Below are 54,789 nucleotides of genomic sequence, written 5' to 3'. Positions count from 1 at the left end.
GGGCATGCTGCTCGAGAGGTATCCGACCGAGAGGTATCCGAGAACGATATGAGGAATCGTGCAAACTGGCTGCTGGTAGCACTCATCTCCAGAGCGCTCAGCAGGACCACTGCCCCTGCGGGCAGGTTATCAGATAAACGGAGGGGATTCAGATGGAGAAGATGAAGGTAGCTGTTGTGTACCACGAGGACTTTCCGGTACATGGATACTCTGTGCTGAAGGACAGGATCAGGCCATCGTTTGACGCTCTGATGAACTCCGGGCTTGTTGATGGTGTGGAAGTGCAGGTGTTCAGGCCACAGCCAGCGCCGGTGGAGCTTGTGGCCGAGGCGCATACAGAGAACCACATGCAAAACATGAGGCACGACCCGCACTGGAACGTCGCTCTGCTCTCAGCAGGAAGCGTGCTGATGGCAGCTGAGCTTGTGGTCTCCGGAAAGGCAGAGTCCGCATTCGCGTACACAGGAACAGCAGGACATCACGCATCCAGGGGAAGCTGCTGGGGGTTCTGCTACTTCAACGATGTCGCAATAACGATACTCAAGCTCCGCAAGATGGGGCTCAAGCGCTTCCTGATAATAGATGTGGACCCGCATTTTGGGGATGGGACAAGAGACTTCTTCGGGAACGATCCGGATGTCTTCCACATCAACTTCCACTCCGGATCGCAGAAGGAGTTCGATCACGAGAGGAACAACTACGACTTTGGCATAGGGTGGAACGCGAACGACGAGACGTTTTTGAGGGAGATGGAGAACGCGCTGAAGCTTGCAGAGGGCTTCGATTATGAGGTATGCTTCGTGATCTTCGGGCATGATTCCCATACCGATGATTACGGCGGCTTCGACCTCACGCTGAATGCGTATCCGAAGATGGCGAGCATGATCAAAAAAGCGGTCGATGGCAAACCGCTTGTATTCGTGCTCAGCGGCGGCTCGAATCCTGATGTGGCGCGCCGCGCGATTCCGGATGTGATCGCTGTTCTGGCTGGGCGGTGGCCATATTGAGGATGGCGTCGAGCTGCTACATATGCATACTGGAGAGGGCCGGATTCGAATGCGAGCTCCTCTCACTGCCGGAGGACCGGAGGCTTGAGCTGGTGGAGGGTCTCCTGCAGTTCATGGCAGAGCACATGAGGGATGTGCCTGCCACTGTTGGAACTGAGCGTGAGATCATGCTCAAGCGGATAAGCGGCGTGGCTGATCCATACAGTAAATTGAAGGAGGAGAGCAATGATGTCGCCCGTGAGCTTCTTCCTGTGGCTGAGAGGTTCTACGATCTCAGCGAGGATAAAATGGAGGCCCTTGTCAGGATAGCCGCTGCAGCGAACTCGATGGAGTTCGGGGTGAGGGGTCACGAGTTCGATAACAGGTCATTCTCATCCGTATTCGAGGATACCCTGAGAGAGGATCTGGTCGGCGATCTTGATGCCCTCAAGAAGCTCCTGGCCGGGTCCTCGAGGATATTTTACCTGACAGACAACGCCGGAGAGGTCGTGTTCGATCTCTTCGTGATGGAAAAGCTCAGAGAGATGGGGAAGAGGGTGATCATCGGGCCGAAGGCAGAGCCGGTACTGAATGATGTCACAGCGGACGAGCTGGAAGGAATGACCGATGCGGAGATCGTGCCCACAGGTGGCGTGGTTGGCATCTCCCTGGACAGGATAAACCCTGAGGCGAGGAGGTTGCTTTTCGATCCTGAGTGGCTGGTGATCGCGAAGGGCATGGGCAACTTCGAGACGATAAGCGAGTTTGAGGAGACTCTCCGAGGGAGGCTTATATACATCTTCAGGGCGAAGTGCGAGCCGGTCGCGCGCGCGAACTGTGTTCGCCAGGGATCGCTGGTCGCAAGGGCCTACCTGTAGAGCATATCCTCATCCGCGTACCCCTCGTCCTCTGGCGCCTCGATCTCCTCCGCCTCCTCTTCCTCCTCGATCTCGAGCTGCGAGACGTCTATCTCCATCTGGAGGAGGTTTTTGATGGAGAGCAGCAGGTTCCTGGCCGCGTTCAGATCCACTAGCCTCTCCCCTGATGTCGTCCCGAGGATGCAGAATCCTCTGAGGCCGTAGAGAGGGGCCATGCCCGCTATGATCCCGTTCATCCCGCCTATTATGCTGCTGGGCATAACAGCTATGCCTGCGCTTTTCAGCAGCTCCACGCCATCAGCGTCTGTGGCGGTACCCACAACATTCTCATGAACAGCTCCCACGTATGCTGCGAGCGTCACGACGTCTCTCACATCCATCTCCCTCATATCGCTCAAAATCTCGCCTGCGAGCCTGTTCATGCCCAGGACCTCAAGCGGCTGGGCATCTGACGTGAGCAGAAGGATATCCTCTCTACCCTCCGGAGAGAAGACGTCAACCGTGAAGAGCCTGGCGACCCCATCCTGGATCAGAACCTGCGGAGGGAAGCCGCTGAAGGGCAGCGTCATGATCATTCTGGAATTCGTACAGCTTATCAGGTAATCGACCGCGACCTTCCCGACGCTGCCTATCCCCGGGAAGCTCACAACAGCCACCTTTCTCTCGAAGAGCATCGCCTCAGGGTTGGAAGTGGTGATATAACATGGTTTCGATAGAAAAAGGGGCATCTGGATGAGAAAGCCTTCCGGGAGCCATCTGCAGCCTGTTCGATGATATAGAAAGGCTCCTTCCGGTGAACCGGCGGACCAGTGATCTCGCAGAAAGATGTAGTGCCGGTTGACATTGGTCCGGGTGCTGGAGGTTGCCACTCAGACGATTCGACCACATGAGCCTGTAGAAAATATTGGAGAGATCACTCTCCAACAGCCCAGATGACCCAGTTAACCGGAATTGTTTTGTTGTCTCCGACCGGAAGCACGCCACGATAGAGATTGCCTGTGGATCTGTCGAATATGAACGATTGATCCTTCACGTTATCCAGCTCTGCAAATGTCATCACAGCTCCACGCTCGTAGAGAACCACGTAGAAATCCCCGTTGACCGCCACAGAGGGCACCTCAATTCTCGCAACTCCAAGACCGGCTGGGAATGTGAAGTACTCAAGCTGGATATCCGACCAGTGATACAGGAGATTGAAGTCGCTGTCTCTTATCTCAACTGCTATGGTCCTCGCCGCTGGCAGCTCTGTCTGCGTCTCGTTCCAGCCATCGGTTCCCGGGATGAGCACTGCCTGTACCTTCCAGTTCTGGCTCGGTGCGGTCAGCTTCACCGCCTTCCCAACACCAAGGTCGAAGAAGTGAAGCGTGGTGTTCATCTCCGTCACATTCTTTCCGCTATCCGCCCGAAGAAGCACCGGCTCAGCAGCGACAGTCCCTGTGAAGAGCAGGACTGTGACGCAAAACAAAGCCGCAAACACAATCTGTTTACTCATATTGGTCACCCATCATAATTTTACAGCATACTTATATAGATACTGCTCTGCTGCAGATATTCGACGAATAAAATATCACCACTATCATCCATCTGATAACTTGAAGATGCACCGGTCATGCTGTGCGCTCGTTTCGACTTATCTTTGACCGCGTCGAAGGCCTGGCGAGGGATGAGTGCATTCAGCAACCTCCCGCCTGACCTCCAAATAAATAAGAGCAAATCGCTCTTATCCATCTGATGACTTGAAGAAGCACCAGTCACGCTGTGCGTTCGTGGCGAGCGAATGAGTGCATTCAGCAACCGGCCTGCATATCCTTCAAGTTGCTGAATACATAAGAGTGGAGCGAATATCACAGCCCTTTTGGCTCCTCCTTGGATGCGATCTTGCGGATGAGCGCGAGTATTCCAGGCTTGCTGCTCTGCAATCCGAAGGAGCTGAGCATCTCTCTGTTGAACCTCTCTGTGATCTCGTCGAAGATTCTTTTGTAAGCGATGCAGTAGGGATCCACGCCTCTTATCTCCCCATCTGTGTGGGATATCGCATTGTAAGGACACCCGCCCCTGCAGTATCTGAGGTGCCTGCATTTCCTGCAGTGCACCTCCACGCACTCCCTGAAGCGGTTCATCCGCCTCCATGCTTCAGATCGCTTCAGATCGTCCATTGATGGATGATCTCTCACATCACCCATGACATAATCGGGCATCCCGACAAACCTGTAGCACGGGTATATGCTCCCATCCGGGCCCACAGCGAACGTGTTATCCATGCAGTCCACGAATGTGCACACAGTTCCCCGACCGCTGAAGACGCATCTGCAGAGATCGTTGATGTTCCTCACCTCGATCCTGTCCATGTTCTCGAGGTATCTGTCGAGGAGATAAACTAGAAGCTCCCCGTACTCAGATGGATCGAGGGCCCACCGCTCCGGCTCGTCGCTGCGAAGCGATGGAAGCGCTGGATGGAGCTTCAGGGTCAATCCGTTGCTCATGAAGAAATCGAAGATCTCCTGTTTGTACTTTATGGAGTGCGAGGTGAATGTGCATATGAACTGCACACTCAGGCCGTGATCACGGGCGATGCCGTAGCCGCGCATGGTTCGATCGTAGTAACCCTCTGACCTCTGAAGATCGTTTATCTCCTTCGGGCCGTCCAGGCTTGAGCCGATCGGCACATCATACTCCTTGAGGACTTCAGCCAGCTCAGGCGTTAGCCTCCAGAGGTTCGTCTGCAGTGCAAATGATGGAGTGAGATGTGAAAGGCCATCTGCAAGCAACGGCAGTGCCTTCCTGTAAAACTCCACACCCGCCAGCAGCGGCTCACCGCCGTGGAAGGTGAACGTCACGGGATCATCACGAAAAACCTTCAGCCACTCGACGATCTCTCTCACAGTATCAATGCTCATCACCGGAGATCCCTCCTCCGAGCTCCAGCAGTAGCTGCACTTGGAAGGACATCCCAGAGTGGGAATGATCATAACATGAAAAGGCCTTTTCCTCTGCATTCAGGGTCTGAGAGCATCTCACTGTATTAATAGATTTCCCGGGGAAAACATCACAATGTTAACATACGGAAATACAATGTCAAGATATAAAAATCTCAATACGAGAAAAGCCATAATTGAGTAAAGAAAATAATAAAATAAAAATTTATTTGATGCCCTTAAAGCATCGATCAAGATGCGCGCTGTCCGGCGGTCTCGTGATGATGCTCACGACGATCGTGACAAGAAACGCCAGCGGCAGCGCGACAACTATCGGATCCACCACAGGCCAGGGCATCTGGGTTATCAGCACGTCCCTGCCGAAGATGAATCTGGATATGCCCAGAGCTTCAGCCTCCTTCTTGTGGACGAAGACCATCCACAGGACGCTTGAGAGTGTGCCGGTCACGAGCCCTGCGATCGCGCCCGCTCTTGTGGCCCGCCTCCAGAAGAGAGCGCATGTGTACATGGGAAGAAATGCAGCAGCACACAGTCCGAAGAATATGGATGTGCCCCTGGCGATGATGTTCTCAGGAAGTATGTATCCGAGGACAACAGCGATAACCACAGCCGCTATGATCCCTGCTCTGGTCACCAGTATGGATCCTGTTCCCCTTCTTCCTGTTAGCGTCTCGTAGATATCCCTGCCGATCGCTGTGCCCTGTGCATGGAACTGTGAGCTCGATGTGGACATCGCTGCTGCGAGAAGAGTGAGCATGAAGAGATACACAAACCACTCCGGCATCGCAGCGTTGATGTAAACAGGTATTATGCTGTCAGCGTTCCCCTTCGCAACCTCTATCGCTATCTTGCCCTGTGTGGTGTAGAAGAAGACGTTCGAGAGGGCCCCGACATCAAATGCAACGCCGGTCATTGCAAGTATGAACACGCCGCCTATCAGGACCCCGCGGTTCAGCTCCCTGCTGGATCTCACCGTCATGAATCTCACCGCGAGCTGCGGCATGGCGAGAACCCCAATCCCGACACCGAGAACCACGGTCGATACCAGTGTCCACCACCATGCGCTTCCGAGCGCTGGCATGTTCGTCCAGCCCCTGTGCCCCTGAGCCGCAAGATTCTGGGGAACCAGGTTTGCCATGTCTGTGAGCGCCTGGTGGGCAGCTGTCACCCCTCCGAGATGGACATAGGTCATTATGAGAAGAAATATCATCCCCAGAAACATTATCGTTCCCTGCATCGCATCCGTGTACATGACTCCCTTCAGGCCGCCCCAGACCACATAGGCAGCAATGATGATGGAATACAGAAGCAGCGCGAGGTTGAAGTCTATGGAGAGCGTCGTCTCCATAAACCTTGCAGCTCCGATCAGGACAACAGATGCGTAGAGTGGCATCCCGAGGAAGATCACGAGCCCGCTGAACCACTGGATGAACTGGCTGTCGAACCTCCTGCCCATCAGCTCTGGAAGCGTCATGGCCCCCAGGTTGTAACCCATCCTCCTCGTGCGTTTTCCGTAAATTATGAACGCTATGAATATGCCCACAAAGATGTTCAGAAATGTCAGCCAGAGGAGACCCATGCCGAAGAGCCCAGCCATCCCACCGAATCCCACGATCGCGGATGTGCTGATGAAGGTTGCGCCGTAGCTCATCGCCATTATGTACGGATGGATCTTTCTGCCCGCCACCATGTACCCTTCAGCATCCCTGGTCGTCACCCAGCCCCTGTAGCCCAGGTAGAGCGTGACAAGCAGATAGACAAGAACTATCACATTTAGCAGTAACAGATTCATAAAAATCACATGCCCAGCTCTTTCTCCTGCATCTCCAGCTCCTGGGCCTCCCAGGCAGCCTCCTCCATGATCTCCTGTTTCTCCAGCTCCTCGCCCTTATTCCAGTTGGCGATGCCGTATGAGACGCACAGAACCGTGCTCAAGATGCACAAAAGGTAAACCCCCCATATCCAAGGATCATCTATTCCAAGCACATCGGCACCCTCCTGCAGCTCTCCCGGAGCGTGTATAATGGCAGCATGTTACATATTATCATGATATAAGGGTGTCGGTCAGGAATATATGTTAAAGATTTGCTGTGAGATACAAAAGCGCGTGTTTGCCTTCTGGGAGCAGCATTTACAAAGGGGTCGGGCAGATCAGCAGATCTGCCGTTCGATCTCCTCCTTCACAAGCCTGTGTGCGACTGATGGATCTGCCCTGCCTTTTGTTCTCTTCATGACCTGCCCGACGATGTAGTTTATCGCTCTGGCGTTTCCGCTGAGGTAATCCCTCACCGCCTCCTGTGAGTCTGCAACCGCCTCCCTGACAGCCCTAGCGACATAATCATCATCCGCTCTCTTCAGGCCCATGCTCTCCACGATCTCCCTGGGAGAGCCTCCCCTGTCGAGTATGGTTCTTATAAGAGTGACCGCGATCTCGTCTGTGATCTCATTCTCGGAGAGCATCCTGACTATCTCGAGCATGCTCTCTCTCTTGAAGCTCTCTATGGTCAGATCCCTGTAGTTCAGCTCTCCTTTAAGAACATCTGCGATCCAGACTGCAGCAAGCTTCGGATCGGATCGAGCAGCAACCCACTCGTAGAAGTCAGCGACCTTTATCTCAGATGTGAGGGACTTCGCGTGATCATCGGTTATGCCGTACTGCTCCCTGAAGCGCTCCCTCTTCGCATCCGGAAGCTCTGGAAGCTCGGCCCTTATCCCTGGAACCCAGTCAGCGATCCTAAGAGGAACGAGATCCATCTCGGGGAAGTACCTGTAATCGTGAGCCTCCTCCTTTGTTCTTATCGATACTGTCACGCCGCGAAGCTCATCGTAGTGCCTGGTCTCCTGGACGACCTCGATCCCCCTTCGCTTCAGGTTCCTCTGTCTCGTTATCTCATACGATAACGCCTTCTCGACACCCTTGTGGCTCGAGATGTTCTTGACCTCCACTCTGTCCCCGCCTGCGAGCGATATGTTCGAGTCCACTCTCAAAGAACCCTCGAGATTGCCATCGAATACATCCAGATACTCCAGAATCGTCCTGAGCTTGTCCAGGAAGAGCCTTGCCTCTCTGGGAGATCTGAGATCCGGCTCTGTGACGACCTCAAGCAGCGGCATGCCGCATCGATTGTAATCGACCAGGGTGTACCTTGCTTTGTCTATTGTGCCCGCATGCACCAGTCTTCCCGGATCCTCCTCCATGTGGACCCTGGTTATCCTTATTCTCCGTTCCTGCCCATCATCACCCTTGATGAGGACGTACCCGCCGGTGGCCAGCGGATAATCGTACTGGCTTATCTGGAATCCCTTTGGCAGATCAGGATAGTAGTAGTTCTTCCTGTAGAACATCGTCTCCTCTGCGATGCTGCAGTTCAGCGCCAGTGCGACCTTTATCCCGAACTCAACCGCCTTTCTGTTGATGACAGGAAGTGAACCTGGAAGGCCGAGACAGACAGGGCAGGTGTGTGTGTTCGGAGGAGCATCGTGGTAGCTTGTAGAACAACCGCAGAACATCTTTGACCTGAGCCGGTTGAGCTGGATGTGTATCTCCAGGCCGATCATCACATCATCCATCAGACCACCTCCGGGGATCTGAGATGATACGGGGTCGATTGCTCGTAGGCACTGGCAACCCTGAGAAGCAGAGCCTCGTCGAACGGCCTTGCCATGAGCTGAAGACCGACAGGAAGTCCATCTGAGAAGCCGCAAGGCACGGATATAGCGGGTATTCCTGCAAGATTTATGGGCACCGTGAACACATCCGACATGTAGAGGGATATCGGATCCGTTATTCTCTCACCGATCCTGAAGGCGGGGAATGGCATTGTGGGAGATGCTATGATATCAACCTCTTTCAGCGCATGCTCAAAATCTCTTCTTATGAGAGTTCTCACCTTCAGAGCCTTCAGGTAGTACCGTCCGTAGTAGCCTGCGGAGAGAGCATATGTGCCAAGCAGGATCCTGCGCTTCGTCTCCCTGCCGAACCCCACAGCCCTGATCTCAGAGAAGGTCGTGTGCCAGTCCCTGTCCTCTCCGACCCTCAACCCGTATCTCAACCCGTCGAACCTGGCCAGATTGGATGACGCCTCAGACATCGCTATTATGTAGTACGCAGGAAGCGCGTACTTCGTGTGAGGCAGGCTTATCTTCCTCCAGCTCGCGCCCAGATCCTCCAGAACCGATACAGCGTCCCACACAGCCCGCTCCACTCCCGGATCGACGCCCTCGCCGAAGTATTCCTCTGGAACGCCGATGCGTGTGCCTCTGATCTCACCGCCGATGCTGCTGAGATAGTTCTTTTCAGATGCAACTGATGTGGAATCCCTTGGATCGTGTCCAGCTATGACATCAAGGAGAAGAGCCGCATCCTCAACGGTCTTTGTGATTGGCCCGATCTGCTCGAGAGAGTTCGCGTATGCTATAAGCCCGTAGCGCGAGACCAGCCCGTATGTTGGCTTCAGGCCGACGGTGCCGCAGAAGGATGCGGGGCATCTGACAGATCCGCCTGTGTCAGAGCCCAGTGCACATGGCGCCTCGCCTGCCGCCACAGCAGCAGCAGATCCACCGCTCGACCCCCCGGGCACCCTCTCCAGATCCCATGGGTTCCTTGTCGGGCCGAAGCAGCTCGTCTCTGTCGATGTACCCATGGCGAACTCATCCATGTTCGTCTTCCCGATGATTATGGCGCCCTCTGCCCTGAGCCGCTCTATCACATGGGCATCATACGGCGGGATGAACCCTTTGAGAATCCTCGAGCTGCATGTCGTCTCTATGCCCTTCGTGCATATGTTGTCCTTTATCGCGATCGGTATACCAGCGAGCGCGCCCTTCCAGGGCCTGGCATCGAACTCTCTTGCGGCTTCCAGGGCGCTCTCCTTCGCAAGCGTGGTGAACGCGTTCAGCCTGCTGCGCTCTATCCTCTCGAAGAGCCTGTGAATATATTCCTCAGCAGAGCCTGACCTGATATCCTCCCTCAGCTGTAACAGCATGCTCACACTATCCTCGGGCTTCTGAAGTATCCTTCCTCTCTTCTCGGCGCGTTTCTCAGGGCCTCCTCCTGGGAGAGCGATTCCCCGGGCACATCCTCCCTGAATACGTTTGCAAGGTCCACGACTCTGTACGTCGGCTCGACGCCCTCTGTATCCACCTCATCCAACTGCTGAAAGTAATCCAGAATCGTGTTGAACTGTGCAACAAGCTCCTCCCGCTCCTCCTCGGAGACCCTGATGCTGGCAAGCCAGCTTATGTGCTCGACATCCTTGATGGTGATCATGGTATCCCCACGTGTGAAGTGCAAGACCACAGGCCATGCCGGCATGTGAATCTACTGGGTAATATACCTATCCCGGAGGGTCTGAACTTGTTCGAGGTGGAGCCTCAGTGGAAAAAATACAGGCGATCTCATGTGCTCAGCACCTGGCGGCATGTCTGGTTGCTGGAAGCACCCGTTCGATCTACGGGCCTTCGACTGCGTCGAAGATAAGTCGAAACGAGCGCATAGAAGGGCCAGTGCTTCTTCTGCAGGTTATCAGGTGGATAAGAGCGATTACAGTAAGCCCAGCCTGAACTGGCAGGAAACACGCCCCGGGCTCTGAGGAGATCGCAGGGATCCAGCAACCTTGCCACTGCATGGGCCTGCAAGGAGACGATGTTCTCTGATATGATCACGAAATCCCATGGGCCTGTGTGATCCTGATCTCGTGATTACCGAAAGCGCTCCTCGAACGGCATGGACCTGAGGTAGAACTGCCTGGCATGGACCAGCAGGTCCAGGAGGTAGGAGTAGTTCTCTGCTACTACGGTATAAATGATAGCTTTATATGCTAGAATGATCGATTTTAAATCATGACTTTGAGCGATTTAGAAGAGCGCCGGGCCAGGCAGTTCATCCTCTATTTTCCTACATCAAGAGACAGAGAGCGCTGGCGGCGGCTGGCACGGAAGGCGAGGATGCCACTAAGCCGGTGGATTTACGAGATCGTGGAAGAGCACCTCGCTGAGGGGAGCGACGAAGGAGCAGCCCAAAAATCAGATCTATTCGTCGAGAATCGGAGACTACAGCGCGAGCTCGAAAAGAGCAATGCTCGGATCAAAGAACTCGAGACTGAGATATTCAAGCTTAAAAATCAGTATTTCTCGCATCGAAGCGGATCTCGGGGCCTCGGATCCTTCGATCCGGCACTGCTCGACCTGCTGAAGTCTGGGGAGATCTGGTCGAGTCGCGCGCTGCTGGACGCGCTCGGGGTGGACAGGAGCGATGTTGACGCGATTGAGATCGTGACCAACCAGCTCTATACCCTCTTAGATCTCGGCCTCGTCCAGGAGACAACACGCGGCTGGAGGTGGGTGGGATGATAGATCTCCAGGATTTTCAGCAGGATCTTGAACTCCGAGGAATGAGTCCTACAACCATCAGAGATACTATGTTCAACGTAAAGGCCTATCTGAGATGGAGTGAGAAAGATAGCAGAGATCCCAAAAGTTCAGAGAGCCTGGTGCGTTATCTCCGGTATCTCCGATCCGTCAAAAAACTCCGCTCGACCACAATTAAGAAGACTTTCGGGCGGATCGGTGTATGGATAGACTATCTCGAAGAGATCGGCGAGATCGAATCGAACCCCATGCACAATCTCAAGAAGCGGTACCTTAAAACATACAAGGATCCGGTGAACCACAGGAAACTGATCTCAATCGAGGACGCAGCTCGGATGGTAAGAGCGACGATCGATACTCGAGATCGTGCTATCCTATTGATCCTGCTCAAAACAGGGATACGTGTGAACGAGCTGGCAGCTCTGGATGTAGATGATGTAAATACAGATAACAATTCGATACTTCTGAAGGAGACTGCTAAGCGTTCTAATCGAATCGTCTACTTCGACGACGAAGCAGCTCGAGCACTGAAACGTTGGCTTGCTGTTCGAGCTTCGAGACCAATGCGTAGAAGGGAGAAAGCGCTCTTTCTGAACCGGTTCGGCACGAGGCTGGGAATCTCGTCAATTCAGACCATTGTCACGAAGGCTGCGGAGCGTGTCGGCTTGCACGATCCAAAGTCCGACCGCCCTGAGGATCACTTCTCGCCTCACTGCTGCCGCCACTGGTTTACAACGCACTTAATCCGCTCAGGGATGCCTCGAGACTACATCAAGTGGCTCCGAGGCGACGCGATGAACGAGGCGATCGACATCTACAACCATATCGATCCTGAGGACGTCAAGCGCAGCTACCTGGCGCACATACCGATGCTTGGGGTGTAGCTCACTCAGCTTCAGAAACGGTAATGGTTCCAGGAACTGCACGCTCGTCGTCTTCGAGCACAATCTTTTCACCGAAGTTGTCTATCGTCTCGTTCTTGCAGGTGATTGTGAACAGCTTTATGTCGTCGATACCTCTGAACGCTCTACTGGATGTATAATCAATATAGATATATTTGACCAGATCTGCGTATTCTATAGGATCTCCGATCTTATATGCATCCAGCGCTGTCTCTAGGCTTGTCTTGATGTTTTCAAGCAGATCTTGCTCAGGAGTTGATGTCATTACAATCTCGAGTTCGATATCAACTCTTTGTAACTCAGGCGCGACCCAGAGACGTGGATACGTTCCGTGCCCCATCAGTATATCGAAGCTATAGCTACCTATGTACGATGAGGACACTATTCTCGTGGCATATGGGTGGTCGGCATCGACTATTGCCTTGACCGCATCGCCTGGCATTGTTCCAGCGTAGAAAACAGCATACCCCCGCTTAGTCTGGCCGAGTGGAGTTATATACTGAAACGGGACTTCCAGATGTACTGGTATGTACTGCAGAGTCCTGACCCACACCGGTGCGCCCGACGTGTCGCCAATCTCGAATGTATGACCTTCTGGGCGCAGCGTTGCTCCAAGAACACCGCACGCGGTGATGCCCGCGGCAAGGTTCTCGTATATGGCCGTATCTACACGGCTGCTGATCGATGCTGGATCACCATCGATTACCAGCAGCACATCTCCCTGACCGAGCGTCTCGACCTTAACCTCTCTCACTCCCTCCAGGGCGTCGATATGCTCTCTGATAAGAGGAATGGTGGCGCGGCCATTGGTCCAGATTGCATACAGTGCCCTGCGTCTCAGGTCCTCATCCGACTCCATGTCCGTGCCGCCAGTAAACGCCATATCATTTGTGCATGATGTGATACCAAGCACTGGAGTCCTTATGATCGATATGGCACCGGCATGCACATTCCCTTTAGTGCCAGCTCTGATCGCTCTTGCTGGTGCATATACTTCAAACGCATTCTGAGCCAGTGTTACTGTTTCAGTGGTCTCGAACTCTACGAGTGTGCGGTCATCTCCGACTGCAGCGCATATCGTCCCTGCGGGTATGACGATGTCTGATGGGGCCGGCGTAGGTCTGCTGAACAGAATGGTCCCAGTCGCTCTCTCGCCGGATCTCCTTCCTTCGGGGAGAATCGATTTCACGATCTCGGATAGAGCCTCACCTTCTGCTGTGAGGATGTTTACATCCTTCACCTTCTGCTTCAGCAGCTGCAGGAATATCCAGAATTCAGAAGCGATAGCTTCTGCTAGCACTGCATTGAAGCTAGCAGGAGACGTGTCTTTAAGCAGCGGGTCGCGTGTCGTGATGAACTTCAGCCAGTCCTCGTAAATTTCCTCCGGGGACATGTCGAGAAATTCCATGAACGAGTTCGGCATGACTGTGACCTCCTCTCCGGCCTGAAAGGCCGGAGCTTCCTGTCTCATTGATCTGTTTCATCCAGTATCTCCACAGGCTCTACCCCTCAGTCCGAGGGTGACTCAAGCTTTACTCTGGCCTTCAGGCCGGAGCTTGCGCCCTGCTATTCTCTGTCACTCACGAACCATTTTCAAATCTTTCATTGCTTCACGAAGCTGTGCGTTCAAGCGTGAGAGTGTCGCCTCATTGCCGGCGAATTGTATCTGTACGTCGCCGACATAAGCTCGTACCTCTATCGTGTTTCTCTCCTGAACAGATACAGTTACATTCCGTACTTCGAACTCCGGGAAGATCTCCTTCAGCTCGGCTTCTATATGTCCCCTCAGTGCCTTCAGTGTCGCTACTGTAAGTGGTTCGTTGATGTAATCTCTGATACAGCACCCGAAGTTCGGATGCAGTGGTCTTTCTCCTTTCTTCGTCGCAAGCCAGATCCCGATGCGCTGATATATGCAGTCCACTATGTCAGTAACGCGCGCGATATCACCATGCGGCGTCCTGGCTGGAGAGAGACGCCCGTGACACCGGCAAAACCCGTCGTCGAAAATCATGTTCAACCTGACATCCCCAAATGTCAATTCACTCACCACGCAGGTTACATGTTCCGCCAATTGTCAAATTACCATTGAGTGTCACATCCCCATCCAACGTGATTGTGTTCGCCTTGATCGTGCAGTTACCTTCCTCGAACTCGATGTACGTATCATTCTTGATATCCCACAACCAGCAGTTTCCAGAAGTCCCAAGAAACACTTCCGACCCGTCGTTTCCAGACCTGATCCTGATGCACCCGTCCTTGTAGATCCGGACGGTCGCTGACGTGGGTAGATGTGTGAGCTCAGCAGCGATCTCGCCGTGCTCGTCTGCAATATCATGGTCGTCATCTGCGACCACCCGCACCCGTGCACCGTCCGGCTCACTGGGCTCACTGTGCACGTCGATTGTGCCCGTCGGATACCACCAGATGTGCCCACGCGGATCCTCCTCGACCCTGTTCTCCTCGTAGATCGTACCGTCCTCGTCGAATATCACGATCGAGCCGCAGTGGTGGTGGAACTTGACGCGCCTGCGCTTGTCCAGAACCGTTGGGCTGATATCAGAGAACACCTTCAGCCACGTGCCTGCCTGCAAGTCATCCAAGCAGGTGCATGGTGCGAGCGCATCACATTGAGGTCTGTTGTGGCCGTTCGGACAATCGTGTATCCGGATCCAGTCACGCGTTTTGGGCCACCACTTGAAGCACTCAGGATGCTTGGGAGGAGGAAACTCTACATAGTTTCCATCTTCATTCTTCTTTGGTTCCTCCCAGGGGCAGAGCTTGTACACAAACTCCTGATGCTTATCATCTGCCTCGCTGCGGCAAATCGGCTCCTGCTCAACAGATGTGCACGTACCGAGAACAAGCGCTTCACGCTCGTTGAGCCAGTAGATATAGATCATATCTCCTATCCTGGGGTTCCATGGATGACCCTGCCATAGACCATGATATTGCTGGATGCAGTTGAGCTTGACGAACTTGACAACCTCTGCTTTGCCATCTATCCTGGGCCGGTCGATCAGCTGTACATCAACGACATTGAAGTTCTTATCCTCTGGATACGGTTTCACGTGCGGCCAGACAAATATGACCTCGCATCGATCTACCTGGCCTTTGCGAGAATCCTCGCGCCGAGAGCTATCGATGTTGCGATCTCGCGTGTTCGAAACCAATCTGACCACCAGCTCCGTTTAAGCTAGCTCTTTAAACTCGGGCCAGCCGTACTTCTGGATAGCTTTTTGATTCTTCTCGAAGGTATCTGACCAGTCGACCTGCGGGTACGCTTCGTAGTACCCCTTGTCAAGATATGATTTCGCTAGAAGTTTCCTGACAAACATGCCATCGCCCGTGGCAGGGTTATAGATCAGTGTAATAGATGGATCGCTTTTATACTGCCTGTACGTGATCGATGGGTTCTTTTGCTGAGCGGATTTGAACGCCTTTACGAACACCCAGTCCTCGAGAAGCACGCGGGTTTTCAAGCTCAAACAAAATGCACCCCAGGATACTTGTTGACCTCAGGATCATTCATGATCCTCTCAAAGTTCAGCGAGTAGAAGTTCACGATATCCTCTGTGCCAGACGGTTTGTTCACGCCAAGGAAGTTTGTCGTTACATCCAGCGTAGCAGTGAACCCACCCTCTGCGGATATATCCACAATCCGGCGCGTTACAAGTCCCATTACGGGCCCCATCTCAGCCTCCTCCTCACCATCGCAGACAATAGGGGGAGGCGAGCCGTTCCATGGCCGGTATGCGACCTTGGCAAGCAGCCCGGGCGCTTTGCCAACGACCTTCACTGACGGCACGTCTTTGTACTGCCTGTACCATTCAAGAAGCTTCTCAGCGACCTCCTTGCACCGTTCGTAGTTTGCATTGGGCAGAACAACCGGTGGTGCCCTCATGATGCCATAAGCTTTGAGTTCCCATTCAGGAGCTTCTGCAACTGCATGTATGAGCTGATGAGTCTTTCCCTCCCAGAGCAGCTCCGGCGATCCGCCGTACACATCAACATGGTTACAGTATCCGACCATGTTAGTGGCATATGACCCTCTCAGGACGTTGCCTGTGAGGTTGCTGAACCCGCGCAGATCTGTAGCAGGAACAAACCAGAACTCGTCATTCTCATCAAAGAAGTATATGCTCTCCCCCCAGCATGAGACTTCATACATCGCTGTATCGAAATCTATCGCTTTGCTGAGGTATGGTGTGATATCGTCTGTCGAATCTTTGGCCGGCATGATATGCGCCTTGCCGGTATATTCAAACTCTTTCAGCAGGTCACTCACAATCGTCGAGACCGGAGTACCTGTCTCCCAGGTCATATCTCTCCGCAGGCGAGATGTCATTCCACCCTGCGAGCAGGATCCCTCAATGTAGAGATAGCTCTCATCTGCTTCAGCTTTCTGTATCTCGCCCTGGAAGATCTGCACCTTGCGGGATCTGTTCCCCTCGCAACCACTGCTGTATACTTCTAAGTCTAATCGTACCTTGTTTTTCGGAGCCGTTAGAAATGCACCCATCTGCTCTTCGGTGATCTGCTCGACACTTTTAGGCGCAAACGCTCCCAGAAACCGCTGACCTGCGTTCGAGAGCACGAGATCGTACTTCCCTGGATCCTTCGTTGAGTTCGCGGTCATCTCACAGTGTGCTGATATGAAGTACCGCGAGAAATCATTGCCTTCTATAGTCAGGATTGGACGGACGTGCATGCTGTGCACCACCTTAGTCGCCGCCATTTGCTTCCAGCAGTGTCAGCTCAACCGTGTGGTAGTAATCATCTGTACCAGATGGTTGAGTGATCTCCTTCCTCACAATGTACGTGCACAACCCCTCCGGGAACAGAGCTGTGTACAGCTTCTTGGGTCCGGCTTTCGCGTTTTTGATCGCTTTCAGCTTCTCAGAGATCTCCCCATTCGCACCCTTGAGAACATTGAACTTCATGTTCACAGTCCACACGCCGTCTGGAATGGTACATTGTGTTATTGGCTTTTGCCCAACCGTCTTGTGCACGACGACTTCGAACTCCTGGGTATACCTGATCTCGATAGGATTAGGCTGACCCGCGTCTGGATCGGTTGTGTCTCTTATGCCCAGTTCTATATCATGCACCTTCACGTGCATTGCTTTATCGTAGATCGCAATCTTGCCCTTAGCCACCGGTTCACCAGATTTGGTAACAATCTCGTCTATCAGCTCTCCGAGTCCCGTGTTTTCACCCCCTCATATATGCAATATTCCGGTTGTAGAGATTGTCAAGCTTGTTCCGGAGTGCAAACAATAGTTTATCTGCTGCTTCTGTGCCAAGCCGATGTGCCAGCCGGTCCAGATCCAGCTCGCTGGAAACGTTGCCCACCTCGACATGCACTGTTACCGGTGCGCTGATGTGTATCGGTTCGGCGGCAGGCGATAATACAGCGCGCTCTGTGAACCGCTCCAGCACGGTCTTGCCGCCTGAAACAACTCTCGCTGGAGCAACCTCTTCACCGCGATGCAGCATGACCAGACCGCCGGATATGATCGATCCGCCTATCGCCATCTTCGGAGTCCGGGCAAGAATGTCCTCCGGTACTTTCGACTGGTCGACCTCGATCGGCATCAAACCTGCATCGCCGGGGATCATCATGTCCCATCGTTTCGTCTTAGGATTCCATGAGTAATCGTTACTGTCAGATCCTGTAATGATTGGAGCGGTAGTGACTGAACTGGTTACAGGTACAGGTCCCTCAGGAGGTAAGTTATATCCACCCATGCTGCCTGCAGTTTCGGCATACACGTGTGGAAGCCCTTTAATTTCGTTCCAGACATTCACAACGGAACTAGCGATCCACTTTCCACCAGATAACGCTTCAAGAAAACCTCCAATGAACCCGATTGCAGTAACAATCGCGTCAAAAAGCGGTTTGAACTTTGTGTATAGCGCATCAACCAGCGAGTTCCATATGTTTTTCAGGTCCTCTGTGAACGTGGGCTGCTCCGACCATTTCTGCTGCATTGCGCGGACTGCTTCCGGAACATACGACTCTGGAACTTCCTCGCCAGCCTTGTTGTAGTACTTCCCAGTCTTCTCCTCATATCTGAGACCGTACCTGTCAAGTATTTGCTGGAAATCAAGCCATGCGAGTGCCCTCTTCCCCCCAGGTATCAGCTGAACGACAGACTCGAACAGACCCCATAGCTTACCAGTCAGCCAGTCCCATATACCGGTTATGGTCCTCCAGAGCCGTCGTATGAAATCCACGATAGTTTGAACCAGTCCGGTGAGCAATGAGATCCACTTGTTTACAATTCCAGTGTTTATCCAGATCTTCCTTATGAAGTCGTAGATCCCGATCAGGACTTTTGCTATCAGCGCCAGAGGCGATGCTCCAATCAGAGCATCCAACCCGAGCTTTATCACGCCTTTCCAGTCGCTCTTCCTGATCAGTGATGTTAATGATTTGTATGCATGATCGAACACATCGAGCGCTTTCGTTATGAACGAGAAAAACGTATCCCCGATGCGGGTTGATTTAAGCGTCAAGAATGCTCTGGACACCCGCGTAATGTATGCTTCCACCTTGGTGAATGCTTCCGGCTTGATCCACTGCTCAATACCAAGCCTGACTGACTCTTTCCAGCTGATGTTTTTGATCCTATCGGATATCGACCTGCGGAACGATGTGAATGTATTCAGTATTGATGCAACCGGAGATGTCTTAACAGCTGTATCAATGCTGAGCTTGACCAGGCTCTTCCGATCCAGCCCTTTAATTCGGTCGGACAGGAATTTAGACAACGATTTGACGGCATTCAAACCAGCTGCCACTGGTGACAGTTTGACAGCTGTATCAATGCCGAACTTTACAAGTCCCTTCCAATCACCTTTGCTGATCAACGACGTGAGCGTTTTGCGCATCTGATCAAACTTTTCCATTATATTTTCCACTGATGCAACTATCGTGCCGCCAAATCCAGTCTGCTTGAATGCATTCCATGCCTTCGACACCAGCTGGAACCGCTTCTCAAGTGCGATCAGCAGCAATACCAGTCCAGCGACTGCTATGATCACTATACCCAATGGATTGGCAGTCATTGCTGCATTGAACAACCACTGTGCAGCGGTTACTGCTTTGATCGCGGCAGATTGTGCGTATATCGCGGCGGTGTGTATCGCGCGGCGAACTGTGTCTAAATGAACCAGCTTCGTAACTACCTGGAGGTTCTGAATCATCGAACCGAGCACTGATACCAGGACCAGCCCGATAGCAGCAGCGCCGGACAGCACGGTTGCCCACCCGATAACTGCACCGAGACCGGGGATTTTGCCAATCGCGTCTGAAATCGCCAGAAAAGCCCCGAGAACCTGATTCAGTACTGGAATTACTGTATCGCCGATGGCTGCAGACGTCGCAGCAAGTCTCTTCTGCAGAACTTCGTCCGGACGCATCGCTACGGCTTTTTCGATATCGATCTCCTTTGCCTCGGAGGCGAGCCGTGCTAACCTGGCCTGAGCATGCATTCGAGAAAACCCGAGCCCGAATATGTCCTCGAATATTGTAGCTGCCTCGCCGGTCAGAACCGGGGCAGATATCTCAGACGCCAGCTGCTCTGCACTCGTGATACCTTTCTTTGCCAGCATCTCGCGGTTGGCAAAGAAGTACTTCTCAATAGCTTCAGTGAACTCCTGTGCCTGAGACTGGCCGAGATATGGGGCCTTGCTCAGGACTGTCTGGAACACCGCCATCCTGGACTCACGTCCAGCCGACCAGTCGACCTTCTGAGCCTGCTGGATCCATGCTTCTGCAGCTTTTCTGTCGGTAAGCTTTCTGGCCATCAGGCCAGTGCTCAATGTCGACTGAATGTAGTTTTGAGCGTGCTTTGAGCTCAGACCGACAGCGGTCGCAAATCCGAGCATAGCAGCGCCGCTAGCAGCGAGCGTCGTCCTGAGCGAGGCAAGGCTGTATGATACATCCTTGAGCCATTTCGTGAGACTCGCGCCACCTGTCGCCAGGAACCCCTGAAGCGCATTCTTGAATGAGTACAGTCCGAGATGGAGATACCCAGTTGTTCCCCAGAACTGAGCGAGATCGCGCTGCCGCTTGAACTCATTTGACACGCCGACAAGTGCTGTAGCTATGCTTGGACCAATACTGCGAGCGACCTGCAGCACACTACCCAGCAGGCGCTGGTACTGTTCCACCTGAGGAACTGCTCTGCTGGATACAGCGTTACAGAGGTCCGTAAGATCTCTGGTAGCCAATGCAGCTTCTCTGCGGACCTGTCTGGACGTTTCTTTGACTCGTTCAATATCGTCTGCTCGCGCTTTGAGCGTGACCGATGATGCCCGTGCCAGAGCATCACGCTGCTTTTTCAGTTCCAGCAGCCGGTCGCCAATCTCGTCTATGAGATTGATCCGGATTGTAACTTCTCGCTCGACCATGTTTTAGTGAGATGATTTCATATTCTGTCCAAAGTCCGGAGCTTTGTGTCCGGCCTTTTGTGTCCACAGACTGAGCTTGGGCGTGCCTAATTTCCATCCGGACGCGAAAAATGCCTTTAAATCGTTTTTAAAAGAACCGCAAATAAAAATGACTTCCTCTCCGGACATCTGGCCAGAGTTTGTGCCTTGTTACTCTCTATCTCTTGGCTCTGGCTTTAGCACGGGCACGTCGCGCAATGTCCATTGCAATCGCGATCGCCTGATCGCGCGGTTTTCCAGCTCGAATCTCCTCAGCGATGTTGTGTGCTATCGCACGTCTTGAGTAACCCTCTATAAGTGGCATATTATCTCCTACCGGTACTTCATCTCCTCAAGTACCATCTGTCGCACTCGAGACTCCAGCAGCTCTCTCAAAGGCGCCTGTTTTTCACGTATCTGCTGTGCAAGAACCTCGTGCTCGCGCTTGAGCTTGAAATAATCCTGAACGCTCATTGCGTCATCTGTGCTCGAAATTTCGCTGCGCTCGACCAGACCACCACCCCCTTTAATCTGTGCATCCTCCATGCTTGCGAGCGCGAGAAACATGAGCTGTACTGGGGTCAGCAATTCGACTGGGCCCAGACCGCTTCCGGTACAGGCTATCCTGCTCCAGATTGCGCCTTCTTCGCTGAGAAAAAATCCTCCACGTCCGACCATCTCGCAGTGGACGCACCGATTATAGCCATACCTATCTGTAGCAGTGAGTATCCTCTGAGCTCTTCAACCATCGCAGACACATCACAGTCCTCACAGCCCTTCCCACCACACCTGCAGTCTGGATCAGGTATTATTCCGGCTTTGCAAACCTCCGCAAGGAAGAGCTTGAATCGTGGATCGAAAGCTCTGCTCGCTTTTGCAGCAATTTCAGAGGACACCTTTCCGGCCTGGATATTCGAGATATCGCTTTCGGAAAGGTTCATTGATGCGATTTCAGATAGCGCCTCCTCAAGTGTGTATCCGACACGGTTTTCAATTCGTGCCAGAGTCACATCTGAGATTGCATGAACCCTCACGATAGCTCCACCGTACTGATCGAGCTTTACCTCTTCCTCATACCTGACACCCATCAGAGTCTTCTTTCGAGTAAGATAGTTAGAAGACAGTGCATATCCCTCCTAAAAAGAGCAAGAGCGAAGGTGACCTCCTCTCCGGCCTGAAAGGCCGAAGCTTCCTGTCTCATTGATCTGTTTCATCCAGTATCTCCACAGGCTCTACCCCTCAGTCCGAGGGTGATTCGGGCTTACTCCGGCCTGAAGATCTCTATCACCCCACTCCATGTTGTGTTATCTTGGTAGCATGCGGCAGAACTTGAAATCTACCGATGATACCACGGATGCCTTCTCCGGTACCTCTCTGCCAAACTTGGTAACCTTACAGTCAATCAGCGCCTCGATGTGGCCAACATCTACTGCTTTGGAAACTATGCTTTCTGCAAGCTCCTGAGCACTCCTCGTAGTGAATCCCGCCTGAGTCACCTCTGGTGTTCGGCTGCCCTGGACCTCAAGAATGTAGATGTCAAAGTAGTACGGTGTTCCTTCGTCCATCTGGTTTAGCAGCGTTCTTTTGAGAAGCAGCACTTCAGACTTGGTCATTACGTTTGTGCCGTTCACGAGGAACGATGCATATGTAAATGAACCAGAGTATGTCTGCTCGTGTGCAGGCAGAGCATATGGATCATGAGAGCCAGTTCCGTGCTCATCTGAGACGTTTATGTTCTTGTCATATCGGATTGTACGAAGTGGGAAGTACATTCCTGCGATATCAATCAGTATGTCCATCCCGGAAATATTGTGAAGGACCGTGCCTTCCTTCGTCATGAAATCCGAGTACGGGTGCCGGCCCTTCGAAGCGTATGCACTTCTGACAGTTGCCATTATTTATCACCTCACTCAGCAATTGCCTCGGTGTTGTAGTATCCCACACCGATCCAGGTGTACACGCGCTCGATATGTCCGACCGGCTGGATCTTGAGCGTGATATCAACAGCGTTGTGATCGGACGCATTCGGCGTGACCATCAGATCGTACGTATCGAGGACTGATGCTCTGCAGAGCCGGTCGAGCAGCACGTCTATGGACGTTTTCATTCGTGCAAGATTTGTCCGAGTGCGTTTCTCGTTCAGGAAGTACTTCACGATCTGATCAACCCACACGATCACCTGACATATCGTCCGGACGTCCACCGTGCGCCGGAATGAATCATCTGGATCGGTCGAGACACCCACGTACGGATGTACGCCTGTACCTTTAACGAGCACCTCTACGCCATTGTACGTGAGGAGCTCCCTCTCGGGCTCGTTCCACTGGAATAGCAGCCCGTTGACTCCCTTCAGGCTGTTGCTTGCTGTGGCGGGCGAGACTCCGAGGCCGAGTGATGCTTCCTGGCCGGCCCTAGCGCCTGCCAGATCCTTCTCAGTGTTATCATAACCGTTCGATATCAGCGTCAGGAAAAGGTTCGTGTATCCTTCCTTGAAGTCGACGATCTGCTGTGCGGTCGCATCGGCAGGCAGCGTAACAAATCCCTGGCATGGTTTCTTGAGGTTGCCCATCTGCCAAAGGAACTGATCCAGGAGGGCTACGATATCCCACTGCCCCTCGGTTGCTTCGTAAGCAGTCGTGAACACCGCACTTGGTATGACCGTATCAGGCAGCTTCTCGAGAACGCTGTTAAACGCGGCCTCCCAGTCATCAATCGTTATTGGAGCTCCATCCGATCCGCCTTCCATGTTCGTTGCGCCAATCGGTTTCGGAAGCCTCGTGGCACCGACATCGATCTCGAAGGTGCATACAGGATCGTTCTTCATCTTTGCTGCCATCATCGTCAGCGACATGAGGTTGTTGTACGATACCGGCAGCTTGCCTTCCTCTCTGATCGTGACCTTCCGGCTCTTGTACTTGTACCGTACCTCGACCTGCTCGTTGGTGTCTGGCCACTCCCCAGTCGCAAAGGTCAGCGTGCCGCTGGTTTTATCGAGCAGAACTTCACCAGGATCGGGTGTGCCGGAGTAGATGATTGTCTTGGAGGCCCCGTCCACCTTCACATGATTCAGCGGCGATTCAACCAAGTTATCGTACATCAGCGCATAGGGTGTCGTCACGTTGCTACCGTTGCCGTTGAAGATCTCCTTCTTTGTGCCATCCAGGTCGCCGTATGTGATGGTAATTGTCGGGATGTTGCCCCATGTACCTGGCCCTCTCGCGACGAATTTCCCGCAAGGATTATCTTGCCCATCGACCACTTCCAGTTCAGCTGTCTTGTATCCTTCGCCCAGCACGCGGACACCATACACGATCGCGCAACCCTGAGCAGCTGCAAGTTCAAGCCCCTCTCGGAGTGGCCCGTCACCAAACGTGCGCCTGATCAGGCTGGGCGTGTTACCCGCGATACCGTACGGTTCCATTGCAGGACCGCGGCTGGAGGTGCCTATCCCGACAACAACTCCACGCCCGACTATCACGGGAACAGTCCCGATTGACTCCAGCGTTACGACATGCCGCAGGAAGTCGTACTGGTTGCCTAACGTTATTACAGACATGCCCTAAACCTCTGGAACTTCAACATCAATTCTCATAGATCTCGCAGTATCCAGCCCGAACTCCTTTACGAGCTTCTGATACTTCTCTCTCGATATCAGACCCGCCTGTAGCGCGTCTGCTACCCTCATTTTCACAGTTTTCAAACCGTTCACCTCTCCCTAAAAACGTAACTTAACTTAAGGCGCAGCAATGTGCGCCTTCAGTATGACTGTCAGCTCTCCGTCGAGCACCTCTCTGACGAGTTCCAGTGGACGTGAGTCATGCAGCTCGCCATCATCGAGAGGCGTCTGGGATTGTAAGTGGGTGTACACCCGCTTGATGTAATCCTCATCGGGTATACCGCTGACCTCATACTCAAACAGGAGGTCGACCTGCGCCCAGTAAAGTGTACGACCATCATCTAACCTCTCAGGAGGTAACAGTATCGAGTTCAGGATCTCAAGGAACCTGACGCCATCCAGAGCGATGACCATATTGCGGCGCGTCTGAAGGCATTGCTTCACAAACTCGTACCACATCGTCTCCAGCTCGGCTTTACTGTACGCTCGCAGAACGACATTCATTGTTGCACGATGGTATTCGCCCCAGACATCATCAACTGTGCCATCTTGATTCGGGACTCTCCTTAATGGTGCCCAGGAATAGAGTGATGGCGTGCCTGCTGATGAGAAGTAGAAAGTGATGGCAGGGGCTTCGAGGTTCGGCACAATATCGTCTGTCTCTATGACAGGATAGCTCTGCCCGCCCAGACACGACGGCAACCATTGCAGAATTTTTCTCTTACGAGCTGGAGATATTGGTATCATAGGATCTCCTGGAGTTTAGATTTTCGCCAGTCTTTGAACTCCGATGCCCAATTGGGGACGCTTCTCATATCGAACTCCTGTGGATACAGGTTCTCCATCTCGAGCATGATCTTCTCAGCGCGGCTGAGAACCACGAATGCTGTTATTTGGGATGTCGTCTGCGCTTCGCCCTTCAGCGCCCCTCTGTATCGGACTGCTTTTATTGGATTGCCTTGGACGGTTGCAGTTACTTTTGACTCCAGATCGAAATCCTTTCCAATTGCGGAAACTAACGTGCACTCAACTTCTCTTACAACGCGCACTGCGGAGCGTATATTTGTGGACCTGTCTCGGTTTGTTTGAATCGCTGTAATTGTTTTAGACGATACAACACGACTTGTACGAACTGCCGTGATCACATTCGTGTTCATTATAAACGTTTTAGCTATCGCAGAACGTATACGTGATCGGGATCCCTGATCTGTGCGTATGGCAGTCTTTATGCCAGCAGTCTGATTTCTGATGGCAGTTGGTGGTATGACCACATATGCAAGCAAACGAGCTTTTTTCTCCCTCACACCCTTTATAAACGAGGTGATCTGTGAGAACTGACTTCTGAGTACCCACGGTGCTTCATGTACAACCGCAGTGATTTTGGATGTTGCCACACGAGTCTGTCTTACAGCTGCTGTAATGTGTGACGATTGCTCAATATTCTTTTCCAGCGGAATCACTTTATACATGTTGGAACGCCAGTTGCCGCATGGCGGCCCAATATTTACCAGTGTGCTGTTACCCCAGTTGGGTGTGTCACCTGGATACGTGATGATGTAGATTACATTCGCTTTTATGTTGCAATTGAAGCTCTTCCAAGCATAGCATCGTCGATCCTCTGGGGATTTGAATGCGAGCTGTTGTTTGTGACCTGCCTCAGGAGGAATCTTGTAAAACCAGTAGTATCCCGGAGGCCACTCTTGGAACTTCAGTCCTGCATCATCTTCGCCAGGCCTTCTCGCCCAGAACCAGGTTCTCCACGGTTTATCTGGGAACGCATTCGGCCACCAGAGCGTCATACGCCGCCCTCAATGATTTTGTACTGTGGAACATCAGATTCGGTGCGCTGCCCCAACACCACATAAGATGTCTCCAGATCGCTTGTGCAGGTTGGTATTACCGATTGTACCGAGACAACTGGCTCGATTCTGGTAGCTTCGGTGGTGAACGAATCGCCCAGATCAACCGACCGCAAAATAGTCGATAAGCCGTTTGAAGTTTCGACGACCATCATCAGCTCTGCGTGACTCGACTGATCCGAGACGATCAGCTCCTTGATAGCGCCATTCACCACTGCAATCCTGTGCCACGAATCACCACAGTCTGTAGAACGCCAGAGTTCGCTTCCACAACCCACGAAAATAGCCAGCGGATTGCATGCTATTGCAGGGTACCATTTGTCACGATATGATGATGCGTTAAAGATGGACTCCCAATCGACGGGGATGGACAGAAGTTTGACTGGGTAATCATCAAATCCGCTCGCTCCAAAGGATTCCTCCCATCCCAATGGCGACCCACTTGGTTGAGATTTAGCAGCCATTGTGCTGTACGGATAATCGCAGATCCCAGATGCTCCAAACGTCTCCTCCCAGCCGAGTGATCTGCTGAAGGGCTGAAGTTCAATATCGCATCGATAAACACGTTTGTCCGCGGCATATGTGAAGAGTCTCCACCAGACTTCACTCATCCGAACAGTGGAAATTTTCTTCACACCATTAAGATGGTTTACACCGACACGCGACCAGTGCCATCCAGCATCTATAGTTGCATATATTCCATCTTCAGCTGCAAAAATTGCCTGACCATCGTCCAGGAAGTGTATCTGATATATCTCGGCATCGTGCGTGTGGACAAGCTCGTAGTTCTGCAAATCAACGGTCCGGAAGAGCTGATACTGCCCGGATTCGGTGCGGGTTAATACAACCCATACTCTGTGATATATCTCTATGCTAGACAGTATCACTGCTCCTGGTATCGGAGATGACATGCTCCACCATCCGCCGGTTGAGGTCTCTTCCGCATCAGATACGCCTCTTGAGAACACTCGATCGCCAGACCCGACGACGAGCGTGACCTCTTCGATTTCAGGCATCTACTCTATCCTCCTGGCAATCCTGGCACGTATTCCAGCATTAGCTTCTCTGCGGCTTCTCACTGCCGCCTTAATGCTGCTGTTCAGCTCAGAAGAGATGGTGACTCTTGCAGAGATTCTACCAGTCATCTCGAACGTTCTAGATATTGCAGCACTCACGCTTGCATTCAGCTCGCAATCAGCGCGTATTGCTGAAATGAGATCGCATAGAGCAAGCCGCTCAGATCGAATTGTAGCACATAATGATAATTCTGCAATCGGCTGGCTCTGGATTGCAGCATACAGTCTCGCGGAAAGGTCACGTTCAGCACGAATTGTTGATTGAATATATGATGTTGCATCTCTTTGAGTGCAGAATGCAACTAAGATCCCTGACGCTTCTGTTCTTTGCCACGCCACAGTAGCTGATATGGCTGTTGAGCATTCAGCGTCTGACCTAATAGCTGCTCTGATAGCATACTCTGCTGTGGCATCTCCTCGCACATATGCGGTGATGTAGCTATCCACAAGTGTTAGCTTCAGATCATACTCAACTCCAGCCGCAAAAAGACCCGGCAGAGTATTGTTCAGCAGTTTGATTCTATCACGCGCTACACGTATTGCGTTTGCATCTCGGAACGTAATTACAGCTCTTGCCGGATAGACCGATTTGATGATTGTCACGCCCGGCATGTCGAGGAGTATATCAATGACTTCCTGACATGCCGGTATCGTACCGCTACCTATCAGCGCTTTGATGTACGTCTGGAGACGTTTACGGTATTCAAAATCAGATTCGCCCGCGAGTCGGGGTAGATTATATAATACACCCCACACATCGTCCAGCGATGGCAGAATGCTGTCACGTTTCCCTGTAGCATACTCGATCTTGTTGAACAGCGAAAACGCTTGAATTCCCTGCTGCAGGAAGTCGAAGTACGTGGCCAAACCGCGGACGATCGTATCGAATACTGGCAGCGGCTCGCTGGGTAGTTCGTGTATTATCTTCGCTCGGATGCGGACGCTTCGCTCCTTAACAATGTGACTGTATGAAACACCAGCATAGTGGTCTTTGCCATAAAGCGTGCGGCCGTAAAACGACATGCGACTTCCTCTCCGGCCTTCAGGCCGGAGCTTGTACCCTGTCACTCTCTGTCAGAGAACTTCTTTACGAGCTCGAATGGTACGCTATTAGCTCGCGGCTATTGAACTTGATCATGAACTTGTCTTTAATGCCTATGTTATACACCACGTCCTCCCAGGCCTGGTCGCCCTGCATGATGACCGTCACGTCCTTGAACATCACCAGCTCCTCTCCATGCTGGAGATGCACCAGAATCGCGGGCGAGCGTGTAGGTACCGCAAACTCACCGCGAGCATTCAGCAGCTTCGCCAGATTCTCATCGACCGGCACCCATCCTGCGCAGACAATGTCGAGAGGAGTCGTCTCACCCCAAAGGGTGCTTTCACCGGTGCGTGGATCTATCTCGAACTCTTCGTGCCCGTCTTTGTACTTCCGCCACCAGATATATGCGGTGGGAGCTCGCCATAAATTCGGGCCGATCTGTGGTATGTAATCCCCCCAGCTAAATTTCTGTCCATCTTATTCCAATCGTCAGCTCTGGTTTCTCCCCGAATGCCGTGTCTGGTGCTATCACCAGCTGCGTGACAACGAGCTTTGTCACCTTGGATGATGACGACGGCGTGATCACTGTGCTGTCGAACAGGAGTGGATTTGTGCTGGTGAACTGGTCTGCGTCTGCACAGGGTGTCGTCTGGTCTTTGTAATACGGGTGGCCGTACTGCGAGTCCTTGATATCGTATCCAGTCAGTCCAGATATACCGGTGGGCGCTGCATAGTTCGCTACAGGACAGCCATGGTCGCCGGAATCACGCAGTGCGACCTGCACGCACCCGCTTCCCAGCTGCCAGTCCTGTTTTATAGTGCCCGATGTGAAATACCTCCAGTTCGATAGCTGACTGTACGATCCCCCGACAACTTCTGCGCCCGTATACATCCAGCAGCTGCGGTACAGCTGTCCGCTGGGCGGAATGTTGCATGGGTACTCCAGACCAGGATCGCGCTGGCTGGGTATTGCAGTGTTGTACCGCTGCACAGTTAACGGCACCTTCGTGCCGGGCTCTACTCCATAATATCCCACAATTTGCACAATTGCTGCCATATTCTCACCTTAATGGAAAAGAATTGGAACGCGACAATCTCAACCGGCCGAAGAAGATACTTTAAAGGCTGGCTAGAATCTCATCTGCCAGATTATCTTCAAGCTCGTCCAGGATACGCTGCCCAAGCCCGTCGAATACCGGACCGAACACGGGCCGAGCAGGAATCTTCGACGTGCCGTGTTCGTTGTAGAACACGTATTCAGCTACCTCCGGATTGAACACTCCTATTTCTGCGACGTTGTCGGAGACGCGGATCTCGATACTGTTCCGGTATGTCCATGTATCCCGCAGCGTCAGACCATGACCTTTTCTCCGAATGGTCGATGGTGCGTTCGGCGGCGGTACGCCTGAGTCAATGCACTCCTCGATCGCCTGCTTGAGTGCTCCGGCGGCGTTTAGGAGTTGTTGCGAAAAATCCATGCAGATGCCCTCACAGAATTATCGCCTGGTTGCCGACATTGGGGAAGTACGAAACGAGAGCATACATCTGCGTCAATCGCAGACCGCCATCTAGAGTGTATACCCCAGCCAGAAGATTAGTGATATCATACCACGCACGCTTTGCTCTGCGGATACCGTTTGCGATAGTATACGATCACATACATGACATCGCTGTTAAAACCACCATATGCACTTTTATAAAAATATGCCCCAATTTTTGTTTGCAGTAAATCTGGAGGCTTCCATTTCGCACCTGTATAGGGATTTGTATCAAATATCCGATACGAGAACCTCCTATTATAATATCCAGACGTGAAAAATGTCGCACCGATGTACGCAGTTCCGGATTGCAGGATCTTCAGACCAGTGGAAGACGGACTACCTATCGACCCTGAATAGAAAAGGTTCCAAATCGCCGATACTCTCTCGATGTAGCACTTCCTGTTAAATGGTGTTATCGTGAAAAAGACATCTTTTGACGACGACGGGCCCCAAAATGTATCCCCATCTCGTGCCCACATCGCATCATCCACTTTCTGGTAATCAGTTCCACTCCCACCCTGATAATCTGCAATTGGCACAAGAACATCATAATCACAAAGCGAAGTACTATCGTAATCGACCTCCACCCATACCCGATACACATATGTGTGGTAATCGCCTGGATTTGTCAATGTTAATGATATACGTTCACAGCAGTTCAGTATGTCTTCCGGACGCCAGCTAGTACCGGTCAGCGGGCATGTTGTCATTGTATATGTGAGCGTGTTTATGTTACCGTTGGGCGTGGAAATCGTCTGAGAAAGCACCGCCGAGTACGAACCGTTGACTTCACGAGCCTGCAAAGCGATCGTGCCAACATCCGCGCCTATACTTCGTGTATTCTTTATTCTAATCTTTACAGACACGCTGTTAATCGTTAGAGCCGGACAGAATGCATTCATCCTGTATATATCTGTTCCAGATTGATCCGTCCTAACGTGTACATATGTCGAATCCGAGGAATCAATGATCTGTGTGTGGTTAGGTGTGCCGGTTGATGGTAGCTGCCCCTGTACTGTATAGTTCGGCAGAATTTCCATTGTTGCCACTGTTACCACCTACACTACGCTGAGCGATATATTGAGCCTGGTTATGGTCGAGCACGACTCGATGATAAACACGACCCAATCACCGGCGGAAAACGTCTTTCTGGTCCAGCTACTACAATCAGTGGAGTACTTCTGCGCGCTGGACAGGGTCGGTTTTGCGGATCCACACTGGTCATATGTCGTGGGATAGCTGCTGTACGTGGCATATTTCACGTTCACCACGACACTCCCTGTCGTATCTGCAACCATCTGCAATCCTGTTATGGTGGTAGCTGCGTTCGGTAGCTGCACCCATATAACCTGGTTTGCTTCCAGAACATATCCACCATTCTCGAACTGGACATTTATAGCCCGTGATACGTTGATCGCATTTATCGCAGCCCTGACCGCCTTTTCAGACGGGATGTTGCTGTCACTACCAGGACTACCAACGCTTGTCACTACCGGCACAACGGTACCTGGTGTGTGTCTCGATGTTGTATCGTGACGCGTGGTGTTGAGATACTGAGTATGATCATCGTCACCGAGACCGCCTATCGAGCCATGATCGACCACCGACGAGCCATGTCGAGCGGTTGTGTCGTGACGCGTGGTGTTGAGGTACTGAGTATGATCATCTGCCGTGAGGTTCGATAGCGTACTATGGCTTATCTGAGCACCGTCTCCACCAGCATGGTCATGAAGGTCCCCATTTGTTACACCTTTTGAGCTCGGCGCGTAGAGCGAATCAAAATAGCTCTTAAGAGTCGCTTTGATATTGGACCATGTGAGCCGTTTCGGACCATAGGATGCCGCTGAATCAATGAGGAACGTCTCGTCAGCGTCGACAGGTGTTGCTTTAGATGTCAGAGCGTGCATCTGTGTGGCGAGGTTTGTCATATCGTTGACAGCAGTTCTCACGGCCTTCTCTGAAGGAATGTTGCTGTCACTACCAGGACTACCAACGCTTGTCACTACCGGCACAACGGTACCTGGTGTGTGTCTCGATGTTGTATCGTGACGCGTGGTGTTGAGATACTGAGTATGATCATCGTCACCGAGACCGCCTATCGAGCCATGATCGACCACCGACGAGCCATGTCGAGCGGTTGTGTCGTGACGCGTGGTGTTGAGGTACTGAGTATGATCATCTGCCGTGAGGTTCGATAGCGTACTATGGCTTATCTGAGCACCGTCTCCACCATAGTGATCATGATTATTCCCGTTTGTAACACCGAGCAAATTGAATACATCACGCACTGCTTTTTCCGAGGGGACCTTGGAATTGCTCCCGGGATTGCCGAGCGTAGTGACTATATCAGATAAATTGAGCTTCGTGTCTGCAAGTGTACGTACTGCAGCTTCAGAGGGTACATGCGAGTTGTCTCCAGGGGAGCCCACAGACGTTACGATGTCGCCCACAAGCACCGGGTCCTCAACGCCCGCTGCAAACTCCCATATATACGATGCCTGAATTGTTTCTGTCTCTGCCGGTACAAATACAACCCCGAGTATTACACCGTCGGGAATTTCTTCAGGAGGCGATGGCGAAATGTAGCCTGTCCAGCTGGGCAGCTGATTAGGATTTATAATTTCGGCCGGCACACCAGTGAGAACCTGTGCATTTCCAGAGGTGTCCCTGTATATCACATCGATGCGGTACAGCGTCTCGTCTGAGGGCGATATATTGACTGTCTGCTCAGATACATCGAGAACGTCCGGACCAATCCGGATGGTTCCTGCCGAAACAACTACTGCCATGCTGGGCGGATCAGTGGAGAAGATAGCATTGCCGCTGATCACCCCTACGCCACGAAGAGCTCTCGAGAGCACTTCAATGTGCGTCGGAAGAATGCATTGATTGGTCCGTGGCGACAGATACTTGATATCAGTCATCCGCACTCGCCTCTATTCAGTTCTAGCGTTTCTTACCAGCTTCTTTCTGTCTCTTCTTAGAACCGCCAGCATTCGATTTCTTTTCTATATTTGGTGTCTCAGATTTGGGTCGTATCCATCCCTTTTCAGAGTCGTATCTCCAGCTGTCCATCTTTGCGCCTCCTGATTTCTTATCCCGGGCATCCCGGCTCTGGCTCAGGCATTATACCACTTGAGAAGATCTCCCGCCAGTTGCTCTCGAGCCAGTCCTGGACCGCAGGACCAATGCTCAGGACCTCTTCGCCAGCCACCAGCCCTGCGTCTGCTTGTAGTGATCCCAATTGCAAAACTTCACCCCGAAAGCTGTATCCCACATCTGTTTTTCAAGCTCTGACTCACACATCCGAAGATCCGCCAGCCACCATGCGATCTGTGGAGACACGATGATCATGTAATAGAGATCTCCTGATGCAAAATCCAGCATTTGCGTCTTCCTCACGTGAATGTTTTGAGCAATGTCACTAAGAGAACCACAAGAAATGTCAGTACACCGATAGATCCCAAGAGCTGGTTCTGCCATTGCTCCAGCTTGTTGATACGACAATCATGATCGCTGAGCTGGAGCGAGATCTTCTCAAGCAGCGACTGTATGTTCATCGTCCGCTCGTCGATTCGAGAAATCCGGGCTTCAAGCGAATTGTTCTCCACTGCGATCACCAGCTACAATTCAGAACTTGATCTCTTCGTGAGTGTAGAACCTGAGAAAGATGTTGACCACTGCCAGGATCGCTGCCTGTTCCTCTGGAGAAATTGTGAACCCGTTAACAGATTGTATGATCATGGCAAGCAAAGCGATCAGGTTCACCCAAAATGTTTTTGACATGTAGTAAGGCTTGCGCATTTTTCCACCTTCGTCTCATGCACAGTTATATATCCGGAACGGCTGTGTGTTCTCAAATTCGAGATCAACCGCGGAGGTTCGTGCTCTTATGTACACCTCCACGAGCTTGCCGTTCTGATGCGGATCGATGAATCTTATTCGACTGCCTATCGGTATGACCTCTTCTGTGTAGATGTCATAATCCGTCTGCATATACCCGCTGCCGGCCTGGTCTCGGAGAATACGTGTTCTGGGAAAACAGATCATCTCGAACGGCCGGAGTGTTTCTCGATAGAGCGGAGCTCCTTCTGGAGATATACACTCGATCGTGATCCTGCAGTCTAACCCATCAACCGTCACTGCTGGAAGGGATTTGAAGACCGATCTGGTGGCAAGTCGTCCTGGCTGAGCAAACGCTAACACTTCCTGGTCAAAGGAAATAGTTCCTGATGTGATCTCATGACCCGGAACAGGCTCAGTTACAGCAGCGAGCCTGAACTCGGATGGTGCGTTTGGAGAAAGCGCCACAGGAGGAACACCAGAGAACAGTATCCAGCGGTCAGTGTCTACCCAGTGTGCATTGATAACTCCAGTCTTGAACTCGTTGAAGAAAATTCGGTCTATGTATCTCACTGCTGCATCCCGCCACTCATGTGACTTCCTCTCCGGCCTGAAGGCCGGAGCTTCCTGTCTCATTGATCTGTTTCATCCAGTATCTCCACAGGCTCTACCCCTCAGTCCGAGGGTGATTCGGGCTTACTCCGGCCTGAAGACCGGAGTTTGCGCCCTGCTATTCTCTGTCATGCTGGAGAGTATATCCAGAACGGTTATCATGCTGGCCGATCCAGAACCGAAGCTTTCTGGGCATCGATGATGATGCTTTTGGTGTAAGAGTTGTGTTCAGAGCCAGGTACCGCAGCTCGTGTGCCTTCTTGCGCCAGGCCTCTGCCTTCTGGCTCAGGCTCGCTGACGACCCGCCCATCGACTTATCGACGAGCCCTGCATACATTCCCGCAATGGATTCTGCACAGTACGATGCTGCAAGCAGTACATTCTGGTTTGCTCTGGCCAGATAGTACTCAATCTCTGCATCTGTGAGGAGCTCCAGGCTCTCATCTTTTCCGAGCTCAAGCCTCACAGCGTCGATTTTTCGTTCCGCCGGTCTGCCAGTATAGGTTGCCTGCTCTGAACTCAATTCAATCCCACGCTAATCTGCTATTCAGCTCCATGATGTCTGCCCGACAACCATCACCGCAACATAGTCAGACGATGCAGATTCAGGGATGATATTGAACCCGGAAGAGGTCGGGTTGTCCCATGCCAGACCCAACGAAGCAGACGCTCCCTTGTGTGATATGAACACAAGATATTCGTCGTCATACCACTCTTCATCGCCAAGACCGATTGCTCCGTAGCCGACTTCTCCATTGGGTAAACCGCAGAGCGTGTTCAGCGTACCGTTACCTGCAAGCACTCTGCTGAGTCTGCCCGCAGTATCGCTCGTGATCGTGAGAACTCCGTTAACCACGCTCGCTGTGCATCCATCTATATCTTTGTTGATCAGCGCGGCAATTTCCGCTGGTGTAACCGCTTTAATGTCGGCACAGTCACCCGTGCCGTCGGTATCAGTTCCGTAATCAGGCCCGATCTTGAGTTCGTCACAGCAATCGTGATCTGCGGCATGTGTTATGCGGATCTTCGAAGAGGTGCCGAGTGTGGGGCTGGCTATCACGTAGTGGTCTGTGTCAAACGCAACCGTGACGCCTGATTTCTTGCCGCCCAGCGCTCTTATCTTGGCCTGCATCTCGGTTGCAATTTTAGCGCCTGTGTCGCATCCAGTCCAGTCACATGTTACTGTCTCAGCTGTGTCGCCATCCACGGATATCTTGAACTTATTATCTACCTCCCCAGTCATGTCTGTAGATGCGCCCGAGCCGCCTGTGTGGTATCCGGCGGTACAGTGCAGCGTTGCCGTCTGTACAGAACCATCATCTATAGTGAGTTTGATTGTCCCGCCGTTGCCGACTGCACTCATGTCAACAGCCGAACTCATACCGGTGATCTGAGCTGCAGTATCATCTGTGAAGGAAATTGGTGTTTTACCCCAGCCGTTAAGCTGAATGAGTGCACTGAGGACACGTGGTGGCCATCGGACTGGCAGCAGTGCTGAAATTGCGTTCAAATCGTCTGCAGTCGATGTAACTTTTGTGAGCTTTCCGGTCTCGTCTGGCAGGTGCAGTTCCCTGATCTCTGCTCTACGTGTATATAGCGAATCAAGCTTTGTCTTGCCCCAGAGAGTCTCAAATATCCTCATCGCCTGACCTCCTCATGTTCGTCTTTCTCACTCCCTCGGATGGATACACAAATCCGCCTGCGATTAATCTGTCAAGAACATCTGCAGGTATGCTTGCTGCTTCCTTAGAAGGGATGACCTGACCCCGAGCATAAACTCTCAGGGTCTTGCCATCATGCCGCTGGAAGCGTCTCACTACAACATATTCCATCCGGATCGCCCTCATGCGATTGCGTTCTTCATGAAGAGCCCAGCATCCGGCGCGACCACCACGGGGCACCAGCACTGGAATCCCTGGTAGTAGGTGGTGTGCGAGTGCAGATCAGGCACCTGCGTAATCGCGGTATCAAACCCTCCCAGGGGCTCGTTGAACGAGAGGTTCATCGCAGCGATTGTCTTCATGGGTCCCGGGGTGGTGACATATCCCAACCACATGTGTTTCCCGAAGATCCAGTCGAGCTCGACCTCGGATCCAGGCGGCGATTTGTTGTACATTGCAGATGCTACTATGATCTGATCAACATCGAGCGCCTGAGCGATCATCTGCTCGTTCAGCTTCGTCGGCACCTTCTCTGCAGCCTGCGGGTTCCTGAACAGGCTGATGAGCTGCGGATTGATCCTGAGCTCCTCGTATACCTGCTCGCCCATGATGAGCGTGTTCGGCTTCACGCCAGACCTCTTCTTGATTGCCAGCTTGGCATCCTTGAACACCTGCAGCGGGTCTGAATCAGCATCGTTGAACTGCCGGAATGTCAGACCGGTCACCTGTTCCTCGGTACCGGTCTCACCACTCGATACACCAGTCCAATCGATACCCCACACACCCTCCTTGAAGTAGGCGTTTGCGATGGTTATTTCCTTGTTGAGCTGCAGGACGTCTGTGACCATCTGCGTGGTGGCCATCTCAATCGGGTATCCCTGATCAGCCACAAACGGCAGGTCCGCAGGAAGCGGCATCTCGAACGCATACCTCTGGCAGACATAGCTGCCCGGCTGGTCAACCTTCAGCTCGCCCTGCGGTGGTATGCTGCCAGGCCGCCAGGTTCCAGCCTTGTTTGTGTATGCATTCTCCTTAGCCCATTTGGGGTACAGTCCTGCGATCTGGTTGACTCCGATCAGCGGGAACCACCGATCTGCTATGAAGTTGCTTGGCTCCTGCCTGTATGCAAGAGACCACTCGGACTCGAGCCTAGCCACGTGGATCTGCGAGTAATCAACGCCCTTGCAGACAACCTCACGCTGCAGAGCTGCTATCGTTGCCTTGTAATCAAGAGATGCATCTGGATGCATTTACGCCACCACCCTCACATACGTCGAGAAGAGCCGGATCGTTGCGATTTCGCCTTCACCGGCACCCACCTCGCACTGCCCCACCAGGATATCTCCATCGGCGGGGGTTGCAGCCACGACCACCCCTCCTGTAGTTACTTTTGCGAGATCGCCCGGTGCGAGCCCGCCGGCACCAACCTTTACAAGCGCTTTGCCCTTGTACTGGACGAGTGCGATCGTGGAGAACTCGGTTCTGGTCGGATCCTCGACCGGTCTGTTCGTCAGAACTCCAACCGGGAACCCGCCAGCATATGCCTTGACGGTCCTGGCTCTGGCCTTATCGAGCTCAACAAAGCAGTACTCGTACGCCGAGAGGTCGCCCTCGACATCATACGAGCTGATATCTCCGGGTACGGCCTCTCTGAATGGTGCTGCAACCTGTGTCGTGGCCATTTAGAGCACCCCCAGCTGGATCTTCATGGTGTTTGCTCTCTCCTCGGCGAGAACCGCTCTGGCCAGCTCCGGTCTCTCCCTGGTGATCTCCTGAACGGCCATTGCTCTGAGCACCTTCGGATCGCTGCCAGTCGAGCCGCTCTTTCGGATCTCGCTCATCCGCTTCTCGACGAGCGCATTGAACTCCTCCATTGCGCTGCCAGGAGCTGGCTGGCTCGATCCCAGCGGATGATAGAGAAGCTTCGATGCCTCCTTCTTCACAGCGTTCGCCTGCTTGAGCGTCTTGAGGATCGTCTTGCGGGCATCCGGAGGCACGTTCTCAAGCGACTTGAGAATGTCAGCGCCCTCCTCCGGTGATACCAGCTCGCTGAGATGTGCCTTTGCAATCTCAACGTAGCTCTTCCGCTTCAGAATCTCGTTCTGCCTTTCGAGCTCCTTTCTGAGCTCGCGGTTCTCCTTTGCGATCGGTTCCACAGCCTTCTGGATGATGTCCATGATGGCCGACTTGCTCACCAGAGCCTCGCTGTCATCAGCTCTGGCGTTCTTCGCCCTAGCGGGCTCTGTCGTCATTTTCTGTTCACCTTTGTCTTTACTTTTGAATACCAAAAATCTCCTTCCGTTTGCAGACTTTCCTACGAGCGAGACTTCGTCCAGCTCGAGATCTGATAGCATGTTCGGCATATCCACCTCACAAACTTTAGAGATAAGTTCAGTAACTGCTATCGCGCAAAAAAAAGCTACAAAGTCACATCGGTGTCCTGGTGCCGGTGCCGGCGATTGAGAATCCCGTGATCTCGCCGCGCTTCACGGCTGCCCAAAGCTCCGGATCGTGGATCTTCACAGCCATGACCCAGGATCCCTTCCGGACACGCTGGCCATTACACGTGAAATCAACTGGTGCAATATACGACTCTATGATGCTTGCTTTTGCGGGCCGCGTGTGCTCCACGCCGATTCTCTGTGATTTCATCATGAAACTGTGTGCGGCCTTGCGAATCTCCTCTGCACTCAGAATATCGCCCTGCAGATCCACCACACCGGGTTCAGATACGATACCATAGACGATCTGCTGATCACCCTTGATGATGGGGACCCTGATCGACTTGTAGCTCTTCTCTGCCACCGCGGCTGCCTTGTCCTTATCCTCGTCCTCAGTATCCTCATCGTCCTTCTGCAGATCAGTTTCACTTTCTGCTTCAGGCTCGTCTTTGTCAACCTCGTGCTCCTCTAAGACCTGTCGAATCTCGTCTAATATCTCTGATGCACTGGTTGATTCAGTTTCGTCTTCTTTACTGTCCTCATCCTTATCAACAGACATCTCTGCTGCAGGTTCTGGCTCCGAGGATGGAGGCGATTCCTGAGACTGAGAGTGCGACTCGCCCACAGGGCCGGCCTCCGCAATCCACTGTCTGAGCGCTTCGGTGTGTGTTTTCTCGTCCTCGTAGATCCTCTCCAGAATTTCCTTCAGCTTGGGATCGTCGACCTCCATTGCGATCTCCCGGAGCTCGTCGAGTCCTGCACTCTCCTCCTCCAGGATTGCATATGCCATGTCCAGATCCTCGTAATCTTTCTCTGTAACGTCCTCATGTTCAATCTCGTTCTCATCCATCTTACCACTTCCAAATTGAGGAACGTGAATGTCTGAATAATCGATACCCATGAGACACCTCAGCAGTATCGTTCAGCTCTTTTGCCAAGCTGTTTCAGCTCGATCCAGTCATCAACAAGAGACTTACCGCGCTCGATTGCCGCCTGCTGCTCGGCTTCAGGATCGGGCTCGCCCAGCTCATCACTCGAATAGGCTGGATACTCGTAATTACTGCTGAACCTGCGAGCCAAACCTGACACCTTTGTTTTTCCGCATATAACTGAGCGCTACCTCGGGATCGATCTTGAACGCCGCCAGATACTCCTCGCGGGTCATCTGTGTTCCCTGTGCAGTTACGTACTTGTAGCCGAGAACTGGATTGCCGATCCTGCCAGCCGGCATCTGCCATTCAAACCCGGTCGGTGAGATGCATCCCAGCTCTTCATCACTGGCGCCTGTATAAACTGGCACCACGTTGACAGCTCCACAAACAGCACAGACAAACTCCTTAGGAGGAACTTCATATTCAACTGCTGTACCGCAGTTATGACACTTCAATCTCATCTCAGAACCTCTTACACAAACTGTTCAAGATTACAGAAAAGCAAACAGGAAACCTTCTCTTTGTGGAAGCAGGAGAAAGTTATAGTATTCGTTCTCTCTTGTACACGTTCGTCATCGTTGGTCTGCCGATATGATCAAAGAGATTGAATCTGGCAAGCTCGGTTTGACCATCTGGAGTGTACATGATGAGCTGATTGTTCTCGATAACTCTGTTTCCTGCCGTGAAATCAGTCAGCTCGCCAATGTCCGCATCTACTGCAGCAACCTCGGCTTCGAGATCTGAGACTTTCTGTTCCAACTCAGAAACTATGGTTTCCAGTCCTGAGACAACCGTCTCCAGACCTGAGATCGCTGAGGCTATCTCGCTCAGCTGATCTGGATATCCACCGAACACCAGAACACCGTGCTTTGTTGATGTCCCGTTGCTGGCAATGTAGAGGTATTGCTTTAGTTCACCGGGCGTTTCAAGCTCGGGATCAAACTCATACTTGTACAGCCCAGTGGATCCGATCTCTGTCATTGAGTCGTCTTCCACCACCAGAGAATCGTCCGATAGATCATATACGGAGATCGAGACAGATTCACTGGTTTCGAATTCTACAACAATATATGCAGTTTCATCGTATGCGTATCGCATGATCACACCCACACCACACTGCGTGTTGTGACGTCCTCTCTGGCCAGAGGGCCGGAGTTTGCGCCCTGCTATTCTCTATCGCCTAACCCAGCTCCAGAATTCCCACTTCAGCGCTTATATCACACATGATGTTTACAGTATGCACTCCTGCAACTGGAAGCAGCACGATAGCATCTTTGAGTATCACAGGTGCTTCAGAGGCACTCGGGGTTTCTGCATCAAAATCGATGTAAATCCTAGCGGATTCTTCTGAATCGAGATTTGTTGTGAGAAGAATCTGTTTGGTGCCACTCGTTAGCGTATGTGCAACTGCACCAGAATCTATAGTGTATCTCGCTTTTCCTAGGATTGTCCAGCCGACATCCTGCACGAGCAACGCATTCCCTGAAAGTCGTAACCCGTGCCGCTTTCCAGTCTCCACATCAAACCCGTACATTGTGGATTGCATGATCGATTCCTCTTTTACTTTACGTTGAGCCCGGATAGTCCACAGGAATCAGGTAATGGATGCAGTGCGGATGCATGATGCCGTCATCGAGCGCCTCCTGCAACGACGGATAATCTTTAGACCGGCCCGAGATCGAGACAATCTTTCCAGCCCATCGACGGCACGCATCACATGTGTTCACCCTGACCTCCCGGGAAATGAGTGCGAGATCCTCCTTGCGGTGCAGCATCCCGTTCTGTGTTCCGAGATTGTAGAAGTCCCTGGATGCCGTCAGAGCAAGCATCTTGACATAATCAGACAGTCCGAGCCTGCGTCCCTCGACAGTCTTGTAACCCACAATCTTGCCTTTGAGACCTGAATAGTCGGGTTCACGGTTTGCCAGCTCGGCCTGGATGCGTCTCTTCTCGGCCTCGGCGATTACCTCTTCGATGTGCCGGCCGATCTGTGCGTCGAGCTCCCTGAAGCGGTTGAGCTCCTGAGTTGTTAACGCTCTGACTGCATCTGCATGCGGTCCCTGCAGCGTGCCGACTCGTGCGCCGGTAACGTAAAGTCCAGGCACGGCAACGCCGAGCCATGATGCTGCCTGTGCAAGAAGCATTCTCCGTATGCGATCTGTTTCCGCGCGGAGCCTGTCAGGGTTATCTATGTAGCGATCTATCGATTCCTGGATTGCCTTCTCGCCGCGCCGGTACATCTCCGATATTGATGCTGCAATCTCTTTGATCCTGCGTCGGATGTCCTGCTCGTCGCTTGATCGACGCTCGTTTGACTGACGAACTGCTTTCTGGATCGGAGACTCAGGTAGTGCTCGGATCAGATCCTCCTCAGGCCGGCCTGCGAGCATCCAAAGGATACGCTTTAGATGGACAGAATCGTACCCAAGCGCCTCGACTGTTCTCCAGAACCGAGGTGTGAGAAGCTCGTATCGTTCATTCGCGTCAAGATCAGCGTCCGTCAGGTAACCAGTCTCCCGGATCAAATGCAGGAGTTCAGAGTTCATAGTGATTCTGTTTTTGATCTTCTCGCACTTTATCTCCCAGTATCACATCGACCGCGCTGCGGCCGTTGAGAAGCTCATCGATCGGTCCCTCGTGGCCCTCAACCTCATCACGTACCGCGCTCTCGACATAATCCGGAAGCCCCAGATTTTTGATGATAGCATCACGGATTTCTGCCTGATTTCTCAGATCCCAGCCCACGCGTTCGAACAGGCTGAGAACCGCCACAACGTCCTGCGTGTTCAGCGGGACGAGCGGATCGTAGACGATACGTGGTCTGGGCTGGCCCTTCTCGAACTCGAACTGCGGGTTCAGATGGAACAGCTGCTTGACTGCCTGGCTGTTGATGGACTCCTGGAATGATGTGCATGTCGCAGCCACAGCTAACGTGAAGTTGTCAGTCTTGTCTCTGGAGAGCGCAAGGCTGCCGGTACCACCCATGCCGAGCGCCTGGAACTCAGTCATCGTCGCGATCAGTATTGCCTTTGCCTCTGCATCTATTGATGCAGTGATATGCCCGATGATGTCCGTACCCATCGACGGCTGCAGAAACCCGATCTTGATCTGGGGTTGACCATCAGGACCCCAGACCTGTGGAGTGATCAGCCATTTCTGAGTATCCTGCGTTATGTTCTCGAGCGTCTCCACAATGCTGTTATACGATGCCAGTGCGTCTGCGACCGCCGGATTGTCCGGATCAGATGCTGCTAGGACCGGAGCGTTGGCGATATTTGCAGGCACCTCAGCCCATGGTAATCCAGCGCCGCCGCGCTCAATGATGATATTTCTCAAATCTTCAAGGATAGTCTTTGTTCGCCATGCCCTCCAGACCGGCCTGAGAATCGATCTGCCCTCCGGATTGTCCTTTCCCGGTTCGGCTCGCAGGTTGAGTATTTTCTGGATCGGGATGAACGTCACACGCCAGTCGGGCGCGGCGAGCTGTGTAAGTCCAATAAGCCTGGTTACGTCATTCGGATCGTAATCCCAGTGAAGAATTGTATCCGGACTCCGAAATGAGAAGTTAGCCCATCCTATCGCACCATCGTCGTATAGCGATGAGTATCTCTCGTCGTCCTGTTCGCCCCGCCTTTCCTTGAAGATCTTCTCGAACGGCGCAAACCCGAACTGCAGCACAGGTTTGGCAGCAGTTGCAATGAATGTCTGCCAGCTGTGCCACATGTCATGCATGCATTGCTCTAAGAATTCTGCCGAACCGTTCGACTTGTTCTCGCTCACCACTGTATCCACATGCCATGTTGCTCTGCGAATGAACAGCGAGTATGCATTTAGAGCTGCGCCTACGTAGGCATCGTTCGAGCCCATCTGCTCGTATACAAGCCACAGCTGCCGGCCCTGCAGCTCTGGCAGGAAGTCTCTGCGGATCCAGCCTGGTAGATAGTACTGAAGACCGGACCGGCCGTACTCCTGGCCTACAATTTTGCGGCTCAAAGTGAACTTGGGATACCGTGATGGTGGTGATATGGTATTCGTATTATTGTCTGGCATGTGGTTAACCTGTTGTGATTATCCTGTTAGATGGTGACGCGATGCTTCTCCAAACCAGTCCTCGCAGCCGATAAGTATGCTCCGTTTAGTTGTCCCGCGAACTGTCAGGCGCTGGTCATCCTTCACGTCCAGCAGACATGCGAGACCCAGCGCCGTAACCATATCGTCATGCGTGCCGGGACGTATTGCGCCGTACGTTGCCTTTCCGCTCGACTCATCAACATCGATATCGAAATCGAGCATCTCCTGCGAAAGCTGCAGTGCCTCGGACGATTGTGGCAGATGTATGCGTTTGCCCTCGGAGAGCACCTGCAGCCTGCTCACAAAGTACGATTTGCCCACGCGGAGCTCTCCGCCGTCACGGACAAGTCGATCACCCGCCATGAACCGGCACGGCAGAACCTCGGCTGCGTTCTGGACTCTTGGTCTCAGCGTATCCAGGACAGCATCACCGACACCAGTCACATCGATCAGTATTCTCGGCTGGCGTGCAGATCTGTTTATCAGCCAGAACCTTCTGACAGCACGGCTGCATATGTCCTGGAGCTCCTCGACCTGATCGGGATATGATAGATCCAGATCCAGCCGCTTCAGAAACGGAACGACAAAATGTGTTTCCGATTGTCTTCGCTCGGCAATCGCCACGACAATCGCGGTCGGATCGTGACGCTTACCAATATCTATACCGATCCGGAGCTCGCCGTTGGTCAAAGGTCCCAGACCTCCACCTGCTCACGGAACATAGAATCTATATCCTCCCGCCGGAACACCTGCGTTTTCGCATCAAGAAACTTGCAGTTGTACTCCTGCTCGAACCAGTACGATCCCAGAACCCTTCGCTCTTCCTCAAGGAACTCCGGAGAGATGCGAGGACACTTCGATGCAGGAATCTCCCAGCGCTCCCATTCTGGGCCTCCGTTCGTCCAGGCTTCGTACCACCAGCCGCGTGTACCAAATGGTGTTGAAAGCGCAACCATCCGACCCTGCGAGACCGCCAGCATGGGCCTCACCGAGTAATAGAGATCGTCAGGCACCCTGGCAGCCTCGTCGATCACAAGCAAAGATACAGACGCGAACCCGCGAACAGTCTGCTCCTTGCCGGGCAGTGAAATTATACGCGAACCATTCTCTAAGACCAACCGAAGCGCTGTCTCAGATTCGGCTGGGATTGCCTCAGATGCACTCATATTCATGCGGTAGAACCGTATCACATTCCTGAACAGCTCCGCAGATTGCCGCAGCGTCGGCGAGAGGCACAGAATCAGGCTCCCGGGCCAGTACATCGCAGTGTGCAACGCCAGCAGAGCAACAACTGTTGACTTCCCGCTCTGGCGCGAGCAATTCAGCAGCAACCTTTTTGCGCTCGACCTCAGAACCTCCGCCTGCCATGGGTCCGGCTCGAAGCCAAGCATCTCCCGCGCCCATGAAGCAGGATCGAGCCGGTAGAAAAAAGTTACACTCGACCGCTGAACGCACGGATTACTGCCTCCTTAGCCTGTGGATACTGTTCCAATGCCTCGATAATCCGCCTCTGAACTTCGATCCATTCAGGATTATTAAACAGGACATTGATGTTCGTCTGAGGTTGAGCCGCGATCCGGCCTTCGAGCTCAGCCAAGAGCTTGATCTGCTCTCGAATTTCTTTCAGGTACTGAGCTGGCGAACCATATGCTCTGGTGGTGCCAGCCTGCTCTGCCATATCGAGCAGACGAATCGTTCGCTCACGAAACGATTTGAGCTCAGCCAGAAGGTTATCGGCTCTGGCAACCTCGTTTGCCCTAGATGCCTTGGCCAGGAGCTCCGGAACGTGTGACTTTGCGTGTCTATAGAGCGCTCGGTCAGAGACGCCGAATTTCGACGATATTTCCGATACTAAATCGCCGTGCAAGAGCTGTTTATCGATCTCGTCTCGCTGAGGGTGCTCACAGATGCTGCATTTCCTGCCCAACTCAATCCCTTTGCACCGGTTATTGACGAAAATTGCCGAAATTTAATCGAGATTACCAGTTCGTGGTTCGCAGCCTCGCCTTTCTGATACGATCCAGCTTCTCCTGGCAGATGCACAGGAGATATTCAATATCCTCCTCGTCCCAGTAATTCAGCACCTCACGCCAGTCGACATCACAAAATCTAATCATGCCATCCCCCACGTGCAGATTACGAGCCCGCACCTCTCGCACACCACCTCGCATCGAGCGTCCACCCTGCATGTGCCAGAGCACTCAGGGCATCTGATCCGCAGCACCATCTACGGAAAATCAGCCGACCTGGCTTTTTCCTTCCATTTGAGCCCGCTGTATCTCGCGAACCGGAACCAGTCTGCCTTTCTCCTCGGCTGCTGGTGCACGTGTAAGCCGCACCACGGACAGAACGGCCAGCCCCGCACGTCCCAGAGTATGATTCTGTTGCAGCTGGGGCAGACGAAGTCGATGATATCAAATCGGCTTGCACCTAGCACCGTCTTCCACCGGTACTGGTTCGCGGAGATTTGAGGCGTCTCCACTGGCGCTGGATCTGTCATTTCCAGCAGCATGATGTGAGACGTTACACTTAAAAAATGCATCGGTATCTGTCGATATACTTTTCCGGCGGATCCGGTCGCGCCTCGGATGTCATTGGCTGGCGTGGTATTATGGGGCAGTGATATAGTAAAGGTGACGGATCGATCGGATCACACGTAGCAAATTATCTCTTTGAGCCTGACCCCCTTGATCATGCACATATCAGCAATCTTGTCGAAGCTTGCACGTTGTTTCTCTAAAGTATCATATCCGGTTTCTATTGTTATAGAGTAAATTTTATCCCCAAGTTTTTTAACTTTTGGGCGTTTTTTCTCATACATATTTTTCAAACTATTCCACCTATGTATTGCTTTTTCGTTAGTAATATATGTAAATTGTAATTCAAACTGTGAGTAAAACAATGCTTGTTTTAGTATAATTAGATCATCTGAGGTACGTTTTTTCTCTGATTTTATGCCCTTAATAGTGTCCGGTATCTTTACTTTAATATAGAATTCAGCAGGATCGAAGCCGTATCTGTTTTGTAGGTATGAATCAACTAGTGGATCGTCGAACATACTTCCAAACCGGTAAGCTAAGTCTACAATATCTCTTTTATCAATGTTTATTTCTTTTATGATTTCATTGCACATCTTAAATTCAAGTTGCATTCCCTTTTTATAATGTATCGCGTGAAGCATCTCGTGTGCGACAAGAAATCCTATGAGTTCAGCATTATTTGGCCCGACTTGCAAAGGCCTAAGCTCAATGAAGAGTTTGCCATTATCTATATAGAAAAGGGCATACTGTGGGCACGAATGATTAATATATACTTCTAAAGGAATGCCTATGGGCACCCACTCATTATGGTAGAACTCGTTAAACTCAGGGATTCTGCATAATTCCCTCAATATCTCAGACGTATTCATTCCTCCGAGCATGAAAGGAGTCATACAGTTCTAATAATATTATACTTTCGCTCTTAAATATAGAGGACACACAAACAATCAGCTGGAAGCATAAACTCAGTCATCTTCTCCCACCCTCCTCGACGCCATCGATCACCTCGAACGTCACCACCCACACCGCCCGGTCCTCCTCCCAGGAGCCACGAATCGATCTCCAGAGCCGGATGAACTCCTCTCTGGAGCTGCACCCCTCGGCCCGGGCGTCCTCCTCCGAGATGTCTCCCAGCCTCTCCCTCCTCAGACCCGTGATGCGCACCCTGCAATGAGCTTCACCGAACAGGCGGGTCTTGACCTGATGGACAGACCCGACCCGGACACAGGGGCGTGACCACGTCCTGCGCGTCTGCGTCTTTTTGCCGCTCAGGATCAGCGGTATGAGCTCCGGCTTGAACAGCAGCATGCATCACCACCTGACTCCAGCAGCCCAATCGTCCATGTTGAAACCGAACGTCTCCTCGAGTCTCCAGTAAGCCCTGCTCATCAGCATCCAGTACCAGAACTGAGTAGCCTGGAACCCAGCGGCGTCACGCTCCTTTTCACGGAATACTGCCAAACAGATCCTCCCTGAGCTGGTACAGCGCCTCGATTATCTCCAGATCATGGATGTTGTACTCGCATATTGCCTCTAGATCGCCACGCTTGTACAGCTCTGCGACGTCTGCTCCCGAGAGCTCCTTCGGTCGGCCCAGCACCAGCATCGAGAGCTCGGAGAGCGTGAGCGGCATGTCCCATCTGAAGAAATGGTACAGATCGAAGTTCCGGGGGCTGCGCGCTGTAGGAAGTAGTCGACCGAGACCTTGCACACCGAGAGCCGCCGCTCGAAGTCGGAGCATAGGAAAGTCGAACGCAGTACCGTTGAACGTGATATACTTGCTCGGTCGAACGTCCTCGAGGTAATCTCTCGTTCGCTCCAGGAGATCCTGCTCGGACATGGTTCTCCCGATCAGGACCAGAGGAGTATCTCCCAGCGGCTTGAGCCCCACCGCCACGATCCGTGCGGTGCACGGATGCAGCGCTGGAGCTTCTTTCGGCTTCTTCTTGTGCGGAAAAAGAGAGCAGTATTGCTCGAGAACCTCCTGCTCTGCTGGAATCGTCTCGATATCCAGGATGAGCTCCATCAAAGCGCCTCCAATTACCGAAGTCCATCAGGAACCCATAAGAGTTCGCTGTAGTCCTTCGATTCCTTTTCATGAATCACGCGAACCTCGCCGCTCCGGAGCTTGATGCAGACCACAGCTTTGCACGTCTGCACGTAGATCTCCTCGATATCCTCATACGATACGCCCGACTCTTCGATCAGCCTCGAAGCGTCGATCGGCCCGCAGCAGCATCCTGCCGAGATTTTCATACGACTTCAACCTCCTCAAAACATCCTCAAAATCTCCTAAGAAGTAAACCATCTCATGCAATAGTTATGGTTTTAGGGGAACTATGGCACACCTCTCGTTTCCACCACAGTTTTTATATATCTCTTTTCGATTCCTTCTCCTTCTCCACACTAACTTATATTGTAACACGCGCATATTTTTCAGCGATCGTGTTACCAGCCGGAGGATTTGGGCCCAAATCCTCCAAAACCATAACTATTGCATGAGACGGTTTTACGTTCTAAACTTCACGCTGAAGTGTTCAGCCTTATCAACCACCTCTGCTTGTGCTGCTGATCCTTAACCAGCTTGAACCTCGGATCATCTTCAATCATAGCGCTGAGTCGACAGGCGTGGCTGTACGATATCCCGATCAGCATTGAAGCACGCTTGAACGTTACCTGCTTCAGCCCGCTGGAGATCATCGCCTGGTACAGAGAATCGAGATGCCTCGCAGCAGTCTTTGCCGACACGGACTCGTCGTGCTCGAGCTTCGTGATCCTCTTTCGATCCATGGCGATCTCAATCAGAAGAGATTCGTTTACACCATCAAGTTTCGACTCGAACTCACCGATCTTTGACTCGAGCTCATCGATCCTGGTCAGGATAGTCTCTACAAGCTCCTCGAGCCGGAGAAGACGCTCGTAGTCGGTGAGAGCGCTGACGGCAGATCCTGGAGGTGGAGCGGCGGTCATCGCAGCTCACCTCCTCTGCTGCTGATCCGTCGCATAGCTCTGCTCAAGCTCCTCTCTTCAGCAGTCCTCTCCCAGAACCAGTCCGGTACCTCTATGAACGACTTGAGCCTCAGCGATATCGACTTCGGGATCCAGTGCTTGTACACCACCGGTCCTCGGGCGATCTCGAGCAGGTACGCTCGCTCTGTCTCGCGCGTGATCTCTGCTTTCTCGACGTACCTTTTGCCGTCCAGAGCTCTGTACGTGGAGGTAGTGCCGAGCATGATCCGCATCACAGATCCCTCCAGTACACGAACTGGTTCAGCACCCTGCCAGGACCATGCACAACACGTCGTTTCTCCCTGGACACCAGACCCCACTGGACGAGCCGCGCGAGTGCTCGCTCGATGTTGGATCTGCCCCCTACTCCAGACGACATGACCCGCCCGAGGATATCAGAGAACGGTATCGCATGAGCTCTTCCTATGGGCACGGCTTCCTGGACCACATCGATAACACGGGGGCCGTATGTGACTGAGCTCACTCCGGATCCCTCCAGTACAGGTAGTGCGATAGGACTCCGGAAACTCTCTCTCGCCTGACTCTCCCGCACTTCCACAGATCTCTGAGAGCGACTGTGACGTGTCTTCTATCGATACACCGGCCTGATGTTCGCAGCGTCTCGTAGATCTGGCGAGATGTCCTGGCATTCTCCCGCCCCACCGGCACGCTCTGCAGGACGTATCCTGTGAGTGTCATGCCGGATCCCTCCAGTAGCAGTACTGGCCGCGATCTGGCAGCAGCCTCCACCGCTGAACCCTGCCGGACTTCCACAGCTCCTCCAGGGCCTGAGCGACATTACCACGAAGCGCAAAACCTGCAGACGTTATCCTTCTGCGGATCTCTGGAGCTCTCGCGCGGTTCTCCTTTCCCACAGGCACGAACAGAAAAACAAGCTCGGAGAACGGCTTGGTCAGCACATCCACAGGGATGTCAGGATACCTCGCCCGTCCGAGCTGGATCTCTCGCAGGATCTCCAAAGTCTTCCACGGCAGGATGAGCTGACTTCGTGACAGCCCCCTCGTGATCACACGCGCCTGAAGGAGCCTCTGGACTGCCTCTCTGGCTGTTTCTTTTGAGATCTCTCCAGCGTCCGAGCCGAGGACGTTCGCTATACCAGCGATGGAAGCTGACTTCTGTGAGTACAGGTACCATAGGATCTGCATCTCAGTCTCGTCTGGTATCCAGTCCAGCCCCAGCCGCTGTGTGATAATAACCCCGGCGTGGTCCGTCACGCCTGCTCACCTCCCGACACCCTGCGGAGCTCCCTGACACACTCCAGACGCACTGAATGCTCACCGTTGCGCTTCCTGAATCCCTGGAGATCTGCGATGAATCGTATGCGATCGCCTGGCCGGAGCTGCTCGAAGTCCGGTATCGATACGTAAGCGCGCCAGTTGAGCCAGACGTGATCCTCCTCGCCGTTTGGTATGCGGATGTCCCGCAGGAGCGCATGTCCTCTCCAGCCGCGATGCACGAAAGTACCCTCGACAGATATCGAGCGGATACCTCTGGAGAGGAGCGCATACAGATCCGGCTTCATGCCTGCTCCCTCCGGAGGATCGCCCCAGCAATTCTCCGGAACTCCTTGGTCGCTTCCCAGACGCTGACTCTGTTTCCAGATCGCGGAACAGGAGCGTAGCCCACCCTTCTGAGGTAACCGCGCTGCTTGAATCTGTGCAGAGCTCTCCAGCTCAGCCCGATCTCCCGGACGGTGAACGGCTCATGCGGAATCTTCCGGATGTCATCCAGATAAGCCCGCAGAAAATTGACCTCGCCTCTGGGCATCACCGCTCCCTCCTGCGCAGCAGCCATTCGATGAGAACCGCTCCGGCGAGCGCGAGGCCGTACAGCACCAGGAACACCAGCAGGGCGAGGACGAGCGTCGACATCATCCCCACCACCCTGGGACCCTCATGGGGCGGTACGGCGCCAAGCGGTAGCCCTCGAGCCTCGCCAGAACGATCTTCTTTCCGAGCAGCTTTCTGAGCCTAGGGGCCATATCCCCTGGCAGCGGTATCAGCAGGTCATCAACGCACGCGATGCACTCTCCGGACACAGAATCCGCGAGAACGTCCCAGAGCAGCCCGATCGCTAGCCCGCCCTCGCGGAGGCTCACGCGGTGCTGGAGCTCGACCCGCGAGTTCCCGGTATCCTGGCCGAGGAGGGTCAGACTTCCGCAGGCCACTTCCTCTCCCTGCATCCGGCAACCCTCCCAGGCGACTCCAGAACACGGAGAGCCCTGTCCGAGAGCTCGCAGTACACCTTACCATGCGCAATGCTCCGGTTGAGCCTGATAAACCCAGTAAAGTGCAGCCTGTAGATCCTGGCCCGGATTGCGCTTTCCGAGCGCAGGTCCCTGAGATCTCTCGCGACGTCGGATATCTTCAGACAGCGTCGCTTTTCCAGGATCCTCAGGATCCTCCAGTCGATCTCATCTAGCTCGTACATGCCACCGTCCCGGTGTCCCGGGGCCGGTTTCGAGAACAGGCAGGCTCAGGTCTGTTCTGCGACCGCTGCGATCGCAAAGACTTATATATACATCTACCACAGACCTTATACCTGCCTGGGCTCTGTTTCCCCTCTTGGTCTTGGCGGACGGTGAGGGTCTCGGCCCGGGCACTGACCTAGCTTTTGCTATCTCTGTGAAGTGTTCCATATTCATATGTATTTCTATGCCATGCGGGGCGAAAGTAATCATTTTCATACGGCTACCTCTGCTTCGTCATACAATCCGCCGAGGTCTGAGGGGAACGCTTCGCGAAGCGCCTGGACCAGCGCGACCTTCCGGATCATCGTAGCCGGCATCTGCTGCCAGCTCGGCGTGTTCTTCTGATACTCTTCAATCGAGACCTCAGCGACGAACGGATGGCTCCGGTCCTTGCGGTAGACCTTCGCCCAGCCGCCGAGAAGCTGCTCGTCCCGCAGCTTGAAGGTCCCGTCCCGCCGCTCGATCTGACCATCGCGGTTCAGAACGATGATCCCGGCCTGACAGCCGTCGAACGCAGGATGCCTCTCAGCCTTTTTTGTGAAAGCTTCCTTGCCGACAACCATCGTGGCCGGCTTTCCGGAGTATTTTATCAGGTACGCCTCTCTCCGGAACGGGTTCAGACCGGCGGACCGGCAGAGCTGCAGGAAGATGTACGCTTCCTGGTCCGTTGCTTCCGGGCAGAGGTACTTCTTGATCGTCTCCAGCGTCAGCTCCTGCGGTTCCGGCATCGGAGGCTGCACCGCTATGCTCTTCGTTCCACCGTTGCCGTTTCCGTTCCTCTTAGCGAGTCGCGCATCCTCCGAAGACGTGCGATCGACCGCTCTGGCGACCACCTTCATCAGCGCATCTCTCGCAGCAGCGTTCTCCCCGGAGAGCTCCCACGCTGAGCCGTTCCATGTAGCGATCACACCGCCGCGCTCGTGCGCGATCTCTATTCGATCCTCGCTCTCGGACACGAGCTTAAAGCCGGCGTCCTCGAATTCGGCAACCCATTCCAGGATCGCGTCCTTGCATGCTGCCTTTACATCCATCTCACATCACCTCGTAAGATGCGTGGCCGCTGGCGTGGCGTGCTGTGACAATATGACCTACAGAGGAAAAGAAGCCAAGAACCTCACCAGCGGCCATTCCGCTCTCAGAGTATATGCGAAGCACGCGCCTTATGGCACGCTTCGCCTGCACTCTCATCTTTGCGCATCTGGAGTTCCGGAGCGCCGCCGGAACGTCCACCATGCCGTCTGTGAGAGCTCGGAGCGCTAGAAGAAGCGCCTCGTGGATCTCAGGATGGAGCTCTGGCATCAGACATCACCTCAGTCCGGGCATGGAGCGAACTTCACATGAGGCCGCGCTGGCTCCGCAGGGTACATCGCATCCATGCGCCGCCAGAGCTCTTCCTGCTGCTTCTTTCGCTCGCGGAGCCATGCGCGAGCCTGCCGGACATGGTCGCAGTCAGAAGCTCCGCACGCGCGGCACTCCCAGAGCCAGCGGCCATCGCGCTTGAAATTGACAACCTCTGCGATTCTAGAACGATCATCGCCCCAGATCGTGATCACCTTTTCACGCGGGGACTTGTCGTAATATGTGAGCATTCTCATGCACCTCATGATATCATGTATGCTCATATGTATATATAGCTTACTACCATAGATATATTAGTTCGCATATAGCTCAAAAATAGGTTTATATATCATTCCATGTGCATATCTATTATCATGCAAGACAACACGAGCATGGATGATATCGTTATAATGCGTGTAAAAAGGCGCACTCGCTATAACCTGTCACTTATTGGGTCTAAGGCAGAGACATATGATGATATCATCCGACGGCTCATGCGCGAAGCCGGTTACCTGGACGAGCAGGACAATCTCGTCAAGCGGACGTAGGAGAGTATGGTAATTGCGATCAAAACTGATTGCAGGCACACTCATGGTGTTGATGGTTTGGTCATATGTTGTGTCAGTGAATGCTGCGCAGGAGATCATTGAACTTAAGAACTCGACATATAAAATTTCGATTGATTTGTATCCAATGCTTGTGAAGGATGTGCGACCGCCAGTCCATCAGGTTTACCTTCAGAATGAAACCGGCTTTCCTGATCATGAAGAAACAACATGGCTGATTATATTATTTGACGTGTCCGGTGCGCATTTATCACCACTGCAGCCCCCTCAAGTCGCTGCAACTATACTTGTGGAGCAGAAAAATATCTCTCTTCCAGATCAGGATCGCCTAATATTGGCAGGTGTAAGGCAGCAGACTATGTCACTTACACACTGCCATGATATATCAGTGGATAAATGCGAAATAGATGGATATCCTGCATGGTTTGCATATCCAGACTGCCCTGACAGCGACCCTGTATACATGGCAGGATTTGCGGTTTCTGATACTACAGACGTCTTTTTAACATCACACAAAGGATACTGGTTGTTCAAGCAATTATGCGATTCTATCCATATTCAAAGTTGAAGAGGAGGTTAAAAAGTAATGAAGTTACCACCTATGGCTATGCTTTTATTAATAGCGAGTATGGTGATGTCATTATGTGTAGCTACCACACCGAGCATTGTCCTTTGCATAAATGAAGACAAAAGAGTAAGCAGCTTGCCTTATTCATCTCCTCGAGAAGATAATGAGTTCGTGATCGTGACTGTTGCAATGAAAAACAATGGATATCCAGAATATTATTTATCTCCATACGATTTTAAGATAGTTACTGAACAAATGGTAATCAGTCCACGTGAAGCAACAAGATCTTTATTGGAGTTAGGATATAAACCCTTAAACAATAGCGTGCTATCACCTGGTCAGTCTGTTCTGGGGCATCTTGTCTTTGAAGTTCCAAAAGAGGCTGTAAATATTCGATTCAGATACTACCCGTATCGAGATGCAAATGTGGTATGGTGTGAACTCGATGCATTTCGTGGATCAGATACAGACACTACTATCACGATCAACACTACGACCCGTCACATGCTTGCAGAAATTGCGTTGCCATCAGAGAGCTGTGATGATATCATCCGACGGCTCATGCGTGAAGCCGGTTATCTGGACGAGCAGGGGAATCTCGTCAAGCGATCATGAGGGTGGTCAATGTCCAGGACGATTCTTCTGATTATAGGATTGTGGCTGACATTTTCCTGCATAAGCGCTGTCAGCGCGACCGATATCCAGGATCAGATAGAGGGCTGGAACATAACATTCTCGATACGTGATAGCATTGACGTCTCCAACGCAGTCGTCGGTCAGAACAGATCCCTCGACGACAGGGTCATATGGTATTGGTTATGCACATCTCAGGATGGTTGGTGTCTTGTCCAGATGGGAATATCCCTTTCGGGAGCTATCCCACATGTGGACAAAGAAACTATCCTATCCTGGGCCGATCAACTAAATATTCGAGCTAACCCGATTCTCAGCGAGATCATGCTCTTGCGCCGGCAGCCTGCGATAGAATGTACTGGAACGACTTTTTATCGCGGAGATGTGAGACGTGCAAAGATCGTGGTCTTCAGCCCAGATCCTAATGTCACAGTCTGGGT

General features: G+C 52.6%; 75 protein-coding genes (1 of these 75 only partly in view). 8 read left to right on the top strand and 67 right to left on the bottom strand.

Translation table 11 applies throughout. The features are described 5' to 3' along the window. From QHG98_04130 to QHG98_04120, 3 genes are all read left to right on the top strand, one after another. Positions 1 to 52, top strand: partial view of an AMP phosphorylase gene (locus QHG98_04130; protein MDH7596920.1) — the 3' portion only. The gene continues 1,487 nt to the left of window position 1, outside the view; 52 of the gene's 1,539 nt are visible here — the last part of the coding sequence; the start codon falls outside the window, past its left edge; it ends in the stop codon at positions 50 to 52. A gap of 100 nt (positions 53 to 152) precedes the next feature. Beyond that, entirely contained in the window at positions 153 to 1,007 is an 855-nt protein-coding gene (locus QHG98_04125; GenBank protein ID MDH7596919.1) for a histone deacetylase, read from the top strand. Beyond that, positions 995 to 1,864: an ARMT1-like domain-containing protein gene (locus tag QHG98_04120; GenBank protein ID MDH7596918.1), complete on the top strand. Its 870-nt coding sequence runs from the start codon at positions 995 to 997 to the stop codon at positions 1,862 to 1,864. Before QHG98_04125 ends, QHG98_04120 begins: the two co-directional genes overlap by 13 nt. On the opposite strand, the gene QHG98_04115 is transcribed toward QHG98_04120, so the two are convergent. From QHG98_04115 to gatC, 8 genes are all read right to left on the bottom strand, one after another. Further along, positions 1,855 to 2,538: a PAC2 family protein gene (locus QHG98_04115; protein ID MDH7596917.1), complete on the bottom strand. Its 684-nt coding sequence runs from the start codon at positions 2,536 to 2,538 to the stop codon at positions 1,855 to 1,857. The genes QHG98_04120 and QHG98_04115 overlap by 10 nt on opposite strands. Before the next feature lie 239 nt (positions 2,539 to 2,777). Then, complete coding sequence (locus tag QHG98_04110) at positions 2,778 to 3,365, bottom strand: hypothetical protein (GenBank protein MDH7596916.1); 588 nt, start codon at positions 3,363 to 3,365, stop codon at positions 2,778 to 2,780. Between the two features lie 343 nt (positions 3,366 to 3,708). Then, positions 3,709 to 4,833 carry a TIGR04083 family peptide-modifying radical SAM enzyme gene (locus QHG98_04105; protein MDH7596915.1) on the bottom strand — a complete coding sequence of 375 codons (1,125 nt, stop codon included), beginning with the start codon at positions 4,831 to 4,833 and terminating at the stop codon, positions 3,709 to 3,711. 172 nt (positions 4,834 to 5,005) lie between these two features. Beyond that, positions 5,006 to 6,592: a sodium:solute symporter family protein gene (locus tag QHG98_04100; protein ID MDH7596914.1), complete on the bottom strand. Its 1,587-nt coding sequence runs from the start codon at positions 6,590 to 6,592 to the stop codon at positions 5,006 to 5,008. 5 nt (positions 6,593 to 6,597) lie between these two features. Continuing rightward, positions 6,598 to 6,744, bottom strand: coding sequence for a hypothetical protein (locus tag QHG98_04095; GenBank protein MDH7596913.1), 147 nt, complete (start codon positions 6,742 to 6,744; stop codon positions 6,598 to 6,600). A gap of 207 nt (positions 6,745 to 6,951) precedes the next feature. Beyond that, a complete protein-coding gene (gene gatB, locus QHG98_04090) occupies positions 6,952 to 8,370 on the bottom strand; it encodes an Asp-tRNA(Asn)/Glu-tRNA(Gln) amidotransferase subunit GatB (GenBank protein MDH7596912.1) in 1,419 nt (472 codons plus the stop codon). Next, positions 8,370 to 9,785, bottom strand: coding sequence for an Asp-tRNA(Asn)/Glu-tRNA(Gln) amidotransferase subunit GatA (gatA, locus tag QHG98_04085; protein ID MDH7596911.1), 1,416 nt, complete (start codon positions 9,783 to 9,785; stop codon positions 8,370 to 8,372). The genes gatB and gatA overlap by 1 nt, the downstream gene beginning before the upstream one ends. A 2-nt stretch (positions 9,786 to 9,787) precedes the next feature. Further along, on the bottom strand, positions 9,788 to 10,069 hold the full coding sequence (gene gatC / locus QHG98_04080) for an Asp-tRNA(Asn)/Glu-tRNA(Gln) amidotransferase subunit GatC (protein MDH7596910.1): 282 nt from the start codon (positions 10,067 to 10,069) through the stop codon (positions 9,788 to 9,790). A gap of 572 nt (positions 10,070 to 10,641) precedes the next feature. Here gatC and QHG98_04075 point away from each other — a divergent pair. Continuing rightward, complete coding sequence (locus QHG98_04075) at positions 10,642 to 11,151, top strand: hypothetical protein (GenBank protein ID MDH7596909.1); 510 nt, start codon at positions 10,642 to 10,644, stop codon at positions 11,149 to 11,151. Beyond that, entirely contained in the window at positions 11,148 to 12,053 is a 906-nt protein-coding gene (locus QHG98_04070; GenBank protein MDH7596908.1) for a tyrosine-type recombinase/integrase, read from the top strand. The genes QHG98_04075 and QHG98_04070 overlap by 4 nt, the downstream gene beginning before the upstream one ends. A gap of 1 nt (position 12,054) precedes the next feature. On the opposite strand, the gene QHG98_04065 is transcribed toward QHG98_04070, so the two are convergent. The 59 genes from QHG98_04065 to QHG98_03775 all read right to left on the bottom strand — a co-directional run bounded on the left by QHG98_04065 (position 12,055) and on the right by QHG98_03775 (position 52,848). Next, the gene (locus tag QHG98_04065) at positions 12,055 to 13,542 is read right to left on the bottom strand and encodes a baseplate J/gp47 family protein (protein MDH7596907.1); all 1,488 of its coding nucleotides are present in this window, start codon (positions 13,540 to 13,542) and stop codon (positions 12,055 to 12,057) included. Positions 13,543 to 13,647: 105 nt separating this feature from the next. Then, on the bottom strand, positions 13,648 to 14,082 hold the full coding sequence (locus tag QHG98_04060; GenBank protein MDH7596906.1) for a GPW/gp25 family protein: 435 nt from the start codon (positions 14,080 to 14,082) through the stop codon (positions 13,648 to 13,650). A gap of 28 nt (positions 14,083 to 14,110) precedes the next feature. After that, the gene (locus tag QHG98_04055) at positions 14,111 to 15,139 is read right to left on the bottom strand and encodes a hypothetical protein (GenBank protein MDH7596905.1); all 1,029 of its coding nucleotides are present in this window, start codon (positions 15,137 to 15,139) and stop codon (positions 14,111 to 14,113) included. A 120-nt stretch (positions 15,140 to 15,259) separates the two neighbouring features. Then, positions 15,260 to 15,556, bottom strand: a complete 297-nt coding sequence (locus tag QHG98_04050) for a hypothetical protein (protein ID MDH7596904.1) — start codon at positions 15,554 to 15,556, stop codon at positions 15,260 to 15,262. Further along, a complete protein-coding gene (locus QHG98_04045) occupies positions 15,553 to 16,779 on the bottom strand; it encodes a hypothetical protein (GenBank protein MDH7596903.1) in 1,227 nt (408 codons plus the stop codon). The genes QHG98_04050 and QHG98_04045 overlap by 4 nt, the downstream gene beginning before the upstream one ends. Positions 16,780 to 16,792: 13 nt before the next feature. Next, positions 16,793 to 17,227 (bottom strand): hypothetical protein, encoded by a 435-nt coding sequence (locus QHG98_04040; GenBank protein MDH7596902.1) that lies wholly within the window; start codon positions 17,225 to 17,227, stop codon positions 16,793 to 16,795. A 55-nt stretch (positions 17,228 to 17,282) separates the two neighbouring features. Beyond that, positions 17,283 to 20,489: a hypothetical protein gene (locus QHG98_04035; protein ID MDH7596901.1), complete on the bottom strand. Its 3,207-nt coding sequence runs from the start codon at positions 20,487 to 20,489 to the stop codon at positions 17,283 to 17,285. A gap of 196 nt (positions 20,490 to 20,685) precedes the next feature. Then, positions 20,686 to 20,832 carry a hypothetical protein gene (locus QHG98_04030; protein MDH7596900.1) on the bottom strand — a complete coding sequence of 49 codons (147 nt, stop codon included), beginning with the start codon at positions 20,830 to 20,832 and terminating at the stop codon, positions 20,686 to 20,688. Between the two features lie 8 nt (positions 20,833 to 20,840). Beyond that, a complete protein-coding gene (locus QHG98_04025; protein MDH7596899.1) occupies positions 20,841 to 21,074 on the bottom strand; it encodes a hypothetical protein in 234 nt (77 codons plus the stop codon). A 53-nt stretch (positions 21,075 to 21,127) separates the two neighbouring features. Beyond that, positions 21,128 to 21,595, bottom strand: a complete 468-nt coding sequence (locus QHG98_04020; GenBank protein MDH7596898.1) for a hypothetical protein — start codon at positions 21,593 to 21,595, stop codon at positions 21,128 to 21,130. A 216-nt stretch (positions 21,596 to 21,811) separates the two neighbouring features. Continuing rightward, complete coding sequence (locus QHG98_04015) at positions 21,812 to 22,402, bottom strand: hypothetical protein (protein ID MDH7596897.1); 591 nt, start codon at positions 22,400 to 22,402, stop codon at positions 21,812 to 21,814. A gap of 11 nt (positions 22,403 to 22,413) precedes the next feature. Further along, positions 22,414 to 24,063 (bottom strand): hypothetical protein, encoded by a 1,650-nt coding sequence (locus QHG98_04010; protein ID MDH7596896.1) that lies wholly within the window; start codon positions 24,061 to 24,063, stop codon positions 22,414 to 22,416. Between the two features lie 3 nt (positions 24,064 to 24,066). Then, positions 24,067 to 24,192, bottom strand: a complete 126-nt coding sequence (locus tag QHG98_04005; GenBank protein ID MDH7596895.1) for a hypothetical protein — start codon at positions 24,190 to 24,192, stop codon at positions 24,067 to 24,069. A gap of 48 nt (positions 24,193 to 24,240) precedes the next feature. Continuing rightward, complete coding sequence (locus QHG98_04000) at positions 24,241 to 24,825, bottom strand: hypothetical protein (GenBank protein ID MDH7596894.1); 585 nt, start codon at positions 24,823 to 24,825, stop codon at positions 24,241 to 24,243. A 41-nt stretch (positions 24,826 to 24,866) separates the two neighbouring features. Next, on the bottom strand, positions 24,867 to 25,922 hold the full coding sequence (locus QHG98_03995) for a hypothetical protein (GenBank protein MDH7596893.1): 1,056 nt from the start codon (positions 25,920 to 25,922) through the stop codon (positions 24,867 to 24,869). Continuing rightward, entirely contained in the window at positions 25,919 to 26,998 is a 1,080-nt protein-coding gene (locus QHG98_03990; GenBank protein ID MDH7596892.1) for a hypothetical protein, read from the bottom strand. Before QHG98_03990 ends, QHG98_03995 begins: the two co-directional genes overlap by 4 nt. Next, complete coding sequence (locus QHG98_03985; protein MDH7596891.1) at positions 26,999 to 28,081, bottom strand: hypothetical protein; 1,083 nt, start codon at positions 28,079 to 28,081, stop codon at positions 26,999 to 27,001. Positions 28,082 to 28,145: 64 nt separating this feature from the next. After that, positions 28,146 to 28,391, bottom strand: a complete 246-nt coding sequence (locus tag QHG98_03980) for a hypothetical protein (GenBank protein MDH7596890.1) — start codon at positions 28,389 to 28,391, stop codon at positions 28,146 to 28,148. 172 nt (positions 28,392 to 28,563) lie between these two features. Then, positions 28,564 to 29,160, bottom strand: coding sequence for a hypothetical protein (locus QHG98_03975; protein ID MDH7596889.1), 597 nt, complete (start codon positions 29,158 to 29,160; stop codon positions 28,564 to 28,566). A gap of 61 nt (positions 29,161 to 29,221) precedes the next feature. Next, on the bottom strand, positions 29,222 to 29,581 hold the full coding sequence (locus QHG98_03970) for a hypothetical protein (protein MDH7596888.1): 360 nt from the start codon (positions 29,579 to 29,581) through the stop codon (positions 29,222 to 29,224). Between the two features lie 125 nt (positions 29,582 to 29,706). Further along, the gene (locus QHG98_03965) at positions 29,707 to 30,693 is read right to left on the bottom strand and encodes a hypothetical protein (GenBank protein MDH7596887.1); all 987 of its coding nucleotides are present in this window, start codon (positions 30,691 to 30,693) and stop codon (positions 29,707 to 29,709) included. Between the two features lie 9 nt (positions 30,694 to 30,702). After that, positions 30,703 to 32,433: a hypothetical protein gene (locus QHG98_03960; protein ID MDH7596886.1), complete on the bottom strand. Its 1,731-nt coding sequence runs from the start codon at positions 32,431 to 32,433 to the stop codon at positions 30,703 to 30,705. 305 nt (positions 32,434 to 32,738) lie between these two features. Beyond that, positions 32,739 to 32,888, bottom strand: a complete 150-nt coding sequence (locus QHG98_03955; GenBank protein ID MDH7596885.1) for a hypothetical protein — start codon at positions 32,886 to 32,888, stop codon at positions 32,739 to 32,741. 386 nt (positions 32,889 to 33,274) lie between these two features. Beyond that, entirely contained in the window at positions 33,275 to 33,448 is a 174-nt protein-coding gene (locus tag QHG98_03950) for a hypothetical protein (protein MDH7596884.1), read from the bottom strand. A gap of 15 nt (positions 33,449 to 33,463) precedes the next feature. Next, on the bottom strand, positions 33,464 to 34,123 hold the full coding sequence (locus tag QHG98_03945) for a hypothetical protein (GenBank protein MDH7596883.1): 660 nt from the start codon (positions 34,121 to 34,123) through the stop codon (positions 33,464 to 33,466). 94 nt (positions 34,124 to 34,217) lie between these two features. After that, the gene (locus tag QHG98_03940; protein MDH7596882.1) at positions 34,218 to 34,622 is read right to left on the bottom strand and encodes a hypothetical protein; all 405 of its coding nucleotides are present in this window, start codon (positions 34,620 to 34,622) and stop codon (positions 34,218 to 34,220) included. 24 nt (positions 34,623 to 34,646) lie between these two features. Further along, a complete protein-coding gene (locus tag QHG98_03935) occupies positions 34,647 to 35,741 on the bottom strand; it encodes a hypothetical protein (GenBank protein MDH7596881.1) in 1,095 nt (364 codons plus the stop codon). After that, positions 35,728 to 35,931, bottom strand: coding sequence for a hypothetical protein (locus QHG98_03930; GenBank protein MDH7596880.1), 204 nt, complete (start codon positions 35,929 to 35,931; stop codon positions 35,728 to 35,730). The genes QHG98_03935 and QHG98_03930 overlap by 14 nt, the downstream gene beginning before the upstream one ends. Positions 35,932 to 35,942: 11 nt before the next feature. Then, on the bottom strand, positions 35,943 to 37,010 hold the full coding sequence (locus tag QHG98_03925) for a hypothetical protein (GenBank protein ID MDH7596879.1): 1,068 nt from the start codon (positions 37,008 to 37,010) through the stop codon (positions 35,943 to 35,945). Beyond that, entirely contained in the window at positions 37,011 to 37,442 is a 432-nt protein-coding gene (locus QHG98_03920) for a hypothetical protein (protein ID MDH7596878.1), read from the bottom strand. It abuts the gene before it with no gap. Beyond that, positions 37,443 to 38,012 carry a hypothetical protein gene (locus tag QHG98_03915; protein ID MDH7596877.1) on the bottom strand — a complete coding sequence of 190 codons (570 nt, stop codon included), beginning with the start codon at positions 38,010 to 38,012 and terminating at the stop codon, positions 37,443 to 37,445. It lies immediately after the preceding gene. Positions 38,013 to 38,187: 175 nt separating this feature from the next. Continuing rightward, positions 38,188 to 39,051, bottom strand: a complete 864-nt coding sequence (locus QHG98_03910) for an XkdF-like putative serine protease domain-containing protein (GenBank protein ID MDH7596876.1) — start codon at positions 39,049 to 39,051, stop codon at positions 38,188 to 38,190. Positions 39,052 to 39,258: 207 nt separating this feature from the next. Further along, on the bottom strand, positions 39,259 to 39,594 hold the full coding sequence (locus QHG98_03905; protein MDH7596875.1) for a zinc ribbon domain-containing protein: 336 nt from the start codon (positions 39,592 to 39,594) through the stop codon (positions 39,259 to 39,261). A gap of 79 nt (positions 39,595 to 39,673) precedes the next feature. Next, entirely contained in the window at positions 39,674 to 40,231 is a 558-nt protein-coding gene (locus QHG98_03900; protein ID MDH7596874.1) for a hypothetical protein, read from the bottom strand. A gap of 82 nt (positions 40,232 to 40,313) precedes the next feature. Next, positions 40,314 to 40,667 (bottom strand): hypothetical protein, encoded by a 354-nt coding sequence (locus QHG98_03895; GenBank protein ID MDH7596873.1) that lies wholly within the window; start codon positions 40,665 to 40,667, stop codon positions 40,314 to 40,316. A 31-nt stretch (positions 40,668 to 40,698) separates the two neighbouring features. Further along, positions 40,699 to 41,658 carry a hypothetical protein gene (locus QHG98_03890; GenBank protein ID MDH7596872.1) on the bottom strand — a complete coding sequence of 320 codons (960 nt, stop codon included), beginning with the start codon at positions 41,656 to 41,658 and terminating at the stop codon, positions 40,699 to 40,701. A 10-nt stretch (positions 41,659 to 41,668) separates the two neighbouring features. Continuing rightward, a complete protein-coding gene (locus QHG98_03885; GenBank protein MDH7596871.1) occupies positions 41,669 to 43,126 on the bottom strand; it encodes a hypothetical protein in 1,458 nt (485 codons plus the stop codon). A 75-nt stretch (positions 43,127 to 43,201) separates the two neighbouring features. Continuing rightward, entirely contained in the window at positions 43,202 to 43,894 is a 693-nt protein-coding gene (locus QHG98_03880; protein ID MDH7596870.1) for a hypothetical protein, read from the bottom strand. After that, positions 43,891 to 44,595 carry a terminase family protein gene (locus QHG98_03875; GenBank protein ID MDH7596869.1) on the bottom strand — a complete coding sequence of 235 codons (705 nt, stop codon included), beginning with the start codon at positions 44,593 to 44,595 and terminating at the stop codon, positions 43,891 to 43,893. Before QHG98_03875 ends, QHG98_03880 begins: the two co-directional genes overlap by 4 nt. A 41-nt stretch (positions 44,596 to 44,636) precedes the next feature. Continuing rightward, positions 44,637 to 45,131: a hypothetical protein gene (locus QHG98_03870; protein MDH7596868.1), complete on the bottom strand. Its 495-nt coding sequence runs from the start codon at positions 45,129 to 45,131 to the stop codon at positions 44,637 to 44,639. Positions 45,132 to 45,183: 52 nt separating this feature from the next. After that, positions 45,184 to 45,321: a hypothetical protein gene (locus QHG98_03865; protein ID MDH7596867.1), complete on the bottom strand. Its 138-nt coding sequence runs from the start codon at positions 45,319 to 45,321 to the stop codon at positions 45,184 to 45,186. A 110-nt stretch (positions 45,322 to 45,431) separates the two neighbouring features. Beyond that, on the bottom strand, positions 45,432 to 45,716 hold the full coding sequence (locus QHG98_03860; protein MDH7596866.1) for a hypothetical protein: 285 nt from the start codon (positions 45,714 to 45,716) through the stop codon (positions 45,432 to 45,434). A gap of 138 nt (positions 45,717 to 45,854) precedes the next feature. Continuing rightward, complete coding sequence (locus QHG98_03855; protein MDH7596865.1) at positions 45,855 to 46,625, bottom strand: hypothetical protein; 771 nt, start codon at positions 46,623 to 46,625, stop codon at positions 45,855 to 45,857. An 88-nt stretch (positions 46,626 to 46,713) separates the two neighbouring features. Next, a complete protein-coding gene (locus tag QHG98_03850) occupies positions 46,714 to 47,052 on the bottom strand; it encodes an ASCH domain-containing protein (protein ID MDH7596864.1) in 339 nt (112 codons plus the stop codon). Between the two features lie 3 nt (positions 47,053 to 47,055). Further along, positions 47,056 to 47,205: a hypothetical protein gene (locus tag QHG98_03845; protein ID MDH7596863.1), complete on the bottom strand. Its 150-nt coding sequence runs from the start codon at positions 47,203 to 47,205 to the stop codon at positions 47,056 to 47,058. Beyond that, positions 47,189 to 47,770: a 3'-5' exonuclease gene (locus QHG98_03840; protein ID MDH7596862.1), complete on the bottom strand. Its 582-nt coding sequence runs from the start codon at positions 47,768 to 47,770 to the stop codon at positions 47,189 to 47,191. The genes QHG98_03845 and QHG98_03840 overlap by 17 nt, the downstream gene beginning before the upstream one ends. A gap of 14 nt (positions 47,771 to 47,784) precedes the next feature. Beyond that, positions 47,785 to 48,000 (bottom strand): hypothetical protein, encoded by a 216-nt coding sequence (locus QHG98_03835; protein ID MDH7596861.1) that lies wholly within the window; start codon positions 47,998 to 48,000, stop codon positions 47,785 to 47,787. 267 nt (positions 48,001 to 48,267) lie between these two features. Further along, complete coding sequence (locus QHG98_03830; protein ID MDH7596860.1) at positions 48,268 to 48,714, bottom strand: hypothetical protein; 447 nt, start codon at positions 48,712 to 48,714, stop codon at positions 48,268 to 48,270. Continuing rightward, complete coding sequence (locus QHG98_03825) at positions 48,711 to 48,986, bottom strand: hypothetical protein (protein MDH7596859.1); 276 nt, start codon at positions 48,984 to 48,986, stop codon at positions 48,711 to 48,713. The genes QHG98_03830 and QHG98_03825 overlap by 4 nt, the downstream gene beginning before the upstream one ends. Further along, complete coding sequence (locus QHG98_03820; GenBank protein MDH7596858.1) at positions 48,986 to 49,237, bottom strand: hypothetical protein; 252 nt, start codon at positions 49,235 to 49,237, stop codon at positions 48,986 to 48,988. Before QHG98_03820 ends, QHG98_03825 begins: the two co-directional genes overlap by 1 nt. Further along, positions 49,234 to 49,452 carry a hypothetical protein gene (locus QHG98_03815; protein ID MDH7596857.1) on the bottom strand — a complete coding sequence of 73 codons (219 nt, stop codon included), beginning with the start codon at positions 49,450 to 49,452 and terminating at the stop codon, positions 49,234 to 49,236. The genes QHG98_03820 and QHG98_03815 overlap by 4 nt, the downstream gene beginning before the upstream one ends. Then, positions 49,449 to 49,988, bottom strand: a complete 540-nt coding sequence (locus QHG98_03810) for a hypothetical protein (GenBank protein MDH7596856.1) — start codon at positions 49,986 to 49,988, stop codon at positions 49,449 to 49,451. Before QHG98_03810 ends, QHG98_03815 begins: the two co-directional genes overlap by 4 nt. Then, positions 49,985 to 50,296 (bottom strand): hypothetical protein, encoded by a 312-nt coding sequence (locus tag QHG98_03805; GenBank protein MDH7596855.1) that lies wholly within the window; start codon positions 50,294 to 50,296, stop codon positions 49,985 to 49,987. Before QHG98_03805 ends, QHG98_03810 begins: the two co-directional genes overlap by 4 nt. Further along, positions 50,293 to 50,541 (bottom strand): hypothetical protein, encoded by a 249-nt coding sequence (locus QHG98_03800; GenBank protein ID MDH7596854.1) that lies wholly within the window; start codon positions 50,539 to 50,541, stop codon positions 50,293 to 50,295. The genes QHG98_03805 and QHG98_03800 overlap by 4 nt, the downstream gene beginning before the upstream one ends. A gap of 103 nt (positions 50,542 to 50,644) precedes the next feature. After that, complete coding sequence (locus QHG98_03795; GenBank protein MDH7596853.1) at positions 50,645 to 50,956, bottom strand: hypothetical protein; 312 nt, start codon at positions 50,954 to 50,956, stop codon at positions 50,645 to 50,647. Then, the gene (locus tag QHG98_03790) at positions 50,923 to 51,204 is read right to left on the bottom strand and encodes an Lrp/AsnC family transcriptional regulator (GenBank protein MDH7596852.1); all 282 of its coding nucleotides are present in this window, start codon (positions 51,202 to 51,204) and stop codon (positions 50,923 to 50,925) included. The genes QHG98_03795 and QHG98_03790 overlap by 34 nt, the downstream gene beginning before the upstream one ends. Positions 51,205 to 51,456: 252 nt before the next feature. Next, positions 51,457 to 52,275 carry a phage recombination protein Bet gene (gene bet, locus QHG98_03785; GenBank protein MDH7596851.1) on the bottom strand — a complete coding sequence of 273 codons (819 nt, stop codon included), beginning with the start codon at positions 52,273 to 52,275 and terminating at the stop codon, positions 51,457 to 51,459. A 1-nt stretch (position 52,276) separates the two neighbouring features. Next, on the bottom strand, positions 52,277 to 52,543 hold the full coding sequence (locus QHG98_03780) for a hypothetical protein (protein MDH7596850.1): 267 nt from the start codon (positions 52,541 to 52,543) through the stop codon (positions 52,277 to 52,279). 11 nt (positions 52,544 to 52,554) lie between these two features. Continuing rightward, positions 52,555 to 52,848, bottom strand: coding sequence for a hypothetical protein (locus QHG98_03775; GenBank protein ID MDH7596849.1), 294 nt, complete (start codon positions 52,846 to 52,848; stop codon positions 52,555 to 52,557). Positions 52,849 to 53,143: 295 nt separating this feature from the next. Here QHG98_03775 and QHG98_03770 point away from each other — a divergent pair, with 295 nt between their 5' ends. From QHG98_03770 to QHG98_03760, 3 genes are all read left to right on the top strand, one after another. Beyond that, positions 53,144 to 53,716 (top strand): hypothetical protein, encoded by a 573-nt coding sequence (locus tag QHG98_03770; protein ID MDH7596848.1) that lies wholly within the window; start codon positions 53,144 to 53,146, stop codon positions 53,714 to 53,716. 18 nt (positions 53,717 to 53,734) lie between these two features. Continuing rightward, positions 53,735 to 54,331, top strand: a complete 597-nt coding sequence (locus QHG98_03765; GenBank protein ID MDH7596847.1) for a DUF4352 domain-containing protein — start codon at positions 53,735 to 53,737, stop codon at positions 54,329 to 54,331. A 9-nt stretch (positions 54,332 to 54,340) separates the two neighbouring features. After that, on the top strand, positions 54,341 to 54,789 hold a 449-nt coding region (locus QHG98_03760; protein ID MDH7596846.1), incomplete at its 3' end, for a hypothetical protein.

It is taken from the genome of Methanothrix sp. (assembly GCA_029907715.1).
In the GTDB taxonomy this organism is placed as follows: domain Archaea; phylum Halobacteriota; class Methanosarcinia; order Methanotrichales; family Methanotrichaceae; genus Methanothrix_B.
Note: the sequence above shows the minus strand (reverse complement) of the source record. Positions and strands in the feature narration are given on the sequence as shown.

What these genes read in the sequence shown, in the direction of transcription:
- QHG98_04125 (MDH7596919.1), top strand. Translation starts at nt 153, where the DNA reads ATGGAGAAGATGAAGGTAGCTGTTGTGTACCACGAGGACTTTCCGGTA.
- QHG98_04115 (MDH7596917.1), bottom strand. Translation starts at nt 2,538, where the DNA reads ATGCTCTTCGAGAGAAAGGTGGCTGTTGTGAGCTTCCCGGGGATAGGC.
- QHG98_04105 (MDH7596915.1), bottom strand. Translation starts at nt 4,833, where the DNA reads ATGATCATTCCCACTCTGGGATGTCCTTCCAAGTGCAGCTACTGCTGG.
- QHG98_04100 (MDH7596914.1), bottom strand. Translation starts at nt 6,592, where the DNA reads ATGAATCTGTTACTGCTAAATGTGATAGTTCTTGTCTATCTGCTTGTC.
- gatB (MDH7596912.1), bottom strand. Translation starts at nt 8,370, where the DNA reads ATGGATGATGTGATGATCGGCCTGGAGATACACATCCAGCTCAACCGG.
- gatA (MDH7596911.1), bottom strand. Translation starts at nt 9,785, where the DNA reads ATGCTGTTACAGCTGAGGGAGGATATCAGGTCAGGCTCTGCTGAGGAA.
- gatC (MDH7596910.1), bottom strand. Translation starts at nt 10,069, where the DNA reads ATGATCACCATCAAGGATGTCGAGCACATAAGCTGGCTTGCCAGCATC.
- QHG98_04075 (MDH7596909.1), top strand. Translation starts at nt 10,642, where the DNA reads ATGACTTTGAGCGATTTAGAAGAGCGCCGGGCCAGGCAGTTCATCCTC.
- QHG98_04070 (MDH7596908.1), top strand. Translation starts at nt 11,148, where the DNA reads ATGATAGATCTCCAGGATTTTCAGCAGGATCTTGAACTCCGAGGAATG.
- QHG98_04065 (MDH7596907.1), bottom strand. Translation starts at nt 13,542, where the DNA reads ATGAGACAGGAAGCTCCGGCCTTTCAGGCCGGAGAGGAGGTCACAGTC.
- QHG98_04060 (MDH7596906.1), bottom strand. Translation starts at nt 14,082, where the DNA reads ATGATTTTCGACGACGGGTTTTGCCGGTGTCACGGGCGTCTCTCTCCA.
- QHG98_04045 (MDH7596903.1), bottom strand. Translation starts at nt 16,779, where the DNA reads ATGCACGTCCGTCCAATCCTGACTATAGAAGGCAATGATTTCTCGCGG.
- QHG98_04035 (MDH7596901.1), bottom strand. Translation starts at nt 20,489, where the DNA reads ATGGTCGAGCGAGAAGTTACAATCCGGATCAATCTCATAGACGAGATT.
- QHG98_04030 (MDH7596900.1), bottom strand. Translation starts at nt 20,832, where the DNA reads ATGCCACTTATAGAGGGTTACTCAAGACGTGCGATAGCACACAACATC.
- QHG98_04025 (MDH7596899.1), bottom strand. Translation starts at nt 21,074, where the DNA reads ATGTTTCTCGCGCTCGCAAGCATGGAGGATGCACAGATTAAAGGGGGT.
- QHG98_04020 (MDH7596898.1), bottom strand. Translation starts at nt 21,595, where the DNA reads ATGGGTGTCAGGTATGAGGAAGAGGTAAAGCTCGATCAGTACGGTGGA.
- QHG98_04015 (MDH7596897.1), bottom strand. Translation starts at nt 22,402, where the DNA reads ATGGCAACTGTCAGAAGTGCATACGCTTCGAAGGGCCGGCACCCGTAC.
- QHG98_04010 (MDH7596896.1), bottom strand. Translation starts at nt 24,063, where the DNA reads ATGTCTGTAATAACGTTAGGCAACCAGTACGACTTCCTGCGGCATGTC.
- QHG98_04005 (MDH7596895.1), bottom strand. Translation starts at nt 24,192, where the DNA reads ATGAGGGTAGCAGACGCGCTACAGGCGGGTCTGATATCGAGAGAGAAG.
- QHG98_03995 (MDH7596893.1), bottom strand. Translation starts at nt 25,922, where the DNA reads ATGACGCTCTGGTGGCCGAATGCGTTCCCAGATAAACCGTGGAGAACC.
- QHG98_03990 (MDH7596892.1), bottom strand. Translation starts at nt 26,998, where the DNA reads ATGCCTGAAATCGAAGAGGTCACGCTCGTCGTCGGGTCTGGCGATCGA.
- QHG98_03985 (MDH7596891.1), bottom strand. Translation starts at nt 28,081, where the DNA reads ATGTCGTTTTACGGCCGCACGCTTTATGGCAAAGACCACTATGCTGGT.
- QHG98_03975 (MDH7596889.1), bottom strand. Translation starts at nt 29,160, where the DNA reads ATGGCAGCAATTGTGCAAATTGTGGGATATTATGGAGTAGAGCCCGGC.
- QHG98_03970 (MDH7596888.1), bottom strand. Translation starts at nt 29,581, where the DNA reads ATGGATTTTTCGCAACAACTCCTAAACGCCGCCGGAGCACTCAAGCAG.
- QHG98_03960 (MDH7596886.1), bottom strand. Translation starts at nt 32,433, where the DNA reads ATGGCAGTAGTTGTTTCGGCAGGAACCATCCGGATTGGTCCGGACGTT.
- QHG98_03950 (MDH7596884.1), bottom strand. Translation starts at nt 33,448, where the DNA reads ATGCGCAAGCCTTACTACATGTCAAAAACATTTTGGGTGAACCTGATC.
- QHG98_03945 (MDH7596883.1), bottom strand. Translation starts at nt 34,123, where the DNA reads ATGAGACAGGAAGCTCCGGCCTTCAGGCCGGAGAGGAAGTCACATGAG.
- QHG98_03935 (MDH7596881.1), bottom strand. Translation starts at nt 35,741, where the DNA reads ATGAGGATATTTGAGACTCTCTGGGGCAAGACAAAGCTTGATTCGCTA.
- QHG98_03930 (MDH7596880.1), bottom strand. Translation starts at nt 35,931, where the DNA reads ATGGAATATGTTGTAGTGAGACGCTTCCAGCGGCATGATGGCAAGACC.
- QHG98_03925 (MDH7596879.1), bottom strand. Translation starts at nt 37,010, where the DNA reads ATGCATCCAGATGCATCTCTTGATTACAAGGCAACGATAGCAGCTCTG.
- QHG98_03920 (MDH7596878.1), bottom strand. Translation starts at nt 37,442, where the DNA reads ATGGCCACGACACAGGTTGCAGCACCATTCAGAGAGGCCGTACCCGGA.
- QHG98_03915 (MDH7596877.1), bottom strand. Translation starts at nt 38,012, where the DNA reads ATGACGACAGAGCCCGCTAGGGCGAAGAACGCCAGAGCTGATGACAGC.
- QHG98_03910 (MDH7596876.1), bottom strand. Translation starts at nt 39,051, where the DNA reads ATGGATGAGAACGAGATTGAACATGAGGACGTTACAGAGAAAGATTAC.
- QHG98_03905 (MDH7596875.1), bottom strand. Translation starts at nt 39,594, where the DNA reads ATGAGATTGAAGTGTCATAACTGCGGTACAGCAGTTGAATATGAAGTT.
- QHG98_03900 (MDH7596874.1), bottom strand. Translation starts at nt 40,231, where the DNA reads ATGCGATACGCATACGATGAAACTGCATATATTGTTGTAGAATTCGAA.
- QHG98_03895 (MDH7596873.1), bottom strand. Translation starts at nt 40,667, where the DNA reads ATGTACGGGTTTGATGTGGAGACTGGAAAGCGGCACGGGTTACGACTT.
- QHG98_03875 (MDH7596869.1), bottom strand. Translation starts at nt 44,595, where the DNA reads ATGCTTGGCTTCGAGCCGGACCCATGGCAGGCGGAGGTTCTGAGGTCG.
- QHG98_03865 (MDH7596867.1), bottom strand. Translation starts at nt 45,321, where the DNA reads ATGATTAGATTTTGTGATGTCGACTGGCGTGAGGTGCTGAATTACTGG.
- QHG98_03860 (MDH7596866.1), bottom strand. Translation starts at nt 45,716, where the DNA reads ATGCTGCTGGAAATGACAGATCCAGCGCCAGTGGAGACGCCTCAAATC.
- QHG98_03855 (MDH7596865.1), bottom strand. Translation starts at nt 46,625, where the DNA reads ATGCTCGGAGGAATGAATACGTCTGAGATATTGAGGGAATTATGCAGA.
- QHG98_03850 (MDH7596864.1), bottom strand. Translation starts at nt 47,052, where the DNA reads ATGCTGCTGTTCAAGCCGGAGCTCATACCGCTGATCCTGAGCGGCAAA.
- QHG98_03840 (MDH7596862.1), bottom strand. Translation starts at nt 47,770, where the DNA reads ATGGAGCTCATCCTGGATATCGAGACGATTCCAGCAGAGCAGGAGGTT.
- QHG98_03835 (MDH7596861.1), bottom strand. Translation starts at nt 48,000, where the DNA reads ATGAAAATCTCGGCAGGATGCTGCTGCGGGCCGATCGACGCTTCGAGG.
- QHG98_03830 (MDH7596860.1), bottom strand. Translation starts at nt 48,714, where the DNA reads ATGACCGCCGCTCCACCTCCAGGATCTGCCGTCAGCGCTCTCACCGAC.
- QHG98_03825 (MDH7596859.1), bottom strand. Translation starts at nt 48,986, where the DNA reads ATGCGGATCATGCTCGGCACTACCTCCACGTACAGAGCTCTGGACGGC.
- QHG98_03815 (MDH7596857.1), bottom strand. Translation starts at nt 49,452, where the DNA reads ATGACACTCACAGGATACGTCCTGCAGAGCGTGCCGGTGGGGCGGGAG.
- QHG98_03805 (MDH7596855.1), bottom strand. Translation starts at nt 50,296, where the DNA reads ATGAAGCCGGATCTGTATGCGCTCCTCTCCAGAGGTATCCGCTCGATA.
- QHG98_03800 (MDH7596854.1), bottom strand. Translation starts at nt 50,541, where the DNA reads ATGCCCAGAGGCGAGGTCAATTTTCTGCGGGCTTATCTGGATGACATC.
- QHG98_03795 (MDH7596853.1), bottom strand. Translation starts at nt 50,956, where the DNA reads ATGCAGGGAGAGGAAGTGGCCTGCGGAAGTCTGACCCTCCTCGGCCAG.
- QHG98_03790 (MDH7596852.1), bottom strand. Translation starts at nt 51,204, where the DNA reads ATGTACGAGCTAGATGAGATCGACTGGAGGATCCTGAGGATCCTGGAA.
- bet (MDH7596851.1), bottom strand. Translation starts at nt 52,275, where the DNA reads ATGGATGTAAAGGCAGCATGCAAGGACGCGATCCTGGAATGGGTTGCC.
- QHG98_03780 (MDH7596850.1), bottom strand. Translation starts at nt 52,543, where the DNA reads ATGCCAGAGCTCCATCCTGAGATCCACGAGGCGCTTCTTCTAGCGCTC.
- QHG98_03775 (MDH7596849.1), bottom strand. Translation starts at nt 52,848, where the DNA reads ATGAGGTGCATGAGAATGCTCACATATTACGACAAGTCCCCGCGTGAA.
- QHG98_03765 (MDH7596847.1), top strand. Translation starts at nt 53,735, where the DNA reads ATGAAGTTACCACCTATGGCTATGCTTTTATTAATAGCGAGTATGGTG.